The 55767-nt window shown below is 68.1% G+C and carries 51 protein-coding genes, 1 tRNA gene, 1 other RNA gene and 2 pseudogenes (2 of these 55 cut by a window edge); 29 read left to right on the top strand and 26 right to left on the bottom strand.

Annotation, left to right across the window (positions count from 1 at the left end):
- Positions 1 to 654: the 5' end (the start) of an aromatic ring-hydroxylating dioxygenase subunit alpha gene (locus ACYQ1K_RS05255; protein ID WP_459981756.1), read on the bottom strand. The gene continues 678 nt to the left of window position 1, outside the view; 654 of the gene's 1332 nt are visible here — the first part of the coding sequence; it begins with the start codon at positions 652 to 654; its stop codon lies off the left edge, out of view.
- A 187-nt stretch (positions 655 to 841) separates the two neighbouring features.
- Between ACYQ1K_RS05255 and ACYQ1K_RS05260 the strand changes: the two genes are divergently transcribed.
- Positions 842 to 1831, top strand: a complete 990-nt coding sequence (locus tag ACYQ1K_RS05260; RefSeq protein WP_459981757.1) for a zinc-binding dehydrogenase — start codon at positions 842 to 844, stop codon at positions 1829 to 1831.
- Positions 1828 to 2772 carry a 3-carboxyethylcatechol 2,3-dioxygenase gene (locus ACYQ1K_RS05265; RefSeq protein ID WP_459981758.1) on the top strand — a complete coding sequence of 315 codons (945 nt, stop codon included), beginning with the start codon at positions 1828 to 1830 and terminating at the stop codon, positions 2770 to 2772. The genes ACYQ1K_RS05260 and ACYQ1K_RS05265 overlap by 4 nt, the downstream gene beginning before the upstream one ends.
- A gap of 96 nt (positions 2773 to 2868) precedes the next feature.
- On the opposite strand, the gene ACYQ1K_RS05270 is transcribed toward ACYQ1K_RS05265, so the two are convergent.
- Positions 2869 to 3453 (bottom strand): helix-turn-helix domain-containing protein, encoded by a 585-nt coding sequence (locus ACYQ1K_RS05270; RefSeq protein WP_459981759.1) that lies wholly within the window; start codon positions 3451 to 3453, stop codon positions 2869 to 2871.
- Positions 3454 to 3586: 133 nt separating this feature from the next.
- Here ACYQ1K_RS05270 and ACYQ1K_RS05275 point away from each other — a divergent pair, with 133 nt between their 5' ends.
- The gene (locus ACYQ1K_RS05275; protein WP_459981760.1) at positions 3587 to 4396 is read left to right on the top strand and encodes an IclR family transcriptional regulator; all 810 of its coding nucleotides are present in this window, start codon (positions 3587 to 3589) and stop codon (positions 4394 to 4396) included.
- 1169 nt (positions 4397 to 5565) lie between these two features.
- On the opposite strand, the pseudogene ACYQ1K_RS05280 reads toward ACYQ1K_RS05275, so the two are convergent.
- Positions 5566 to 6222: pseudogene (locus tag ACYQ1K_RS05280) on the bottom strand (acyl-CoA dehydrogenase family protein); the annotation flags it as partial.
- Between the two features lie 78 nt (positions 6223 to 6300).
- Here ACYQ1K_RS05280 and ACYQ1K_RS05285 point away from each other — a divergent pair.
- From ACYQ1K_RS05285 to ACYQ1K_RS05305, 5 genes and pseudogenes are all read left to right on the top strand, one after another.
- Positions 6301 to 6693: a hypothetical protein gene (locus ACYQ1K_RS05285; protein ID WP_459981761.1), complete on the top strand. Its 393-nt coding sequence runs from the start codon at positions 6301 to 6303 to the stop codon at positions 6691 to 6693.
- A 239-nt stretch (positions 6694 to 6932) separates the two neighbouring features.
- Positions 6933 to 7445, top strand: coding sequence for a flavin reductase family protein (locus ACYQ1K_RS05290; RefSeq protein ID WP_459981762.1), 513 nt, complete (start codon positions 6933 to 6935; stop codon positions 7443 to 7445).
- 376 nt (positions 7446 to 7821) lie between these two features.
- Positions 7822 to 9013 (top strand): annotated as a pseudogene (locus ACYQ1K_RS05295) (MFS transporter).
- A gap of 69 nt (positions 9014 to 9082) precedes the next feature.
- Positions 9083 to 9919 (top strand): CaiB/BaiF CoA transferase family protein, encoded by an 837-nt coding sequence (locus tag ACYQ1K_RS05300; protein ID WP_459981763.1) that lies wholly within the window; start codon positions 9083 to 9085, stop codon positions 9917 to 9919.
- Complete coding sequence (locus tag ACYQ1K_RS05305) at positions 9814 to 10230, top strand: CoA transferase (RefSeq protein WP_459981764.1); 417 nt, start codon at positions 9814 to 9816, stop codon at positions 10228 to 10230. Before ACYQ1K_RS05300 ends, ACYQ1K_RS05305 begins: the two co-directional genes overlap by 106 nt.
- A gap of 13 nt (positions 10231 to 10243) precedes the next feature.
- Here ACYQ1K_RS05305 and ACYQ1K_RS05310 read toward each other — a convergent pair whose 3' ends face one another.
- The 5 genes from ACYQ1K_RS05310 to ACYQ1K_RS05330 all read right to left on the bottom strand — a co-directional run bounded on the left by ACYQ1K_RS05310 (position 10244) and on the right by ACYQ1K_RS05330 (position 16289).
- Entirely contained in the window at positions 10244 to 10864 is a 621-nt protein-coding gene (locus ACYQ1K_RS05310; protein WP_459981765.1) for a TetR/AcrR family transcriptional regulator, read from the bottom strand.
- Positions 10865 to 12475, bottom strand: coding sequence for an AMP-binding protein (locus tag ACYQ1K_RS05315; protein WP_459981766.1), 1611 nt, complete (start codon positions 12473 to 12475; stop codon positions 10865 to 10867).
- A 16-nt stretch (positions 12476 to 12491) separates the two neighbouring features.
- Positions 12492 to 14414, bottom strand: a complete 1923-nt coding sequence (locus ACYQ1K_RS05320; RefSeq protein WP_459981767.1) for a dipeptide ABC transporter ATP-binding protein — start codon at positions 14412 to 14414, stop codon at positions 12492 to 12494.
- A complete protein-coding gene (locus ACYQ1K_RS05325) occupies positions 14411 to 15187 on the bottom strand; it encodes an ABC transporter permease (RefSeq protein ID WP_488199513.1) in 777 nt (258 codons plus the stop codon). The genes ACYQ1K_RS05320 and ACYQ1K_RS05325 overlap by 4 nt, the downstream gene beginning before the upstream one ends.
- A 184-nt stretch (positions 15188 to 15371) precedes the next feature.
- Positions 15372 to 16289, bottom strand: a complete 918-nt coding sequence (locus ACYQ1K_RS05330; RefSeq protein ID WP_459981769.1) for an ABC transporter permease — start codon at positions 16287 to 16289, stop codon at positions 15372 to 15374.
- Between the two features lie 382 nt (positions 16290 to 16671).
- Here ACYQ1K_RS05330 and ACYQ1K_RS05335 point away from each other — a divergent pair, with 382 nt between their 5' ends.
- Complete coding sequence (locus ACYQ1K_RS05335; protein ID WP_459981770.1) at positions 16672 to 17376, top strand: TetR/AcrR family transcriptional regulator; 705 nt, start codon at positions 16672 to 16674, stop codon at positions 17374 to 17376.
- A 379-nt stretch (positions 17377 to 17755) separates the two neighbouring features.
- Entirely contained in the window at positions 17756 to 18274 is a 519-nt protein-coding gene (locus tag ACYQ1K_RS05340; RefSeq protein ID WP_459981771.1) for an NUDIX domain-containing protein, read from the top strand.
- 127 nt (positions 18275 to 18401) lie between these two features.
- Here ACYQ1K_RS05340 and ACYQ1K_RS05345 read toward each other — a convergent pair whose 3' ends face one another.
- The 3 genes from ACYQ1K_RS05345 to ACYQ1K_RS05355 form a co-directional block, all read right to left on the bottom strand.
- A complete protein-coding gene (locus ACYQ1K_RS05345) occupies positions 18402 to 20144 on the bottom strand; it encodes an AMP-binding protein (RefSeq protein WP_459981772.1) in 1743 nt (580 codons plus the stop codon).
- A gap of 83 nt (positions 20145 to 20227) precedes the next feature.
- Positions 20228 to 21484: an MFS transporter gene (locus tag ACYQ1K_RS05350; protein ID WP_459981773.1), complete on the bottom strand. Its 1257-nt coding sequence runs from the start codon at positions 21482 to 21484 to the stop codon at positions 20228 to 20230.
- Positions 21485 to 21590: 106 nt separating this feature from the next.
- Positions 21591 to 23228 (bottom strand): ABC transporter substrate-binding protein, encoded by a 1638-nt coding sequence (locus tag ACYQ1K_RS05355; protein ID WP_459981775.1) that lies wholly within the window; start codon positions 23226 to 23228, stop codon positions 21591 to 21593.
- 347 nt (positions 23229 to 23575) lie between these two features.
- Between ACYQ1K_RS05355 and ACYQ1K_RS05360 the strand changes: the two genes are divergently transcribed.
- The 3 genes from ACYQ1K_RS05360 (at position 23576) to ACYQ1K_RS05370 (ending at position 26783) form a co-directional block, all read left to right on the top strand.
- Positions 23576 to 24490 (top strand): prolyl oligopeptidase family serine peptidase, encoded by a 915-nt coding sequence (locus ACYQ1K_RS05360; protein ID WP_459981776.1) that lies wholly within the window; start codon positions 23576 to 23578, stop codon positions 24488 to 24490.
- Positions 24491 to 24581: 91 nt separating this feature from the next.
- Complete coding sequence (locus ACYQ1K_RS05365) at positions 24582 to 25211, top strand: TetR/AcrR family transcriptional regulator (RefSeq protein ID WP_459981777.1); 630 nt, start codon at positions 24582 to 24584, stop codon at positions 25209 to 25211.
- Between the two features lie 363 nt (positions 25212 to 25574).
- Positions 25575 to 26783, top strand: a complete 1209-nt coding sequence (locus ACYQ1K_RS05370) for an acyl-CoA dehydrogenase family protein (protein ID WP_459981778.1) — start codon at positions 25575 to 25577, stop codon at positions 26781 to 26783.
- A gap of 77 nt (positions 26784 to 26860) precedes the next feature.
- Here the strand turns inward: ACYQ1K_RS05370 and ACYQ1K_RS05375 are convergent, their stop codons facing one another.
- The gene (locus ACYQ1K_RS05375) at positions 26861 to 27721 is read right to left on the bottom strand and encodes an SDR family oxidoreductase (RefSeq protein WP_459981779.1); all 861 of its coding nucleotides are present in this window, start codon (positions 27719 to 27721) and stop codon (positions 26861 to 26863) included.
- A gap of 94 nt (positions 27722 to 27815) precedes the next feature.
- Between ACYQ1K_RS05375 and ACYQ1K_RS05380 the strand changes: the two genes are divergently transcribed.
- From ACYQ1K_RS05380 to ACYQ1K_RS05405, 6 genes are all read left to right on the top strand, one after another.
- Positions 27816 to 28769: an aldo/keto reductase gene (locus tag ACYQ1K_RS05380; RefSeq protein WP_459981780.1), complete on the top strand. Its 954-nt coding sequence runs from the start codon at positions 27816 to 27818 to the stop codon at positions 28767 to 28769.
- 519 nt (positions 28770 to 29288) lie between these two features.
- Positions 29289 to 29861 (top strand): adenylate kinase, encoded by a 573-nt coding sequence (locus ACYQ1K_RS05385; protein ID WP_459981911.1) that lies wholly within the window; start codon positions 29289 to 29291, stop codon positions 29859 to 29861.
- 696 nt (positions 29862 to 30557) lie between these two features.
- Positions 30558 to 31088, top strand: a complete 531-nt coding sequence (locus ACYQ1K_RS05390) for a helix-turn-helix domain-containing protein (RefSeq protein WP_459981782.1) — start codon at positions 30558 to 30560, stop codon at positions 31086 to 31088.
- 73 nt (positions 31089 to 31161) lie between these two features.
- A complete protein-coding gene (locus ACYQ1K_RS05395) occupies positions 31162 to 31548 on the top strand; it encodes a hypothetical protein (RefSeq protein ID WP_459981783.1) in 387 nt (128 codons plus the stop codon).
- A 20-nt stretch (positions 31549 to 31568) separates the two neighbouring features.
- Positions 31569 to 31934, top strand: coding sequence for a helix-turn-helix domain-containing protein (locus ACYQ1K_RS05400; RefSeq protein WP_459981784.1), 366 nt, complete (start codon positions 31569 to 31571; stop codon positions 31932 to 31934).
- A 394-nt stretch (positions 31935 to 32328) separates the two neighbouring features.
- Positions 32329 to 33285 carry an SMP-30/gluconolactonase/LRE family protein gene (locus tag ACYQ1K_RS05405; protein ID WP_459981785.1) on the top strand — a complete coding sequence of 319 codons (957 nt, stop codon included), beginning with the start codon at positions 32329 to 32331 and terminating at the stop codon, positions 33283 to 33285.
- Between the two features lie 27 nt (positions 33286 to 33312).
- On the opposite strand, the gene ACYQ1K_RS05410 is transcribed toward ACYQ1K_RS05405, so the two are convergent.
- Positions 33313 to 33900 carry an LOG family protein gene (locus ACYQ1K_RS05410; RefSeq protein ID WP_459981786.1) on the bottom strand — a complete coding sequence of 196 codons (588 nt, stop codon included), beginning with the start codon at positions 33898 to 33900 and terminating at the stop codon, positions 33313 to 33315.
- A 55-nt stretch (positions 33901 to 33955) separates the two neighbouring features.
- On the opposite strand from ACYQ1K_RS05410, the gene ACYQ1K_RS05415 reads away from it, so the two are divergent.
- Positions 33956 to 34486 (top strand): hypothetical protein, encoded by a 531-nt coding sequence (locus ACYQ1K_RS05415; RefSeq protein ID WP_459981787.1) that lies wholly within the window; start codon positions 33956 to 33958, stop codon positions 34484 to 34486.
- Positions 34487 to 34509: 23 nt separating this feature from the next.
- Here ACYQ1K_RS05415 and ACYQ1K_RS05420 read toward each other — a convergent pair whose 3' ends face one another.
- The 7 genes from ACYQ1K_RS05420 to ffs all read right to left on the bottom strand — a co-directional run bounded on the left by ACYQ1K_RS05420 (position 34510) and on the right by ffs (position 41350).
- On the bottom strand, positions 34510 to 35571 hold the full coding sequence (locus tag ACYQ1K_RS05420) for an aspartate-semialdehyde dehydrogenase (protein ID WP_459981788.1): 1062 nt from the start codon (positions 35569 to 35571) through the stop codon (positions 34510 to 34512).
- On the bottom strand, positions 35568 to 36848 hold the full coding sequence (locus ACYQ1K_RS05425; RefSeq protein WP_459981789.1) for an aspartate kinase: 1281 nt from the start codon (positions 36846 to 36848) through the stop codon (positions 35568 to 35570). Before ACYQ1K_RS05425 ends, ACYQ1K_RS05420 begins: the two co-directional genes overlap by 4 nt.
- A gap of 96 nt (positions 36849 to 36944) precedes the next feature.
- The gene (locus ACYQ1K_RS05430) at positions 36945 to 37547 is read right to left on the bottom strand and encodes a DUF5063 domain-containing protein (RefSeq protein WP_459981790.1); all 603 of its coding nucleotides are present in this window, start codon (positions 37545 to 37547) and stop codon (positions 36945 to 36947) included.
- Positions 37544 to 38140 (bottom strand): recombination mediator RecR, encoded by a 597-nt coding sequence (gene recR, locus ACYQ1K_RS05435; protein ID WP_459981791.1) that lies wholly within the window; start codon positions 38138 to 38140, stop codon positions 37544 to 37546. Before recR ends, ACYQ1K_RS05430 begins: the two co-directional genes overlap by 4 nt.
- 8 nt (positions 38141 to 38148) lie before the next feature.
- The gene (locus ACYQ1K_RS05440) at positions 38149 to 38520 is read right to left on the bottom strand and encodes a YbaB/EbfC family nucleoid-associated protein (RefSeq protein ID WP_459981792.1); all 372 of its coding nucleotides are present in this window, start codon (positions 38518 to 38520) and stop codon (positions 38149 to 38151) included.
- A 12-nt stretch (positions 38521 to 38532) separates the two neighbouring features.
- On the bottom strand, positions 38533 to 41004 hold the full coding sequence (locus ACYQ1K_RS05445; RefSeq protein ID WP_459981793.1) for a DNA polymerase III subunit gamma and tau: 2472 nt from the start codon (positions 41002 to 41004) through the stop codon (positions 38533 to 38535).
- Positions 41005 to 41259: 255 nt separating this feature from the next.
- An RNA gene (gene ffs / locus ACYQ1K_RS05450) (signal recognition particle sRNA small type) lies at positions 41260 to 41350 on the bottom strand.
- An 88-nt stretch (positions 41351 to 41438) separates the two neighbouring features.
- On the opposite strand from ffs, the gene ACYQ1K_RS05455 reads away from it, so the two are divergent.
- Positions 41439 to 41526: transfer RNA gene (locus tag ACYQ1K_RS05455), tRNA-Ser, on the top strand.
- Positions 41527 to 42296: 770 nt separating this feature from the next.
- Positions 42297 to 42476 carry a hypothetical protein gene (locus tag ACYQ1K_RS05460; protein ID WP_459981794.1) on the top strand — a complete coding sequence of 60 codons (180 nt, stop codon included), beginning with the start codon at positions 42297 to 42299 and terminating at the stop codon, positions 42474 to 42476.
- A gap of 168 nt (positions 42477 to 42644) precedes the next feature.
- On the opposite strand, the gene ACYQ1K_RS05465 is transcribed toward ACYQ1K_RS05460, so the two are convergent.
- Complete coding sequence (locus ACYQ1K_RS05465; protein WP_459981795.1) at positions 42645 to 44312, bottom strand: helicase HerA-like domain-containing protein; 1668 nt, start codon at positions 44310 to 44312, stop codon at positions 42645 to 42647.
- Positions 44313 to 44359: 47 nt separating this feature from the next.
- Here ACYQ1K_RS05465 and ACYQ1K_RS05470 point away from each other — a divergent pair, with 47 nt between their 5' ends.
- Positions 44360 to 44650: a type II toxin-antitoxin system VapB family antitoxin gene (locus ACYQ1K_RS05470; RefSeq protein WP_459981796.1), complete on the top strand. Its 291-nt coding sequence runs from the start codon at positions 44360 to 44362 to the stop codon at positions 44648 to 44650.
- A 32-nt stretch (positions 44651 to 44682) separates the two neighbouring features.
- The gene (locus ACYQ1K_RS05475; protein WP_459981797.1) at positions 44683 to 45183 is read left to right on the top strand and encodes a LytR C-terminal domain-containing protein; all 501 of its coding nucleotides are present in this window, start codon (positions 44683 to 44685) and stop codon (positions 45181 to 45183) included.
- 7 nt (positions 45184 to 45190) lie between these two features.
- Here the strand turns inward: ACYQ1K_RS05475 and ACYQ1K_RS05480 are convergent, their stop codons facing one another.
- Entirely contained in the window at positions 45191 to 46684 is a 1494-nt protein-coding gene (locus ACYQ1K_RS05480; protein WP_459981798.1) for a potassium/proton antiporter, read from the bottom strand.
- An 81-nt stretch (positions 46685 to 46765) separates the two neighbouring features.
- Here ACYQ1K_RS05480 and ACYQ1K_RS05485 point away from each other — a divergent pair, with 81 nt between their 5' ends.
- A complete protein-coding gene (locus ACYQ1K_RS05485) occupies positions 46766 to 47947 on the top strand; it encodes a pyridoxal phosphate-dependent aminotransferase (protein WP_459981799.1) in 1182 nt (393 codons plus the stop codon).
- A gap of 28 nt (positions 47948 to 47975) precedes the next feature.
- Here the strand turns inward: ACYQ1K_RS05485 and ACYQ1K_RS05490 are convergent, their stop codons facing one another.
- Positions 47976 to 49337, bottom strand: coding sequence for a vWA domain-containing protein (locus ACYQ1K_RS05490; RefSeq protein ID WP_459981800.1), 1362 nt, complete (start codon positions 49335 to 49337; stop codon positions 47976 to 47978).
- The gene (locus ACYQ1K_RS05495) at positions 49334 to 50203 is read right to left on the bottom strand and encodes an AAA family ATPase (RefSeq protein ID WP_459981801.1); all 870 of its coding nucleotides are present in this window, start codon (positions 50201 to 50203) and stop codon (positions 49334 to 49336) included. The genes ACYQ1K_RS05490 and ACYQ1K_RS05495 overlap by 4 nt, the downstream gene beginning before the upstream one ends.
- Positions 50204 to 50287: 84 nt before the next feature.
- Between ACYQ1K_RS05495 and ACYQ1K_RS05500 the strand changes: the two genes are divergently transcribed.
- Genes ACYQ1K_RS05500 through ACYQ1K_RS05515 form a run of 4 tightly spaced genes read left to right on the top strand, consistent with a single transcriptional unit; the run spans position 50288 to position 53918 of the window.
- Positions 50288 to 51139 carry an SMP-30/gluconolactonase/LRE family protein gene (locus tag ACYQ1K_RS05500; protein ID WP_459981802.1) on the top strand — a complete coding sequence of 284 codons (852 nt, stop codon included), beginning with the start codon at positions 50288 to 50290 and terminating at the stop codon, positions 51137 to 51139.
- A 58-nt stretch (positions 51140 to 51197) separates the two neighbouring features.
- Positions 51198 to 51908: a response regulator transcription factor gene (locus ACYQ1K_RS05505; protein WP_459981803.1), complete on the top strand. Its 711-nt coding sequence runs from the start codon at positions 51198 to 51200 to the stop codon at positions 51906 to 51908.
- A 16-nt stretch (positions 51909 to 51924) separates the two neighbouring features.
- Positions 51925 to 53349 (top strand): sensor histidine kinase, encoded by a 1425-nt coding sequence (locus tag ACYQ1K_RS05510; RefSeq protein ID WP_459981804.1) that lies wholly within the window; start codon positions 51925 to 51927, stop codon positions 53347 to 53349.
- A complete protein-coding gene (locus tag ACYQ1K_RS05515; protein ID WP_459981805.1) occupies positions 53346 to 53918 on the top strand; it encodes a DUF3558 family protein in 573 nt (190 codons plus the stop codon). Before ACYQ1K_RS05510 ends, ACYQ1K_RS05515 begins: the two co-directional genes overlap by 4 nt.
- Before the next feature lie 9 nt (positions 53919 to 53927).
- Here the strand turns inward: ACYQ1K_RS05515 and zwf are convergent, their stop codons facing one another.
- On the bottom strand, positions 53928 to 55364 hold the full coding sequence (gene zwf, locus ACYQ1K_RS05520; RefSeq protein ID WP_459981806.1) for a glucose-6-phosphate dehydrogenase: 1437 nt from the start codon (positions 55362 to 55364) through the stop codon (positions 53928 to 53930).
- A gap of 63 nt (positions 55365 to 55427) precedes the next feature.
- Positions 55428 to 55767: the 3' portion of a VOC family protein gene (locus ACYQ1K_RS05525; protein ID WP_459981807.1), read on the bottom strand. It continues 56 nt past the right edge of the window; 340 of the gene's 396 nt are visible here — the last part of the coding sequence; the start codon falls outside the window, past its right edge — the gene reads right to left on this strand; it ends in the stop codon at positions 55428 to 55430.

Genomic DNA, 55767 nt, shown 5'->3' on the forward strand with positions numbered 1-55767 from the left:
GTTCACGTGGTACCAGTCAGTGGCGAACTGCTCGGCAGAGAGTTTCCAATTGCCCTCGAGCACCCACTTGTGGACGCCGCCGATGACCTCGGTGCCCTCGTCGTCGTGGTCGAGCATCGCGTCCATGTACCAGGCCATGTCACCGAGCGCCTCGCGCAGCGACATTGGCTCGGGGTTCCAAGTTCCGAAGATCAGGCCGTGATAGGTCTCGATGTGCGGGACCTCGACCAGGCCCCAGTCCGCGACCGAGAAGCTCTCCGGGTACCCGTCCTTGTTGGGCACGCTCACCAGCTTGCCCTCAAGGTCGTAGGACCAGCCGTGATAGGTGCAGGTGAAGTTGCGGGTCTGGCCGAAGTCGGCGCGACAGACCCGCGCACCGCGGTGCCGGCACGAGTTGAGGTACGCGCGCAGGTTGCGACCCTTGTCCATGGTCACGATGACCGGGTCCTCACCCATGTAGGTGGTGAAGAAGTCGCCCGGCTTGTGGAACTGGTCGACGTGCGCCAGGAAGAGCCAGCTCGGCGCGAAGACCCTCCGCAACTCCTGCTGGTAGAGCGTCTGGTCAGTGAAGATCGCGCGGTCGATCAAGCCGCCCTCGGCGTCGACCAACCCGGAAACGTTGAGGTTCGCCGACAGCTCGGCCGGTCGGGTCAAGTCACCTCTCGGGGCTCCCGTCGCCCGGCTCCGCTGAGTGCTGTTCTCGCGGGCGACCTCGCTGCACGATTCGCGCGTCGTCGTCATGAGGATGACTTTCCGACGGACTGTCTTTGGAGACAACGCGGTGTGCCGCACCATGGCACACCTGGTGGTGGAGAGAAGGCATGACCGGGACTCTCGTCGTGTGCTAGCAGCTGTCGCCGTCACCCAGAACGCGTCGGATCCCCTGAGCGGCCTTGTCCTGCGCGATGTCCCCATGCCGGACGCCGAGCCGGGTTGGTCCGTGGTCAGAGTCAACGCGTCGTCGTTGAACATGCACGACCTGTGGACGCTCCGAGGGGTCGGCCATCCAGCTGATCAACTGCCCCGCATTCTCGGCTGTGATGCCGCCGGGTACGACGAGGAGGGCCGCCGCGTTGTCGTGTATCCGGTGATCGCATCTGCGGACCGCGGGCATGGCGATGAGACGCTGGACCCGCAGCGTGCACTGTTGTCGGAGCGGCACGACGGCGCGTTCGCCGAGTATCTGACCGTGCCGTCGCGGAACGTGCTCCCAATCCCGGACGGGCTCACGTTCGACGAGGCTGCCTGCCTCCCGGTTGCATGGGGCACTGCCTACCGGATGCTTTTCACCCAGGCTGGCGTTCGGGCCGGCGACCGCGTCCTAGTGCAAGGCGCGGGGGGTGGCGTCGCTTCAGCAGCGATCAAGCTTGCGCTCGCGGCGGGAGCCACCGTCTACGCCACCTCACGATCGGCGGCGAAGCTCGAGCTCGCGCAGTCGTGGGGCGCCCGCGGCGTTGAGTCCGGCGGGCGTCTGCCTGAGAAGGTCGACATCGTCGTTGAGACCGTCGGCGAGGCGACCTGGTCACACTCTTTGAAGTGCCTGCGCCCGGGCGGCACCGTCGTGATCGCCGGCGCCACGTCTGGGATGAACCCGCCTGCCGACCTCGGCCGCGTCTTCTACCAGCAGCAGCGCATCCTCGGCTCGACGGGTTGCACCCTCGTCGAGATGCAGCAACTGCTCCGCATGATCGCTTCCACAGGCGTGCGGCCGGTCATCGACCGCGCGATGCCGCTCTCCGACATCCACAAGGCGTTCCAGCTCATGATCGACGGCGAGGTCGCCGGAAAGATCGTCATTCACCCGCCGACTCCTGAAGGAGCCTCCGCATGACCGCCGTTGCCGTTGGCCTCTCGCACTCACCTCTGATCGGAAAGAACGATCCAGCAGGCGACGTTCTCGCCCGCGTGGACGAGGCAATCGGCCAGGCCAAGCAGTTCGTCCGCGACTTCGATCCCGAGTTGGTCGTCCTTTATGCGCCCGACCATTACAACGGGTTCTTCTACAAGGAGATGCCCCCGTTCTGTCTGGCGACCGAGGCCATTGCCGTGGGCGACTTCGGATCGCAGGCAGGTCCCCTGTCCGTCGACACAGCCGCCGCCAACGCCATCGCGCAGGGCGTCCTCGATCGGGGCATCGACCTGACGATCTCGGCCCGGATGGTCGTCGACCACGGGTTCGTCCAGCCGCTGGAAATCCTCTTCGACGGGATCGACCGAGTGCCGGTGATTCCGGTCTTCATCAACGGAGTCGCCACCCCGCTTGGCCCGATCTCGCGCATCCGTGCCCTCGGTTCGGCGTTCGGCGAAGCAGCGACGCTCCTGGACAAGCGGGTGCTGTTCCTCGGCTCGGGCGGTCTCTCTCACGACCCGCCGGTTCCGGTACTGGATGGTGCGCCGCCGCGGGTCGCGGATGCGCTCATCGAGGGACATGCGCCCACGTCGGAGCAGCGCGAGCGCGGTGAGCAGCGAGTGATCCAGGCTGGGCGCGACTATGCCGCCGGGTCGGCCGCGATGATCCCGATCAACCCCGAGTGGGACAACCACCTTCTCGACCTCCTGCAGGAGGGCAAGCTTGCCGAGCTCGACACCTGGACGGTGGAGTGGATGGGACGCGAGGGTGGCGGCTCGGCGCACGAGGTTCGCACGTGGATCGCGGCGTTCTCCTCGCTTGCCGCGACGGGCAGCTACGCCATGGGATCGCGCTTCTACGAGGCCATCCCGGAGTGGATCGCGGGGTTCGCCGTCGCGACCGCGACTCCGGTCCGCCCCTGACCGCTGACTCGTTCGCACGACCAAATGACCCGGTAGTGAGGCTCTGCCCTTCTTGAATGTCAAGAGGTGCTGCGCGTCGCTGCCGGGTCGTTGGTCTTACGCCCGGACCTGCGGACCAAACTGCCGAACCTGGGGCACCGTCGTCACCATGTGCGCGGCCGCTCGGTCGCTGAGACACACGTGACTATGCGACACATCGCCCGGAAAGCGCACGAAGTCCCCGGCTGACAGCTCGACCGGGTCAGTGTCTGGACCGGTCCGGATCTTGCCCGAGATGACGTAGAGGTGGTGCAGGGTACCCGGCTGGTGCGCCTTCACCATCCGAGAGCGCTTCCCCGTTCGTTCAAGACGGAGCAGCAGCGTACGCACGTACCCGCTTCCATAGATCTCGTCCAACATGCGTTGCGACCAGCCGTCACCACTGTCCCACTCCCCCTCCGTCTGACGCTGGACGAAGACCGGTGTTCCCCACTGGGTCAGCAGGCGCCGTGTCGTCAGATCGAGGGCGGCGGCCAACGCACCGAGCGTCTCTACCGTCGGATTGCCTTCGCCCTGCTCGATCTTCGAGAGCGTCTGCTTCGACAGTCCCGACTTGCGGGCTAGTTCCCCCAGGGACAGAGCGCGCTCGAGACGGAATCGCCGGATGTTCTCGGCGACGAGTCGGTTCTCTTCAGAAGACACCATCCGAGTGTCACTTAAATTAGACACAGTGGTCAAGTTGACTGACGACGTGGCGTGGCGCACACTGTCTACTGAACGTGACGGAAGGTCCACTGTAGGTGACATCATGAGTGCTATTGCCAACTTTGAACGCATGTCGGACGCTGAGGTCGCGAGCGACGGGGCTCAGGGATCTCGTGACGATCGGGCCGCCGTCGACAAGGCCATGTGCCTGCTTCTTGCCTTCGGCGATGAAGCCGCCTCCGGCATCGGAGTCAGCGAACTGGCACGCCGGGTGAACCTCAGCAAGTCAACCGCGTTCCGCCTCCTGGCAATGCTGGAACGCAACGGCGTCGTGGAGAAGTTCGGCACTCAGTATCGCCTCGGCGGGCGACTTCACGAGCTGGGTCGGGACGTGTACTCCCCGCACCACGATCGGGTGCGAGATCTACTCATCCCTTTTCTCGGAGACTTGTACGAGCGCACCCACCACACCGTTCATCTCGCCGCTTTGCACGGCACCGACGTCGTCTACCTCGCGAAGTTGCACGGGCATCGTCGGCCGTCGTGCCCATCCCGCATCGGCGGACGGGTGCCGGCGCACGCGACGGCCGTCGGCAAAGCACTCCTCGCCCACGACGCCGACGCTAGCGAGCGCGCTCTCAGCGCAGAGCTGCCCGCTTTCACCCCCACCACGCTGACCCAGGCCGCAGAGCTCAGCACTGAGCTGGAACGGATCAGGAGGGCTGGGGTGGCCTACGACCGCGAAGAGGTTCAGCCCGGGCTCCACTGCGTCGCCGTTCCCCTGCTCACGCCGAGCGGTCGGCCCATCGCTGCCTTCTCCGTGTCGGTCTCGTCTGCCGCCGAACTCGCCCAGGTCGAACCCATCCTGCGACAGATCGCTGGCGAAGCCACTCGCTTCTTGGCTCGCCATGCGGCCGCCCGTCGGAGCCGCGTCGCCTGACCACTTGCGGGCGGGCACGACGTCGGCATTCAGGACCTCCTCGGGAGATGCGCGACCGACCCGGTCCCGACTCGTCTTGTTGCCACGTTGGCGAGTCAGCGGCTCGCTGAGCGTCGCCCTTGGTCGCACCTCAGCCGGCCGAGGGGCTGAATGACGGCAAACGTTGCACACTGCCAGGTGAGTGTGCCGCACACCGGCACACGGACGTGCCATTTACGCGGTCAACTGCCATCGTCACAGACGGAGGGGACGCACGTCACACGCGGACTCCGGTCGAGCTGACGCGCAATCGTTCCCGATCAGATGTGTAGCCACCGCGAGGAGACCCGGTCCCGTGACTGTCCGTCTTGAACCGAACGGCTCTGACGGCCGATCTCGCCAGCCAAGTTCGGCGCGAGGAAGCGTTCGACGCCGTACGTTCCTACCTCCACGGCGACCGATACGTTGGGTGGCGACAGCGCCTCACGCGCAACCGCGCCACATGGGTATCCACGCGCCGTGGGGCACGGTGCACCTTCGGCCGGACGGCTCCAGCCGAACCGGCTGCGGGGAGAACTGCGCGGACTGAATCTCGTTCTGGGCCGTCATGCCGGACTTGGCTTCGCCGAGCACATGTCCGGATTGCGTCCTTGAGGCCAATCGCATTCTCTGGTTGGACGCCCAGCCGCGGCGTTAATGCGACTCCCAGCACTCCAGGGTGCCATTTCGGTGGCTCACCCGCTCGTCGCCATTGCCAAGGCGTCGCTTCCGATAAGAAGCGACAATCGCACTGTCGCCGCCATCCGTGCGGCCCCTTCGATGAACCCGACGGGGACAGAGGAACATGAGTTCATCATCCCGTCCTGAACAATCGATTACGCCATTCGCACCCTGACCTCGCTCCAGGCGTTGACAATCGTCGACTCTTCACGGCTCCGAAGATCTAGAGAGCCCTGCCGCCCATCGGGCTCGTCCCGACCTCCTAAACAGGTCGGGACTAATGCGGAGGAGTCGGTCGACGCCGCGTGAGGCGCCATCAATCGAGCCGGAAGCGGTCTGCTGCATCGTTCAGCGGACGATGTCCCCGACCGGTGCAGCAGACCCGTGGCTCGATCAGCCGATCTGCAGAGACGCGCCGTAGACGAGACTCAGCCGGGTGGTGGCCGTCCGTCCCGGGTGATGCATGCGCCTTAAGCGTTGCCCTCGATGCTGGCGAGGAGCTGGCGGGCCATCACGATGCGCTGGACCTGGTTGGTGCCCTCATAGATCTGGGTGATCTTCGCATCGCGCATCATCCGCTCGACCGGGTAGTCACGGGTGTAGCCGTACCCACCCAGCAGCTGGACCGCGTCGGTGGTCACCTGCATCGCCACATCCGAGGCGAACGCCTTCGCCGCCGCCCCGAAGAACGTCAGATCACCATCACCACGCTCGGAACGACCCGCCGCGGCATAGGTCAGCTGCCGGGCCGCCTCGATCCGCATCCCCATCTCGGCGATCATGAACTGCAGGCCCTGGAAGTCGGCGACCGGCTTGCCGAACTGCTTGCGCTCCTGGACATAGCCCAGCGCGTAGTCCAACGCGCCTTGTGCGACGCCGACCGCCTGGGCGGCGATGGTGACCCGGGTGTGGTCAAGGGTCCTCATCGCATACTCGAACCCGCGCCCCTCCTGCCCGATGATCCGGTCGGCGGGGATGCGCACGTTGTCGAGGTAGACCTCCCGGGTCGGGGAGCCCTTGATGCCCAGCTTCTTCTCCGGCGCCCCGAACGAGACCCCCTCATCGGACCTCTCCACCACGAACGCCGAGATGCCCTTGGACCGCTTGTCCGGGTCGGTCACCGCCATCGCCTGGTTCGTCAGCTGGTCGTAGAGCGCGTCGTAGGCCATCGAGTCGACGAGCGTCGTGTCGCCGTACTTGACCGCTTGGAGATCGTCGAAGCACCTCGGGAACGGATCCGGACGTATCTGGACGCCATCTCCGAGGAGTTGTCGCCCGGCTCATCGACGTTCTTCGTCGACCTGGACGCCTTCGCGCCGACACGCGAGGTCTACCGCGACAACACGCGCATCGCAGCCCAAAGGGTCGCCGACCTGCTCGAGGCCGCGATCGGTAACGACCAACAGGTGCCCACCGCCTTCGTCGGCGCGGTCGCGGCACAGACCATGGAAGGCATCCACCGCGGAGACATCAGGGCCCGGGCGAACCTCAGCGACGCGGAAGCCTACCGAGCGCTCGCCGACCTGGTGCTCGCCCGCATTCCGGCCGACGAGGCGATCCACCGCAAGCTGCCCGCGGCATTCGCGCCGCGCTCCTGACCCTGCAGGCAGTTCCTCGCGTCACCACCGTTCGACCGACTTGCGCCGGGCACCGCGGGCGACCGGCCCGCACCGGGGCCCGAACCCCTGTCGCCCCGAGGCGCTCGGGCACCGGCGCCTTCCGCGAGATCGTTCGCCGCGACGCGGCGTCCGCACTTAGGTCCCTATCCCTTGACACGGCGGCACGCGAGTTCTATAAAAGGAGAACACGGATTCGCATTCGGTATCAGGAGCCAGTCATGAGCACACAAGTTGGGGATGAACTCGCGATCGTCGAGCTGACAGGGATGTTCCAGCAGGCGATGGCGGCGGTATGCAGCCCGGTCTCGGTGGTGACGACGTACCTGGACGGACGCGCGCACGGGACAACGGTCAGCGCGTTCACCTCACTGTCGATGGATCCCCCGATGGTGTTGATCTCGCTCGACAGGGGGTCGGACTCACTGAGAGCCATCTCAGCAGCGGGCAGCTTCGGTCTCAACGTCCTGAGCAGCCAGCAGGCCCAGGATGCGCTCGTCTTCGCCAAGAAGGGCGGGCCCGAGAAGTTTCACGGGCGTCGGTGGAGCGACTGCGAGCAGTTGCCTCGGCTCGACGATGTGGCGGCGTTCGTTGCGTGCCAGGTCGAGTCCATCGCCGAGGGTGGCGATCACCAGATCGTCCTCGGCCGCGTCACCGCAGCCGATGTCACGGGCCGCCCTCCCCTCACCTATCACAACCGAACCTTCGGCACGCACAACCGGCTCACCGAGTAGCGATCCTCGAACACGGCGGCACAGGCGCATTCCGCACGACAAGCCGCTGCCGGCCTCGTGCCCCGTGTGCTTTGCGATCTGTCGCGACGCGGGGAGAACACCATGATCGGTACCCGAATCCGTCGACGAGCCGGAGGCCGGCACGGTTACCCCCGAGTTGGCATCGCTCGCCTCGACGGTACGCCGAGAACGTGGGACGACCTTTTCGCAGGCATTGCTCGCCTGAGAAGCCGGTGTGGTCATGGCCGCGCAAGGCACCAGACCAAACCAGAATTCTACTTCGTATCGAGGGCAGGCAACGTTGACGAAGAACCGCCGCAAGACGGATCCCTAGTGACCCGTGGTCAACTCGACTCTCATCATCCTGAGCCAGAGCATGCAGGCTTTCGCCTTCGGGGCTGTCGCGCTGTTCCTCCCGCTGATCCGAGATGATCTCGATCTCTCGTTTTCGCAGGCAGGCACTCTGGCCGCGGTATCGACCTTCGTCTACGCCCTGATGCAGGTCCCGGCCGGCTACCTGGCCGACCGCTTCGACCCCAAGAGCCTCTTCGTCATCGGTCTCGTCGGTGTCAACGCACTCTCCTTGAGCTTCGCCCTGCTCCACTCCTACCCTGGCCTGCTCGTCAACCAGGGCATCTCCGGCTTCTTCCGATCACTCGTCTTCGCGCCGGGCCTCCTGTTGATCGCGCGCCAGTTCGCGCCCAACCGACGAGCAACCGCCATGGGCCTCTACGTGGCCGGTGGCTTCTCCTCCAACATCTTCCTCAATATTCTCGGCCCGTTCCTTGTCGACCCCCTCGGCTGGCGTTTGCTCTTCGTCTTGTTCTCGGTCACCGGCCTTCTCACCATCGGACTGCTCGCCCTTCTCGGCGATCCCCCCTCCGACGCACAACAATGCCCTCAGCATCACGAAGCTGAAGCGGATCCTCGGTCATCCCGTCGTCTGGCTCTGCGGCGTCATCCAATTCGTCCGTCTCGCCGTGGTCATGGGCACCGCCTTCTGGCTTCCGACGCTGATCACGGACGACAAGGGATTCTCCCTGACAATCGCCGGCATCGTCGTCGCGATAGGCGCGACCGTGACCGCGCCGAGCAACTTCTTCGGCGGCGTCCTGTCCGATCGGCTCAACCGTCCGCTCCTGATCATCGGAACGTCCCTGATAATGCTCGCCGTCACCTTGGCGATCCTTCCGATCGTCGACACGCTGTGGGCCTTGATCGCCGTGATCGCCGTGAACGCCGTGTTCGTGCAGCTCTACTTCGGCCCTCTCTTCGCTGTGCCATGCGGTACGTCGGCGACGAGAACGCCGGCGTCGTCTCCGGCTTCGGCAACTTCTGCGCCAACCTCGGTGCGTTTGCCTTCACGTACGGGATCGGGGCGGTCAAGCAAGCGACGGGCTCCTTCGACGTTGCCATGTGGACGCTTGCAGGGTTGTGTCTCGTCGGTGTCGCCGCTGTCGCGCTCATCAGCCGGGTGCCCGTCACTGCGTCCTCGCATGCCGCGGAGGATCGTGCCGTTGAGGCGGTGGCCCCTTGAGGCAGCGTTCGATCGCAGTCCGCAGTCCTGACGTCGATGCGAGCATGACCGATCCTCTCCTTCGGCTTGTCCAGGCAGCCTTGTCGGGTAGATGGACGTCATGACTGACGCGCTCGGGCACGGAGCGGGTCCGCTCACAGGCATCAGGGTCGTCGAACTGGCTGGCATCGGCCCTGGCCCGCACGCCGCCACCATCCTGGCTGACCTTGGGGCCGACGTGATCCGCATCGACCGTCCGGGCGGCGGGGAGATCGCCGGCCCGCGCGAGTTCGACCTGCTCACGCGAGGGCGTCCCAGCGTCGCGCTCGATCTCAAGCATCCCGACGCCGTCGACACCGTGCTCAGCCTGGTCGAGCGCGCTGACGTGATCATCGAAGGCATGCGGCCAGGAGTCACCGAGCGCATCGGCCTCGGACCTGACGCCTGCTTGGCGCGTAACCCGCGCCTGGTGTACGGCCGGATGACGGGGTGGGGACAGGACGGTCCGCTTGCTCAGGGGGCCGGGCACGACATCACCTACATCGCCGTCGCCGGCGCCCTGCACGGACTGGGCCAGGATCCAGGCCGCCCGCACTTCGCCAGCAACCTGGTGGGCGACTTCGGTGGCGCATCGACCTATCTCGTCATCGGCGTCCTCTCCGCCCTCCTTGAAGCGCGCGCCAGCGGCCGGGGTCAGGTCGTCGATGCCGCCATCGTGGACGGCGCCGCACATCTCAACCTCATGTTGGCCTCGATGCTGGCCAGCGGATTCGCCCGCGAAGAGCGATCCGCCAACCTTCTGGATGGAGGTGCTCGCACTACGACGTCTATGAGACCTCGGACGGCGAGCATATGGCTGTCGGCCCGCTCGAACCGCAGTTCCACAGCGAGCTGGTGCGGGTTCTCGAGATCGACGCACAGACGGCCGCCGACCCCGAAGCGATGCACCGGGCGTTGACCGACGCATTCTTGCGGAGATCCCGATCGGAGTGGGTAGAGGTCTTCCAAGGCACCGACGCCTGTGTCGCCCCGGTTCTGCGACTGATCGAGTCTGCCGCCCACCCCCACATGGCCGCTCGCGCGGTGTATGTGGAGCGTGACGGGATCTTGCAGCCCGCACCCGCTCCCCGGTTTTCCCGCACCCGTCCCGAGTTGACCACCGGCCCGTCGGTTCTCGGGGGCCAGACCGTCGATGCACTGAATGCATGGGGGATCTCGAACGTCGAGCGCCTGCTCCGGTCCGGAGCAGCAATGCAGGCCGCGAAGTAGCCCGCTGTGCGCCTCAGGGGGCCGGCGGAACGACGCGCATCGCGGCGGGGAGTAGAACATGGTCGACGATCTGTTCAACGAAGTTGCGGTCCACAACATCACCACTGATGACCGCGTGATGCAGCAGCGCTCCGTGGAGCGCGTGCAGCAACAGGGATATCTCGACTCCGGCCGCCAACTCCCCCCGCCTTCTGGCGCGCTCGAAGATGAGTTCGCCAGCGCGGAGTCTGGGCGCGACGAAGTGCTTTCGGAACTCCCACGCCAGTTCGTCGTCGGTGCGCACCGCGCTTGCCACGGCGATCAGGAGCCGGCAGTCACGCCCCACCGCCTGCTGCTGACCGTAAGCCTCGAGAAGGTCGCCGCGTAACGATCCCGTGTCCACGTCCGATGGAGTAACCGGAGCTCCGGAGTGCAGGAATGCTGCGACCACCAGACTCTGCTTGGACACCCAGTGTCGGTAGATGGTTGCCTTACTCGCCTTCGCGCGATCAGCAATCATCTCGAGCCGTAGCAGGTCGTATCCGCGCTCGATGAGGAGCGCAACGGTTGCGTCGAGGATCTCAGCCCGACGTTGCGCGGTGAACTTGGGCCGGCGTACGCGAGCGGCCTGATGATCCTTGGCGACGCTGCGCACTCAGGCCAGCCCGAGACGGATGCTGGACTCCTCCCGCATCTCGACCTTGCGGATCTTGCCGGTCACGGTCATCGGGAACTCGTCGACGATGAGCACGTAGCGCGGGATCTTGTAGTGCGCGAGCTTGCCCTCGGCGTACTCCCGGACGGCGGCGACGTCGAGCGGCCCGGCGCCGGCCTTCATCCGCACCCAGGCGCACAGCTCCTCGCCGTACTTCTCGTCGGGTACGCCGACCACCTGGACGTCCTCGACATCGGGATGGGTGTAGAGGAACTCCTCGATCTCGCGCGGGTAGATGTTCTCGCCGCCCCGGATCACCATGTCCTTGATCCGGCCGACGATGGTGCAGTAGCCGTCCTCCCGCATGACCGCGAGGTCGCCGGTGTGCATCCAGCCCTCCTCGTCGATCGCCTCGGCGGTCTTCTCCGGATCGTCCCAGTAGCCGAGCATCACCGAGTAGCCCCGGGTGCAGAGCTCACCGGGCTCGCCGCGCGCGACGGTGGCTCCGCTATACGGGTCAACGATCTTCACCTCGACATGTGGGTGCACGCTACCGATCGTGGCGGTGCGGCGGTCCAGGTCGTCGTCCGCCCTGGTCTGGGTCGACACGGGCGAGGTCTCGGTCATGCCGTAGGCGATCGAAATCTCACTCATGTGCATCTCGTCGATGCAACGCTTCATCACCTCGACCGGACACGGAGAGCCGGCCATGATCCCGGTACGCAGCGAGGTCAGGTCGAACTCATTGAAGCTGGGAACGTTCTGCATCGCGATGAACATCGTCGGAACGCCGTACACAGCCGTGCACCGCTCGTCCTGGATCGTCCGCAGGGTCACTTCCGGGTCGAAGCCCGGGGCGGGGATGACCATCGTGGCGCCGTGCGTCGTGCAGCCCAGGTTGCCCATCACCATGCCGAAGCAGTGGTAGAAGGGCACTGGGATGGCGAGCCGGTCCTCGTGGGTGAGGTTGATCGTCTCGGTGACGAAGTGGCCGTTGTTGAGGATGTTTCGGTGCGACAGGGTCGCACCCTTCGGGAATCCGGTCGTGCCAGACGTGTACTGGATGTTGATGGCGTCGTCCGGGTCGAGCTCCCAGGTCAACACGTCGTTCAGCGTGCGGCCGGAACCGGCCTGGACCAGGTCGGTCCAGTCCGGCGTGCCGATGTAAACCACCCGCTCGACAGTCGGAGCGTCCGGGCGGACGTCGTCCACCATGCGGCGATAGTCGCTGGTCCTGAACTCGGTGGCTGAGATCAGCAGCTTCACGCCTGACTTGTTCAGCGCGTAGGCCAGCTCGTGCGTGCGATAGGCGGGGTTGATGTTCACCAGGATCGCGCCGACCTTCGCCGTCGCGTACTGGGTGATCGTCCACTCCGCACAGTTCGGTGACCATATGCCGACTCGGTCGCCCTTGCCGATCCCTGCCTGGATCAGCCCGACGGCAACCGCGTCGATGTCGGCGTTCAGCTCCGTATACGTCCATCGTCGGCCTGTCTCAACTTCGACAAGGGCCTCGCGGTCGCCGTACGCCGCCACCGTGCGCTCGAAGTTGGCGCCGATTGTCTCGTGCAGCAACGAGGCGGTGGGCTCGCCCTTGGAATACGCGTTCATGGTGTCCAAAGTGTCCTTACTTCAGGAGAAGGGCATCTGCGAGGAGTTGCCGGGTGTACTCGTGTTCCGGTTGCTCATAGACCTGTTGGGCCGGCCCGTGCTCGACGATGCGGCCCTCGAACATGACGGCCACCTCGTCGCTGAGGTAGCGCACCGAGGTCAGGTCGTGGGAGATCATGAGGTAGCCGAGGCCGGTTCGGTCCTGGATGTCCTTGAGCAGATTCATCACCTGCAGCCGGATCGACACGTCGAGAGCCGAGACGGGTTCATCGAGCACCAGGCACTTCGGCTCGGTCACCAGCGCACGTGCGATCGCGACGCGCTGTCGCTGTCCACCCGAGACCTGATGGGGGTACGCGCCCAGCACGCGGCTGGGGTCAAGGCCGACGACGCGCAGCGCCTCGGCAGCGCGGTCCCGGCGTTCAGCGGCACCCATCTCGGGCATGAGCTCGATCAACGGTTCGGCGACGGCCCTGCCCAGCGAGACTCGAGGGTTGAAGGAGCTGTAGGGGTCTTGGAAGACGGCCTGCAATGTCTTGCGGTAGGAGCGGCGCTCACGGCGATCCAGGCTCGACAAGTCCTTACCGCCGAATAGCACCCGACCACTCGTGGCCTCTTCGAGCCCCAGTGCGATCCGCGCGCACGTGGTCTTGCCTGACCCGCTCTGGCCGACGAGCGACAGGGCAACACCGGCCCGGATGGACAGAGTGACGTCCTGGGCCGCGTGGACGGTCTTCGACTTGGCCGCCCCTCTGAAGCCCTTCTTGGAGGTATAGGACTTCGAGACGTTGTCCAGGGCGAGGACGGCGTCCTGCGACGGAGCGGTCGTAGCGAGCAGGTCGAGCGTGGCCTCGTCGGGGATCTCACGAATCGTGAGCGGCATCGGCTGCGGGGGCCACAGATCGTCAAGCCTCAGCGCCTCGCCGGCCCGCAAGCACGCGGCGAAGTGGTCTTCGCCGACACGGAAAGGAGCCGGCTTCTCAGCTTCGCACGCCGACGTGCTCGCCGGGCACCGAGGCGCGAAGGAGCAGCCTGACGGGAGGCTTCCGGGGTGTGGCGGCTGCCCCTCGATGGGCTGCAGCCTGGTCAGTTCGCCCTTGGTAGACGGGATGCATCCGATCAGACCGATCGTGTACGGGTGGCGAGGTGCGGCGAACAGTCCGTTGACCGCGGCGGTTTCGACGATGCGGCCGCCGTACATGACGGCTACCCGCTGACAGATCCGTCCGATCACGGCGAGGTCGTGGGAGATGAACAGCATGGCAGCGCCGAGTTCGTTCTGCAGCTTCTCCAGCAGGTCGAGGTATCTGGCCTGGACCGTGACGTCCAGCGCTGTCGTTGGCTCGTCTGCCACGATCAGCGCCGGCTCGCAGGCGATCGCTGCGGCGCCGACGATGCGCTGGCGCATGCCGCCGCTGAACTGGTGAGGATAGTCGCGGAACCTGACCTCAGCGTCCCGGATGCCGACTGATTCCAGCAGTCCGACGACACGCTCGCGCAGCTGGCCCGACCCGACCTTGCCATGGATGGTCAGCGGCTCGCCGACCTGCCATCCGACGCGCAGCACAGGGTTGAGTGAAGCAGTCGGGTCTTGAAGGATCGTGCCGATCCGGTCGCCGCGAATCTTGCGCATCCCGCGCTCGTCGAGCTCCAGCAGGTCCTTGCCTTGGAATCGGATCGAGCCACGAGTGACCCGTGCGCCCGGAGGTAGTAGTCCGAGCAGGGCCGACGCCGTCATGGACTTCCCGGATCCTGACTCGCCGACCACGCCGACCGCCTCCCCAGGGGAGATGGTCAAGTTGACGCCGTTGAGGACCTTGAGGAGACCGTTCTTGGACGGAATCTCGACGTGGAGGTCTTCGATCTCGACCAAGGCGTGCGAGGTCTCTGGCCTCGCAGGCTCGGCGAGAACGTCAGTAGCTGCTTCGTTGACCGTCACGAGGTCGCCTCCAGTCGGGGGTCGAAGTGAACGCGGGCCCAGTCGCCCATGGCGTTGCAGGCGAACACGGTGAGGAAGATGACCACTCCGGGGATCACGGAGACCCACCAGGCGATCGAGAGGGTGGGGAGACCCTGGCTGATGAGCCCGCCCCATGAGGCTGACGTGGGCGGGAGTCCGATGCCCAAGAAGCTCAGCGAGGACTCAAGGATGATCGCAACGCCGACCTGCAGCGTGGCAAGCACAAGGATCGATGGGACGACGTTCGGTAGCACGTGGCGGCGCATGATGGTGGAGGTGCTGCATCCAGCGACCCGCGCCAGCTTCACGTAGTCGGATTCGCGGATGACGAGGACCTCACCTCGGACGAGCCTCGCGTAGTTCGGCCAAAGCAAGAGGCCGACGACCAAGAAGACGGTCACGATCGAGGGGTCCATGGTCGCGGCCACGAGGATCGCGAGCAGGATGGACGGGATCGACAACACGATGTCGACGAGACGCATCAGAATCGAGTCGACGTAGCCACCCATCACGCCTGCGATGAGGCCGACCGTCGTGCCGACGACGCAAGCGATCGCTACGCCCACCAGGCCGACCAAGGACGAGATGCGGGCCCCGTAGAGCAGCAGCATTAGGATGTCGCGTCCTGTCCCGTCTGTGCCGAGGAGGTGCCGCGCCCCATCCGAGTCAATGGCGCCGGGGGCGAGCAGTGCCGCGCCCAGGGAGCCTTCCTCCGGGGTGAATGGCGTGAAGAGTGGCCCGAAGATCGCCATCGCGGCGAGTATCACCAGCCACCCGGTTGCGACCCACGGAAGTCCACGAGGGGCGGATCGCCGCCTCCTGGTCTTGGTTCCGGCAGGGGTGGGGGTCACCACGCGTTCTACGGGGCCTGTCAGTAGGGGGTCGGTCGCCACGTCGGGAGCCTGCGTGGGCCCACCAGCGATCTGTTCAGTCATGTCAGCCCAACCTGATCTGGGGGTTCAAGTAGCCGTAGGCGATGTCGACGAGGAGATTCCCGAAGGTGTAGGCGACGGCCAGGAGCAGTACCACCGCTTGTACGACGGGGAAGTCCCGAGAGGAGACCGAAGAGATCGCCAACTCTCCGACCCCTGGCCAGCTGAAGAGTGTCTCCACGATGACTGCGCCTGACAGCGTGTTGAGCAACAGCAGGGCCGCCAAGGTCAGCACGCCCAGGAAGGCGTTCCTGAAGGCGTGGGTCCACAGAACCTTGGCGTCAGAGGCGCCCTTCACGCGAGCGAACTTCACGTACTCGGTTCGCAGGGTCTCCAAGACCGAGGACCTCGTCAGCCGGGCGAGACCGGCCATCGAGAAGAGGCTCAGCGTGATGACTGGCATGACCATGTGCTGCCAGCCGCCTCGACCTGACGTCGGGAGCCAGCCCAGATTGACGCTGAAGATGAGGATGAGGACAGCACCCAGCCAGAAGGCCGGAACCGCCTGCGCGACAGCCATCGCAAGCCGGGTGAAGCGGTCGAACCGACCTCCCTGCTTCGCTGCGGCGTATACCCCGACAGGGACGGCGACGACCATGGTCAGCGCGAAGGCCGTCAGCCCCAGTTGAAGAGTGGCTGGCAGCCGCTCCAACACCATCTGGCTGGCCGGGCGGTGGGTCCTCAACGAGGTGCCCAGGTCACCTTGAAGGGCGTGGCCGATGAACGCGCCGAATTGCTGGATGACGGAGCCGTCCAGACCCAGGCGCTCGCGCATCGCGTCGATCTGGTCCGGGGTGGCGTCCGGGGTCACCATCAGCATGACGGGGTCACCCGACAGTCGCACCAGGAAGAACACGATCAGCAGCGCGGCCACGATCGCGAGCAGCGCCTGACCGACTCGTTGCATCACGTAGAACGCCATCAGACACCGTCCCGTCGGCCCGCGGGCCCGGACTCGTTGCGCGACATCGCTAAGCCTCCGTTGGTTGCCACTCCGCGCGGTTGCGAACGGAGATTCATATTCGGAATCAAAGAGGGCGCTGACCTCAAAGTCAAGGGTTTCGGCGCGGATTTAGTGTCTGGCGTCACATCCGCCCCGCCTATGCACGGGGTTGGCCGGCGCATCGGCGACGGCATGCCCTCGTGTGGCGGCTTGCCCACGAACCCGAACAGAGGTTCAATTGAGCGGAGAAGCAAGCCGGCACAGCGCTGAGAGCGATCGCATGCACCGGAGCTCGACCGAGATTCCATCAGTCGTGTCGCGCGACATGTGCGACGGGTGACGCATCCACGAGAGGGAGTCAATGACCCAGCAGCGGCCCGCCGACCCGCCTGACCTGAGCGGTCACAACGGCTGGCTCGAGGAGAGCGGCTGGCTTCCTGGAGTGCAGGCAGGCTTCGTGGATGAACCTCGGCAACGCCGCAGCGTGCAGTCGACACTGCAGATCCTTTCCGCAGCCGAGGCGGTGTTGGCAGAGGTCGGCGCTCAGGGACTCACCATGCAGGCCGTCGCCAAGCGATCGGGCGTCTCCGTCGGCGGTATCTACGGACGCTTCGACGGGAAGCAGGGACTCCTGATAGCCGTCAAGGATCTCCTCCTCAATCGCATGGAGTCCGACCTTGCCGAGCGGCTGCCCGCCTGCACAAACCTTTATGGCGTCGTGCGGGAGTTCGTCGATTGCCTCAGCACCCACGTTTCTCAGCCCGCCGTCATCGCCGTGGCGATCGTCGATCCGGAGCAGGCGCCCGAGCTCATCGAGCGCGGCCGGCTCGCAGGCGAACGCATGCTAAAGATGCTGACCACCGCCTCAGAGGCACATCGAGCGGAGATCGGGCACGAAGACGCGGCCGTGGCCCTTCGAACGACACGCGACATGGCACTTGGTGCCATCATCGCGAACGCGCCGCGGCCCGGTCAGCCGATCCGCTCCGACGGTCGGCTCAAGATTGAGCTCGCCCGTGCGTGCTTCCTCTACCTGTCGTCCCCGGCAGGCGCCATCCTGTCCTGAGGCCGTGAAGCCGGAGGTCTCGAGAAGGTCTCGAAGGATCGGCCGAAGTAGCCGAGCGGTTTGACCTGATCGGTGTATGCGGCCACCACGTGCCCAGCACGATGAAATTGGTCGCCACCAGGGACGATGTCGACGACCCGGGACGAGACGAACACGGCTACCCGCGGCAACCCCCCGCACACCGTCGCCGGGTTCCCCGCTCCTGATCGGCGAACTTCTCCGACCCGCCCTTGCGGGCACGCCTTAGGCTCAGCGAATAACGAATACGAATCTTGCTTCGTATTTTAGTTGGTCGCATGATAGAGCTGTCGAGAGACTTGCCGGCCCCTCATCGTGGGGCATGTGCTGGCGAGTCGGAACCAAGAAGGACGCACTTCTTATGCGAACGACGAATCGGATCAGCCCACCTCACGTGTCGACCACGGTCGCCGCGATCAATGACGTGGTGCCGGCTCGGGCGCTGCACGGCGCGACGCCCGGAGCTCCGGAGGCGATCCCGTGGTCGCGCCCCGTCGTGGCTGTTGTCTTGACTTGGCGTGGGCGAGTGGGGCTGTTCAAGCGCAGTGCAGCGGTTGCTCACGATGCCGGCCAGTGGCACTGCATCACGGGCTTTCTTGACGATGACTCCAGCCCGCTGGAGCAGGCCACGCGCGAGCTCTGGGAGGAGACTGGACTCGGAATCTCGCAGTTGACTTCCATCGAGCCGCGGGGCGACGTGGTCCTCGCCGGCAGCGATGGACAACGGTGGGTGGTACACATCTTCTCCGCATCGACGCCTCAGCGTCGCCTGGTGCTGAACTGGGAGCACGAGGACTACCGCTGGGTTCTTCCTACGCGACTGTCCAGGTTTGACGGCAAGGTGACCTGGTTCGGGGAGGTCCTGCGGACCACGAGTTGAGGTAGCAGCGGAGAGGTCGGTGCGGGTCGATCGCCCGCCAACACCGATCGGAGGCGGCGCTACCCCGTTGGACCAGCAGTGCGCTCGTCCAACGGGGCGGCGTACACCGCTCCGTGTCTGGGGAGGATCAGCGCTTGATCCCCGGGAAGTCGGTATCGGTCCACTCCGGCTTGAGCGCGCGCGATGCGCCCTCGAGGTCGACCTCACGCTGCCGCAGGTCGACGCGGCGGATCTTGCCCGAGATCGTCTTCGGCAGATCGAAGAACTCCAGGCGACGCACACGCTGGAACGGCGCGAGGTGCTCCCGGGCGTACTCCAGGATCGAGCGCGCCGTGTCCTCGTTCGGCTCGTGCCCGGCCGCGAGGGCGACGTACGCCTTCGGGACGGCCAGCCTGACCGGATCGGGCGCGGGAACGACCGCTGCCTCGACCACCGCAGGGTGCTCGATGAGAACTGACTCGAGCTCGAACGGGCTGATCTTGTAGTCGGACGCCTTGAACACGTCGTCGGTCCGACCGATGTACGTGATGTAGCCGTCTTCGTCAACCGAGGCGACGTCGCCGGTGTGGTAGTAGCCGCCGGCCATTGCCTCGGCGTTCTTCTCGGGGCTGCCTCGATAGCCCGTCATCAGGTTGACCGGGTTCTTCGACAGGTCCAGGCAGATCTCCCCCTCTCCCGGCCCTTCCACCGGGTTACCCGAGACCGGGTCGACCAGCACCACGGGAACGCCGGGGAGCGGACGGCCCATCGACCCGACCTTGATCGGGTTGCCCGGGGGGTTGCCGACCTGGGCGGTGGTCTCGGTCTGACCGAACCCGTCGCGAATGTCCAGGCCCCAGTGGGCACGAACCTGTTCGATGACCTCGGGATTGAGTGGCTCGCCCGCGCCGATGGCCTCGCGGAGAGACCCGCGTCCTCCGGACAGGTCCGCCTTGATTAGCATCCGCCAGACGGTGGGTGGCGCGCAGAAGGTGGTGACTTGCTCGGCCCGCAACTGCTCGAGCAGGGCGGCGGCATCGAAGCGGGAGTAGTTGTAGATCATGACCGTGGCCTCGGCGATCCACGGCGCGAAGAAGCACGACCACGCATGCTTTGCCCAACCCGGCGAGGAGATGTTGAGATGCACGTCTCCCGGGCGCAGGCCAAGGAAGTAGGTCGTACTGAGGTGTCCGACCGGGTAGGAGACCTGGGTGTGCTCGACCAGTTTCGGACGCGACGTGGTGCCGGACGTGAAGTAGAGCAACAGGGGGTCCGAGGGCAGCGTGCCCGGGTGCGCGAGCCGCACGTCCTCGGGGACCGCGTAGGCGTCGCGGAATGACAGCCAACCTTGGGCCTCGCCCACGCAGATCCTGGTGTAGTCGCCGGGAACCTCGGCGAACTTATTGACATCCACCGCGTTGCAGATCACGTGACGAGCCTTTGCTCGCTCGACGCGATCGATCAGATCTGAGCTGCCGACGGCCGCGGTCGTCGGCATGAGCACCGCTCCGAGCTTCATGACGGCAAGCATGGACTCCCACAGCTCAACCTGATTGCCGAGCATGACAATCACCGGGTCTCCCTTGCCTACTCCCTGCTGGGCGAGCCAGGCGGCAACCTGGTTCGAGCGGCGGAACATGTCGTCGAACGAGCGGCGCGACGCGCTCCCGTCCTCCTCGACGATCACCAGGGCAGGGCTGTCGTTGGACTCAGCGATGGCATCGAACCAGTCGACGGCCCAGTTGAACGGTCCCGTGAACTCGGGCCAGTTGAACACGCGCATGGCACGGTCGTACTGACCGTTGAGGTCGAGGATCTGGTCGCGTGTCGCTCGATAGCGCTCGGTGGCGCCGGCCGCATGGTTTGTCATCTCTGGGCTGGTCGTGGTCATCGCGATACCGCTCCTTGCAATCTTGGAATCTGTGAATCAGGTCGACAGCGGCGCCGGTCGCCGCTGCCGGTTGTCAGCGACGATCAGCGGGGCTCGGCGGCGAGCTCGGCTGCGTTCTCGATCTCCGGTGCGATCTGAGGAGAGCTGGCGGGGACGTGCAGCCGACTGATCAGCCACGTGGCGAGCACGCCTCCAGCGCACAGCCCTGCCAGCATCAGCAGGCCGACGTCGAAGGAACCAGTGGCGTCCTTGACCAGGCCCAGGCCGTAGGAGAAGCCGAAGCCGCCCAAATTGGCGCAGAAGTTGCCGTAGCCCGAGATGATCCCGGCGTTCGCGGTGCCGAGGAATCTGGCCGGCACAGCGAAGAGCGGGCCGAAGTAGAGCTGGATGAAGATCGAGTTCAAGATGACGACGGCCAGCAGCGGGACGAGCCCGTTGACGGCCGTGATCAGCGTGAGACTCACAACGAGGGCGCTGAGCGACACCGCGATGACCATTAGGGGCCGGCCAAGCCGATCGGACAGCAGGCCGCCAAGGAAGTTGGCCGGCGCGGTTGCGAGTGCGCCGATCGCGACGACGACCCCGGCAATCGTGAGCGAGAATCCTTTGTCGTCGACGATCAGGGTGGGCAGCCAGAACCCGGTGGCGGAGACGACGGCGAGGCGGACGAACTGGATGTAGCCGGTCAGCCACATCACCGGGTGGCGCAGGATCCGGCCGGAGTGGCTCAGACCTTGCGAGTGCGAAACCTTCGGCCGCGGCGCCGCGTCACCCCACAGTGCGAACGCCAGAACCAGCAGCAATCCGGAGGCGGAGAAGATCACGAACAAGAGCCGCCACCCGAGGGGGCCAACCAGCCAGGGACCGAGGGCATTGAGCAGGATGTTGGATGACATACCGCCGGCGACGAACAACCCCATCGCAGTCGCCTGTCGGTCGGGCCGGAACTGACGCGACATGAGAACCACACCGGGCGCAAACAGAAGGGCACGAAAACAGCCGGAGGCGGCCTGGTTGGCCAGCAACAGGTGGTAGGAGTGCAACGACGCGAACGACAGCGAGAGGGCGTTCGTGCCGACCAGTCCAATAAGGAACAGCTTCTTGGCGTCGAAGCGATCAGCGAGCATCCCGGCTGGAATCTGGAGCAATGCATAGGTCAGTGTTGTGGCAGCTGCGAGCGTGCCCGCCTGGCCGAACGTGATACCCACGTCGTCGCGGATGAGGGGCAGGAACAGTGCGATCCCACCGAAGGCCAGCGCCTGCATGCTTTGGCAGGCGATCAGCAGGGACACGTTCAGCGCTGGCCGGGGGGCTGCTGCCTGGGCGCGGGCGCGAGTCATGACGGTTCCTTGTCGTTGGGGGTGGCTGGAAGAGTGGTGACGGCGCCGCATCCCGGGACCCAACGGATGTCTCCCTTGGGTCCCGGGGGCGTTGGAGCCGACGTGATCAGCTGGCCGGCTCGGCGTACTCGAAGTTGAAGAGGAACGGGGTGCGGCCCAGCAGCGGCCAGGCGCCCACCTTGTCGGAGGTGGCGACCACGATCGACTGGATGCCGATCGGGATCGTGGCGGACTCGGCGGCAACCCGCTGGAGGGCCGATGTGATGAAGGCGTTCTGCTGCTCCTGCTTGCCCGAATGTGCCTTCGCCGCGGCGTCCCACATGTCAGGGAATGTGTTCAGGAAGCGGAAAGGGGAGTTCTGGCCGAGGACGGAGGCCATCTGCGACTGGTCGGCTCGGCCAGGTGCCGCGTAGATGAACCCGTCGGTGAGGTCCTTGGCGCGAAGGTGCCCGACCAGGGTGGCGTGCTCCATGTTGGTGACCTCGACCTTGATACCCACCTTGGCGAGGTCCTGAGCGAAGGCCGGCAGGATCTGCGCGCTGTCGGGCTGCAGGCCCACGTCGATCGCCACGGGGAAGGTGAAGCCCTTCTCGTATCCCGCCTCCTTCAGCAACTGCTTGGCCTTTTCAGGGTCGTATCCGGGAACGGCGGCGATGCTGTCGGAGTACGCCGGCGCATCCGGTCCTACGTACCAACCGAAGGGGGCGTCAGCGGTGGCGCGACCCTTCCAGATCGTGTCGATGACGGCCTGCTTGTTGAAGGCGACGTTCATCGCCTCGCGGACCTTGCGGGCCCGCTCGACGGCGGCGGGGTCGCTCGGGTCGGATGCGTTCCACGGCAGGTCGGGCCGGTACTGCGGAGTCCCCTTCGGCTCTGTCTCCGGGAAGACGATCCAGTTCGGCGTGCCGTCCTTTTGCTCGATGAACTTCACGTGGCCCTTGAGGACGTCCAGCGACGTGCCGGACACCATGGCGGCGTCAATTTCACCGGTGCGCAGGGCGGCGGCCATCGTGGTCGGGTCGGCGATGCGCTTGATGACCAGGTTCTTGAACTTGGCGGTCTTGCGGTAGTGGTCCGCGACGGCCTTGTACTTGTACTCCTGACCAGGGGTGCCGGAGACGAACTCGTAGGGCCCGGTGCCGATCGGGTGGTGGCGCGCCTCTTCGTCGCCGACCTTCTCGATGTACTTCTGGGAGTTGATCTCGTCATACGAGCCGATGAGCGACGGGATGCTGAGGTCAGGGGCCTTTGTCGTCAGGACGAACGTGTACTTGTCCGGGGCCGCCACCGAAGCGATGGTCGTGGCCCAGGATTGAGCCAGAGCGCCGGTGGCGTCCTTGTCGCGACCGCGGTTGAACGTGTACAGCACGTCTGCCGAGGTGAACTCACCCCACTTCTCGTGGAACTGAACGCCGTGCCTGAGGTGGAAGGTCCAGGTCTTTCCGTCCGCGCTTTGCTCCCACTTCTCGGCCAGACCGGGAACGATCTGCCCACTGGTGGGGTCAGCGACGGTCAGGGTCTCCATGGTGGGGGCGAACGGCGGCCTACCCAGGGCGTTGTACTCCCAGGGGAATGGGGAATCGACCTCGAACGTCGGCAGTGCGACGACGAGCGTGTCGGATGCCTGCTTACTGGCGCCCCCGCCACCGCTGCCGCCGCAACCGGCCAACAGCGCGACGGCACCGAGGAGTGCGATGCCTCCTCGTACAGCGCGGCGCCTGGCCGGCCGAAGAGAGAACTTCATGCCTTTGTACTTCCTCTCGGGTTTCCAAACTCGCTTCGATGCGGGCCTTGCGACCACTGGCGCTCGTGACGCTCAGCTGCCGGCCAGCGGACCACACTTCTTTGCTTTGCCATGCCCGATCAGAGCTTGGATATTGCGAACACAGATTCGTGTTCGCCATTGGTAGCAAGTGACCTCGGTCACTGTCAATGGTCCCGAACGTCAAATCGGCGCGGCCAGCGGCAGGCTGTTTGACCCACCCCTTGACATGGACCCCCACCAGAGGTCAAGACTCTGAACCGTCATTCGGGTTCGCAAAAGACTGTGCCCGTCCGCGCTCCTCCGAAAGGTCTGACGTGACTCAGCCCATGCAGCTCCCCAGCCTCGACTTCCTCGCAAACATGGGCGAGCCTCAGCTCTTCCAGCCGCCGCCGCAGACCGGTCTCGTGGCGGGTGCACTGAGCCACATCGGCGTGCCGTTTGCACTGATTCCCGGGTTCCGGCCACTGCGGATGGATCTCCACCTGCCGGTCAATGCTTCCGGGCCCACGCCCGTTGTCGTTTACGCCAGCGGCGGTGCGTGGCGCATGGTCACCAAGCACCACGGGCCGTGGCCATTCCTTCCGTCGCACGGGTACGCCGTGGCGGTCGTCGAGTACCGCGTATCCGATGAGGCGCTCTACCCGGCGCCCCTGCACGACATCAAGGGTGCGGTCCGGTTCCTCCGCGCGAACGCCGAGCGATACAACTTGGATCCTGAGCGGGTGGCCGGCTGGGGCAGCTCCGCCGGTGCCTACCTTCTTTCACTGACCGGGCTGACGGCGGGCGACCCGGACTTCGAGGGTGACGTCGGTGGCAACCTGGAGTGGTCGAGCTCACTGACGACAGTGATCGACCACTATGGTCCGAGTGACCTGGCCTCGATGGCCGCCGACACGAACGACCTGCCCAACGTCATGGAGCAGTTCGGCACCGACACCTCGCCAGAGACGCTCCTTCTTGGCTACCGCCCGGATGCCGATCCCGCGGGGGCTGCCGCCGCTAGCCCGGTGAGCCATGCTCGTGCCGATGTCCCGTTCCTGATCATGCACGGCGACAGTGAGACCCGGCTCGGTCACCAGCAGAGCGTGCGTCTCTATGAGGCGCTGGAACAGGCTGGCGCTGACGTCGAATTTCACATCGTGCCGGGCGCGAACCACGCCGGGCCGGAGTTCTTCACCGACGACGCCAACAAGATCGCACTCGACTTCCTGGATCGTCAGCTCCTCGAACGCGACGCGTGACTGGCACCGCGCCCTCTTCGGCTGATGCCGGGCTCACCGGTTCGCAGGCGCTTCGGCGCCTGCGAACGGAGGTTCCGGATAGAGTGCCGTGGTGACCGACCTGAAGCTCGAGGGCGTCAACCCGCCCGTCCAGAAGCGCAGCCGTGCCGCTTTGCAGCGTGTCCTCCAGGCTGCGACCGATGTATTGCGGACTGAGGGTGCCGACGGCTTCACGATCGCCGCGGTGGCCGCCCGATCAAACACATCAGTGGGTGGCATCTACCGGCGGTTCACCGGCAAGGAGCAATTGCTCGCCGCGGTGAAGGCGCAGCTACTCAGCCAGGTCGACGAGCGCCTCGAGGAACAGGTCGCCGCAGAAGCTGCAGACCTCCGCACGGCGATCACGGTGTACACCCTTGCCGTGGCCTCGACCGTCGGAGCCGAGTACGGCACCGTGATCGCCGAACTCCTGAGAGGTCGCAACCCTGAGCTCGACGACCTCGGCCGCGGCGCGATGCTGAACTTTGCGCACAGGTTCGACGATGCCCTGAGCACGCACCGCTCCGAGGTCGTCCGTAGCGATGCCGATCAGGCGATCGCCGCCGTACGCTCGACGATCATCAGCGCTTGCATCCACCGAGCCGTTTCCGGTCAGGACGCCGGCGACCAGCGAGCTTGGTCCGAGTACGGCACCCGACTCGCGGACATGTCCGTCCTCTACTTGACGACCCCGGAACACTGACAGCTGGTCGATCTGGCGACCGCTCGCCAGGTAGACCCGGAGTATCCGCGGCTCCGGTCTGCGCGGGCATCCCTTCCGCCCGGCCACAGCGCGCCCCCGCCTTTGGCCGGGGCGTTTCCGCGTCCCGACGAGCGCGCCTGGCGCCAGAGGATCGTTGCCGCGACGGCCTCGGTACCCGCGCGACACGCAGCCATGGGGCGCTGACGAGAACTTCGGTTCACCTTCAGGGTTGACACCGCAGGTGAGCGGCGTCACACTCGTTCCGGAATAGCAATTCCGATTCGCTTTTTCTCGGCTCGACAAGTGCCTCACGTCGCCGTCTTAGGTCGAGCCGGCCACTGCTGCGAAGAAAGGTTCAACACAGTGACCATTCAAGATCAGGTCATGGCGGACGAGACCGCGATCGCGGCTCGCATCCTCGACCTCAAGGAGCGCGCCAAGGCGCTTCGCGCCGAGCTGCCCGAGAGCGCGGCAGACGTCGACGCCCGCAATACCGACACCGGGTACGGCATGCGTCGCATCTGGGAGGAGGGGCTCTTCGCCTGGAACCTTCCCTACGAGTACGGCGGCATCAACGGTGGCGACCTCAGCAAGCACACCGAGGACTTCTTCAGCATCCTCCTCGACCTGGTCGCCGGCGACTCGTCGGCCGGCATGAACTACGTGGTGCAGTCGCTCGTCACCTTCGAGATCTTCGGAGACAACGGGCTGCCGAGGAGCACCAAGGACGAGGTGGCGAAGCTCATCGCCGAGGAGGGGATCCGATTCGTCGCCTCGAACTCCGAGGCCGGCTCTCCGGCCCGCGTCATCGGCACGAAGGTCGAGGGCGGCCTGCGCCTCAACGGGGTCAAGACCTTCAACACCAACAGCGGCGGAGAGGGTTGGGCCAACGTCGGCTTCATCCTCGAGGGCGAGGAGGGCATGATGCGCCACCATGCGCTCGTCCCCCTCTCGCAGGAGGCCGTCACGTGCCGGCACGACTGGGACGTCATGGGTCAGCGCGGCACCCACAGCCAGACCATCGAGTACAACAACGTCTTCGTCCCCGACGGCTACTGGTGGGACCGTCACTCGATGTCGAGCAACCTGGCGGCGTACGTGTTCCACCTGCACTCGGCCATCACGCTCGGCCCCGGTATCGGCGCGCTCGACGCGGCCATCGAGTATGTGCGCAAGCTCGACCGGCCGACTTTGCCCGAGTTCGCCTCCGCCATTGAGGACCCGCTTGTCCGGCGCCGGGTGGGCGAGTTCGCCGCTTCCATCGAGTCCGCCAAGGCGTACCTTCTGCGCGCGGCAGCGAAGCTCGAGAACAGCGACGGCGACGACCCCGAGACCCTCGTAGAAGCCTTCGCGGTCAAGGTCGCATGTGTGCGCGCCTCGCTCGAGGTGACCTCCGGAATCTTCGAGCTCACGGGGGCCCGGAGCACGTCGAACAAGTACCGGTTCGACCGGTTCTGGCGAAACGCACGAACGTTCGCCACGCACGACCCGACCGACGCCAAGTCGGTGTGGGTCGGCGACTACTACCTCACGGGCAAGGAGCCCCCGTTCGTCGCCATGCTTCGAGTGTGAAGCCAGCTGGGGTGCGGCCGATCGGCCGCACCCCACGTTCAGAAGGAGGCCGCTACATGCGGCCTCCTTCTTCCTTTTCAGCCCCAGCGCCCACCGCCGTCGACATGCAGCACAGTGCCCGTGATGAAGCCGTTGGACAACAGCATGAGCGTCGCGTCGACCACGTCTGCAGGCACCCCCACGCGCTGGACAAGCATCAGCCCGGCCGCTTGGCGCATGGCGTCCTCGTACACCTCAGTCCGCGCTCCAGCTTCGCGCGAGTCCACCGGACCTGGCGAAACTGCGTTCACGCGCACCGGGGCGAGCTCCACTGCCATGGCCTGCACCAGGGACGCGAGGGCTCCATTGACCATCGAGGTGACGACGGAGCCCGGCCGGGGCCGCCAGGCTGCCATGCCCGAGAAGAAGGTGAAGGACCCCTGCGGTTGAACCAGGTCCGCGGTGGAGCGCACGAGCCGGATCGGACCCAGCACCTTGGCGTCGATGGCCCACTGGATCTCGTCATCGCTCGATTGGGCGATCGGGCCGGTCGCGTGCATCGAGACCGTCGAGACAAGGTGGTCGAACTCGCCGAGGTCCTGCGCCATCTTTTCGATGGACTCCGGTTGAGCGAAGTCCACGCTCAGCGCGCGCCCGTTTCCACCGAGTTCCGTGACCACTCGCTCGAGATCGGAGCGGTTGCGACCAGCGACCACGACTTGCGCATTCCTGTGCGCGGCCGCGATGGCGATCTGGCGGCCGATGCGAGATCCGCCACCGACGACTACGACTGTCTTGCCAGCAAGTTCATCCATGCCGACACCTCTCTTGCGATCGGTTCGCGACACCAGGGGTCGCGATGCTGTTGAGGACCCGCCCCCGGCAGTTAGACCAAACTGTCGGAACGCTTGTCCAACTCTAACGCGAATCGGTATTCTGTTTCTGGTATCGAGCGCCACCGCGAGGGGCAATGTCGCCCCTCGCGGTGGCGCCGGCCCGAAAACGTGCGCGCGGAGTCCCGCGAAACGCAAGACGCATCAGAGAGCGAGCCAGATGGGCGACATGACCTACCGGCAGTTAGGCGACTCGGGTCTGGTCGTGTCGGCATTGGGCCTCGGCGGAAACAACTTTGGATTCCGCATCGACCAGGAGGCGACAGACGCAGTGGTGACCGCGGCTCTCAACGCCGGGGTGAACCTGATCGACACCGCGGCCGCCTATGGGCCGAGCGAGGAGCTCCTTGGCAACGCGATCCATGGTCGACGTCATGAGGTCCTGCTCGCGACGAAGTTCCCATCGCCGCACGAGCCCGATCGCCATCGACCCGGATCGCGACACCACATCATCGCGGCTTGCGAGGGGAGCCTCCGACGGCTCCGGACGGACTACATCGACCTTTACCAGATGCATCGCCCCGACCCGGCGACTCCGGTGGAGGAGACGCTGAGCGCGCTCGATGCTCTGGTCGCAGCTGGCAAGGTGCGCTACCTGGGTTCCTCGAACTTCGCCGGTTGGCAGATCGCTGAGGCGGCGTGGCTCGCGCGCACGAATGGCTGGACCCGGTTCATCTCCGCTCAGAACGAGTACTCACTCCTGGATCGCAGCATCGAACAAGAGGTCGTTCCCGCGTGCGCTGCGGATGGGGTGGGCATTCTCCCGTACTTCCCGTTGGCAAGCGGCATGCTTTCCGGCAAGTACCAGCGCGGTATGCCCGGTCCGGAGGGCTCCCGCCTCGCTCCCGGCGGCATGGACGCCGCCGCTGAACGTTTCCTCACCGAACGAAACTTCGACAAGGTCGAGCGACTGAGCAAGCTGGCCGCGGACCACGGGGTGACCTTGCTTCATCTCGCCATCGGTGGGCTGGCGACCCAACCAGGTGTGAGCTCGGTGATCGTCGGTGCTACGACTGCCGAACAAGTCCGTGCGAATGCGAACGCCGCCAACTGGGAGCCGAGCGTCGAACTGAAGGCGGCGATCTTGGACGCCACCGCGACCGCCTCCCACTGATGGCCGTGCTGACGATCTCGCACTTCGGGGAGTCGAAGTCCACTCGCCCGGACGGCGGACGGCCTGGTCACCACAAACCGCCTGCAGCGCCGGAGTCCGCCGGCCCAGCGCTGCGGGTGTTCAACTTCGCCGCGGGCCCGGCGCGCCGCCGTCATTCCGATCCGAGAACCGGACACGTCGTCCGCGCCACCACCACTTGCGAGATTAAGGACCGAGCCTTGCGGAGCGCACAATCAACAGCAACTGCTCTCGACCTCGTCACCTCTCAACGTGCACCAGGCCGCCGAGCCCGTTGGGTCGTGACCGCACCTCAAACGCAGCCTCGAACTGCCGTACGTCGACTGCCGTGGGGCACCGTGCACAGCCGACCCGATGGGTCCTTTCGGACCGCGTGCGGAGAGCCGACCGCCCTTGGCGCACCTTCTGGGAGATCCCGATGGGCATGAACGCGCTGAAACTGTGCCAGACGTGCGCACAGCAGATGGTCGCCCGCGACGACGCCATTGCTGCGGGGCGTTGATGCGCACACTGATCATCGGGCCGCCCGGCGCGGGCAAAGGCACTCAGGCGAGGTACATCGCCGATCGCTTCGGTATCCCGGCCATCTCCACCGGCGACATCTTCCGTGGCAACGTCGCCCAGGGCACCCCCCTTGGCCTCGAGGCCAAGCGCTTCATGGATGCCGCTGAGTACGTGCCCGACGAGATCACTAACCGGATGGTCCGCACCCGCATCGGCGAGCCCGACGCCGAACAAGGCTTCCTGCTCGACGGCTACCCCCGCACCCTCGCGCAGGTCGACGAGCTCGACGCCATGATCGGCCTCACCGGCCACAAGCTCGACGCCGTGCTCGTACTCGTCGTCGACCCGGAAGAGATCGTGAAACGTCTGCTGGAGCGCGGCCAGATCGAGGGTCGGGCCGACGACACCAAGGACGTGATTCGACGGCGCCAACAGGTCTACATCGAGCAGACGGAGCCTCTCATCGCTACCTATCGCGAGCGTGACCTCGTCCGCGAGGTCGGCCTCAGCGGTAGTGATGATCTCGCGCCGCACGGCCTGCTGCACGACCGCACTGAGCGTCTCGGATGAGTCCAGCTCGGATGGTGGGCCGAACAGGCCGTACGCGAGCTCGGGGAGCTCCGCGACCACGGCGGTTCGCGACCAGGCCGGGTCGCTCCTGGCCGATGCACGACCGACACCGAGATCGGCGCGGACGGCGTCTTGGACAGCGCGAATGATGTTGGCGGCGACGGACCGCTCGTAGGTGCGAGCGCCACCCGTGAGCTCGACCCACATCTGGCCGGCGACCAATCCGTCGATGTCGCCTGACCGATCGGCGAGCCTGGCGGCAACGAGCGACGCGGCTGGGCACAGGAGCCAGGCCAGCGCGATCGCCGCAGCGTGGTCCTCGCGAGCGAGCCGGGCAAGTAGCGCCACGACGCGATCCCTCTCAGCCCGGTCGACCGCCTTCGTCCACGTCGGCAGATCGAGGAGATTGGCGACCACGCCCAGTGTTGGATGTGCGGCGCACCATCGGCCCCAACCCAGCCTGGCCTCCAACATCAATGAGCCGTCGACGTCTGCGACTCCGAGGCACTCGGAAACGCTCATCGCGACCCTCCTTTCGAGAGCCTTACGCGTTATAGGTGTGGGAGGGATGGCGGCGAAACGCCGCAAGTTGCCCAGCCCGTCACGCCACGGCCGACGCGCCGAGTCGAATCGCCGCAGGTCAAGGCCGATTTTGAGATACTTCCACAGACAGATCCGATCGAATATCTTGGAGGCGTGGACAGGCCGAATCTGATCCGCCAGGTCCGCCTCGCCAGCGGACGCACCCAGGCCGAGCTCGCGGCAGCGTCGAGTACCTCCCAGTCGACGCTGTCGGCGTACGAACGCGGCAACAAGTCGCCCACGCTGGCCGTCGCAGAGCGGATCATCGAGTCGGCCGGCTACACGCTGGCGCTCGCACCGCAGGTCACGTTCCGGCAGATCCAGGGGATGCACGGCCTACGTCCCTTCTGGCTCGCTGACCGGCTGTGGCAGCTGCCGCCTGGGCTGGCGTTCCGCGAGGTCACCCTCCTTTGGCACGTCGCACACGTGGGGGGCAGCTTGCATTTGCACCGACGCCGCGACCGAGCCGTCGCCTATGGCGCGCTCCTACAGCGCGGCACGCCGGAGGAGATGCTCGACAACATCGACGGCAATCTTCTCGTCGACATCTTCGAGGACTTGGACCTGCCCGACCCGATCTGTCGCGCGTGGCTTCCGTTCGTCACTGGCGCGCGGCTGCTGCTCCCGCGCCTCCATCTGGACTGACGATGGCAGCACAGCGTCCCAATGAGACCACGACCGGCGACATCGCGATATTCCTTTGGTGTAATATCTGCTCATGAGGCTCCAGCTCACCGACGAACTGCTGACCTCGATCAAGGGAATTCAACGCAAGGCCCGCGAGGGCAACGCCTGGCACCGCCGGCGCCTGGAGCTCATCGCGGCTGGCCTCGAGGCCATCCGCAACCTCGAGGCTGAGCCAACTGAAGAGAACGCCGAGTTCAAGCGAGTGCGCCAGCACAAGCTGAACCCGATCTGGCGTTGGGCACACGCCTATGAAGAAGGCATCGCCGTCCGTCTGATCTTCTGGTTCGCGCCACATGGCGAAGTCGTGGTCGCCCTGTTCAACGGAGAGAAGGCCCGCATCAGAGACGTCTGGTACGACACTGTCGGAACACAAGCAGATATCGCGATCGACCGCTGGAAGCGTCAACGCGACCGATGAGACCACAAGAAGGAGACGAGATGGCCAAGAGGACCATCCCGGAGGGGTTCGTCGACGGCGACGCCGTGCTCGACGAGCTCCTGGCGGAGCCTGGCATGCGCGAAGCCGTGGACCTCATCCACGAGGGCAACACCCACATGAACCGCGTCTACGCCGCCGGGCTGGCCGAGATCCGCAAGCTCGCGGCCCAGACCCAGACTGGCCTCGCCGAGAAGATGGGTATCCAGCAGGCAGCCGTCTCGCGCATCGAGAGCCGCGACGACCTCCTGCTCTCCACCCTCGCCGAGTATGCGGCCGCTGCCGGCGCCACCAACGGCCGAATCGTGTTCCACATCAATGGCGTGGACGTCGAGCTTGCCCTCGACACCTTCGGCCGCACCGACTAGCCCGAAAAGGCCGCTCGTGTACCACTTACGTACCACTTTGACGTCTGGGACAGACCCTGACAGCGGGGTACAGTAGGCCGTACAAGGTCGGCGAAATTCCGACGAAACCCCAGGTCATCGGCGGTTTTGTCCACGTCTGACCGGGTCTGGCCGGACCGCGTGGCGCCTAGAAGAGGCCGCAGGTTCAAATCCTGTCACCCCGACCATGTGATGTCTCAGGTCAGAGGCGGTTCGGTGCAAGCCGGACCGCCTTTTTCCATCTCGACACACCCCGCGGCAGGCCCCGGGCGCACCGGCGGAGCGGGCTGGCCGGGATCCCCTCTTGAGGGCATGGACGGCGCCCGGGGGCCAGAGCATCGTGGACGTTGACCACGAAGCTTTCGAGGAGGGTCCGATGCGTCACCTGCTCCCGAAGGCCGCCTTGGCAGCGGCCGTGCTCATCCTTCCGCTGGTGACCGTGCCGACCCTGGTCGCCGCACCTGTGTCGGCGGCACCCTTCCCCCACGTGATCTCGATCCCGACCGACTTCGAGCCCGAGGGCATCGCCGTCGGTGCTGGGTCGACCTTCTACGTCGGCTCGCTGAGGACCGGCTCGATCTACCGCGGCGACCTGCGCACCGGAGCCGGCAGCCTGCTCGTCAACACCTCCGGCCGCGTGGCCGTCGGCATGCGGGTCGACCAGGCGAGGGGCTACCTGGTGGTGGCCGGCGGGCCCACCGGGCATGCGTTCGTCTACAACGCCAGGAGCGGCGCCGACATCGCCGACATCCCCCTCGGCGGCGTGTTCGTCAACGACGTCGCGGTGACCCGGTCGGCGTACTACTTCACCGAGACCTTCGGAGCCTCGATCTACAAGGTCCCGGTCAGAGCCGACGGCACCTTCGGCACGCCGTCGACGATCACCGTGACCGGCCCGGCCGGCGCCGTCACCGGAGGGTTCGGGCTCAACGGCATCGACGCGGTCGGCGACGGCCCGACACTGGTCGTGAACCACACCGACCTGGGCATCGTTGCGACCGTCGACCCGGCCACGGGTGTCTCCCACCGCATCGACGTCGCCGGTCTCATCCCCGGGACTCCCGACGGCCTCCAGCTCGAGGGTCGCACGCTCTACGTCGTCGAGAACTTCGCCAACACGCTCGCCAAGGTCAAGCTCTCCGGCGACCTGACGCACGGCACGCTCGTGGCACAGATCCACGACCCGGCACTCGAGGTCCCGACGACCACGGCTCGCTTCGGGTCGCGCATGGCGACAGTGAACGCGAAGTTCGACCTCGGCCTGCCGCCGCCCTTCGGGCCCGGTGCGCCTCCGGGCACGACGTTCCAGGTCGTCCTCCTGCCGACCCACTGAGGTCGCATCGGAGGCTCCCGGCGAGGCTCAGGCTCCATGGAGCTTGTCACCGAGCCGAGCGCCGGCCCGCGACGTCAGACCCGCCAGCGCCTCGTCAAGCGTCTCGGCCAGCACCAGGTCGTCCATGACGCCCGGACGGACGAACCCGGCGTCCACCAGTCCGCGGAGCGCACCGAGGAGCGGTCCCCAGAAGCCGCCGACGTCGAGGAACCCCACCGGGTCGTCGTTGAAGCCGATCTGGCGCCAGCTCCACACCTCGATGATCTCCTCGAGCGTGCCGAGGCCGCCGGGCAGGCACAGGAAGGCGTCGGCGTACGCCGCCATCAGCGCCTTGCGCTCGTGCATCGTCTCGACGACGCGCAGCTCGGTCAGGTCGTCTCGCCCCCACTCGCGCTCGACCATCGAGCGCGGGATCACGCCGATGACCTCGCCGCCCGCGTCGAGGGCGCCCTGCGAGGCGGCTCCCATGAGCCCGTGGCCACCCCCGCCGTAGACGAGGCCCAGCCTCCGCTCCGCGAGCCCCCGCCCCACGTCGTACGCCGCCTGCATCAGCGTCTCATCGCGCCCTGGGGCCGATCCGCAGAAGACCGCGACGCGTCGGAGCTGGGAGGGCACAGCCGAACACTAGGCGCTTCTCCGGCGGCCGCGGGCGGCGTGTCACACTGCCGCCATGGGGTCAGAGGAGGAGAAGCCGTCGCTGGAGGCGCCCCGACTGGGCTTGCGCAGACGCCGGAAGCCGACCCCGCTCAGCGGTGAGCCATCAACCGATCCCCAGCCGCCAGCGGTTCACCACTCACCGCCCCCGCGCACCGCCCGGCGGCGCCTCAACGCCCATCTCGCCGCTGCACTCGCCGGCCTCGTCGTCGGTGCGTTCCTCGTCCTCGCAACACTCGGCGGCCTGAACGCGTGCGAGTCGATCCGCGGGACGGCGAGCTGCGGAGGCGGACCCGGCTCGCTGCTCCTGCTGCTGATCGTCGTGCTGGCGGTCTTCATCGGGGCGGCTGTGCTGCGCTGGGCGAGCGTCCCCAGTGCCACCAGCATCAGCGTCCTGGCCGTCGCACTCGTCTCCGTGCTGAGCATGCTCTTCCTCACCGACGCACTCGACCAGCTGACCGGCGCGGTGGCGGTCGGAATCCTGAGCGTGGCGGCGTACCTGCTCGCCCACTGGGTGACGGCGCGCTACCTCGACGCCGCGGCCTGACGCCGCGGCGGTCGGGCGGCACCTCAGCGGGCCGACGCCACCAGCTCGGCGATCTGGATGGTGTTGAGCGCGGCGCCCTTGCGCAGGTTGTCGCCGGAGACGAACAGCGCGAGGCCGCGACCGTCCGGGACACCCTCGTCGGTGCGGATGCGGCCGACGTAGGACGGGTCCTTGCCTGCGGCCTGCAGCGGGTTGGGGATGTCGCTGAGCTCGACACCCGGTGCGCGCGAGAGCAGCTCGGTCGCACGCTCCGGCGAGATCGCGCGCGAGAACTCGGCGTTGATCGAGAGCGAGTGACCCGTGAAGACGGGCACCCGGACGCAGATCCCGGAGACGAGCAGGTCCGGGATCCCGAGGATCTTGCGGGACTCGTTGCGGAGCTTCTGCTCCTCGTCGGTCTCGTTCAGACCGTCGTCGACGAGGTTGCCGGCGAACGGCAGCACGTTGTAGGCGATGGTCCGCTTGTAGACGCCCGGCTCGGGGAAGGCGACGGCCTCGCCGTCGTACGCCAGCTCGCGCGCCTTGTCCCCCGCAGCGGCGACACCGGTGGCGAGCTCCTCCACACCGGCGATGCCCGACCCGGACACGGCCTGGTAGGTCGACACGATGAGCCGACGCAGACCGGCCTCCTCGTGCAGCGGCTTGAGGACCGGCATCGCAGCCATGGTGGTGCAGTTCGGGTTGGCGATCACCCCGCGCCCGGCCTCGATCACGCCGCTCGCTGCCTCGGGGTTGACCTCGGAGACGACGAGCGGGATCGACGGGTCCTTGCGGAAGGCGCTGGAGTTGTCGACGACGATGACGCCGGCGTCGACGAACGCCGGCACCAGGGCCCGCGAGGCGGTGGCGCCGGCGGAGAAGAGCGCGATGTCGAGACCGGTCGGGTCGGCCGTCGCGGCGTCCTCGACGACCACGTCGCGGCCTTCGTAGGTCAGCACCTTGCCCGCGGACTTGGCGCTGGAGAAGAAGCGAATCTCCTCGACCGGGAAGCGTCGCTCGGCGAGGATCTGCCGCATCGCGACGCCGACCTGCCCGGTCGCGCCGACGACGCCGATCCTCACTGGCCGCACTTCGTGGCGGGTCATCGGCCCGTCCCTCCGTAGACGACAGCCTCGACCTCGTCGGTGCCGAGGTCGAACGCCGCGTGCGCCGCGTTGACCGCGTCGGCCACCTGGGTCTCGGCGACGACCACCGAGACGCGGATCTCGGAGGTCGAGATCATCTCGATGTTCACGCCCGCCTCCGACAGCGCCTCGAAGAACCGCGCCGAGATGCCCGGCGACGTGCTCATGCCGGCACCGACGATCGAGACCTTGCCGACCGAGTCGTCGTAGCCGAGTCGCTCATAGCCCACGATGTCCTGCAGCCGGGCGAGCGCGGCCATGGCGGTCTGCCCCTCGCCGCGGGGCAGCGTGAAGGAGATGTCGGTCAGCCCGGTCGCCGCCGCGGAGACGTTCTGGACGATCATGTCGATGTTGATCTGCGCGTCCGCGATGGCGCGGAAGATCGCGGCCGCCTCCCCGACCTTGTCGGGCACGCCGACCACGGTGATCTTGGCCTGGCTGCGGTCGTGCGCGACGCCGGTGATGATCGCGGATTCCATGCTGCTGTCCTCTCCGAAGACGTCGGCTGCCTTCACGACCCAGGTGCCTTCCTTCTCGGAGAAGGAGGAGCGGACGTGGATGGGCATGTCGTAGCGGCGGGCGTACTCGACGCACCGCAGGTGCAGGATCTTGGCGCCCTGCGCGGCCATCTCGAGCGTCTCCTCGTAGGAGATGCGCGGGATCTTGCGTGCGCGTGGCTCGATGCGCGGGTCGGCGGTGAAGATGCCGTCGACGTCGGAGTAGATCTCGCAGACGTCGGCCTCGAGGGCGACGGCGAGCGCGACGGCCGTGGTGTCGGAGCCGCCGCGACCGAGGGTGGTGATGTCCTTGGTCGTCTGGGAGACGCCCTGGAAGCCGGCGACGATCGCGATCGCGCCGTCACCCACGGCCTCGAGGATCCGGCCGGGCCGCACGTCGATGATCTTGGCCCGGCCATGCTCGGCATCGGTGATGACACCGGCCTGCGACCCGGTGAAGGAGCGCGCCTCGTAGCCCAGCGTCTGGATCGCCATCGCGAGGACGGCCATCGAGATCCGCTCGCCGGCCGTCAGGAGCATGTCGAGCTCGCGCGCCGGCGGGAGCGGGGAGACCTCGCTCGCGAGGTCGATGAGCTCGTCGGTGGTGTCACCCATCGCCGAGACCACGACCACGACGTCGTGGCCCAGCCGTTTCGTGTTGACGATGCGCTGGGCCACCCGCTTGATGCCGGCTGCGTCGGCGACCGACGAGCCGCCGTACTTCTGGACGACGATGCCCACGAGCTCAATCCTTGATCGACGGGGGAAGAACGCGGCCGAGTCTAGTCGCCGACCCTTCCCGGCCCCGGCGCATATCGCAGTGCGGGCGGTCCACGCCTACCCGGCGACTTCGCCCTCCAGGATCTCCTCGGCCACCGCGAGCTCCTCCTCCTCGCCGGTGAAGTCGGCGTCGAGGCGGTCGTGCGAGACGACGGTCAGCAGCGCGTTGAGCGCGGCGCCGGCCAGGTTGCCCCAGTTGGAGACGTAGGAGAACTGCCACCACCACAGCGCCTCCTCGGCGTCGCCGAGACGGTAGTGGCGCAGCCCGTTCTCGAGGTCCGCGGCGATGCTGGTGAGGTCGTCGGAGAGCTGGCTGATCACGATCTCAGGTGCATAGGGGTCGAAGACGAAGCTGTAGGTGTCGGCGTCCCCGAGGATGTCGGCGAGCCTCAGCCGGAGCTCGTCGAGGTCGGCCTCGGGCCCGACGTCAGGCTGATACTCCTCGCGGGGCTCGAAGTCGCGCTGGGCGCCGAGCCGCGCGCCGGCGAGCAGCACCTGGCTGACCTCGAGCAGGAGGAGCGGCACCGCACTGCCGGTGTCGCCCTCCGCGCCGATCGCCCGCAAGGCGATCAGGAAGCTCTCGACCTGATCGGCGATCTCCTCCACGAACTGGATCTCGCCACTCTCGTCGGTCGGCACGTGACCCGTCTCCTCACTCATGGTGCTGCCCTCCGTCCCGCGAACGCGCGGCCGAGGGTCACCTCGTCGGCGTACTCCAAGTCTCCGCCCACCGGCAGCCCGCTCGCCAGCCGGGTCACCGTCAGCCCGAGGGGAGCCAGCTGGCGCGTCAGGTATGTCGCCGTCGCCTCGCCCTCGAGGTTCGGGTCGGTCGCCAGGATGATCTCGGTGAGCTGGGTGTCGTTCAGCCTCGTCATCAGCTCACGGATGTGCAGCTGGTCGGGGCCGACGCCGTCGATCGGGCTGATGGCGCCGCCCAGGACGTGGTAGCGCCCGCGGAACTCACGGGTCCGCTCGATCGCCACGACGTCCTTGTACTCCTCCACCACGCACAGCACCGTCGGGTCGCGCCGCGGGTCGCGGCAGATCCGGCAGGTCTCCTCCTCGGAGACGTTGAAGCAGATGGTGCAGAACCTCACCCGCTGCTTGACCTCGATGAGCACATCCGCCAGGCGGCGTACGTCGACCGGGTCGGCCTGCAGCAGGTGGAACGCGATCCGCTGCGCACTCTTGGGTCCGACGCCCGGGAGCCGGCCGAGCTCGTCGATGAGGTCCTGGACGACGCCCTCGTACATGGCCGCCTTCAGAACCCGAGCTTGAAGGGCGACTCGCCACCTGGGCCGTTCAGCGCGTCGAGACCACCGGCCAGCGGACCCAGGGACTCGCTGGCCAGCGCGTCCGCCTGCTGCTTGGCGTCACGGTAGGCGGCGACGATGAGGTCGCTGAGGTCGGACAGGCTGTCGGCGTCGCCACCGTCGAACTCACCGGCCTTGATGTCGACGCGCTGCAGCTCGCCGATGCCGTTGAGCGTCACCGTGACGGCGCCGCCGGCCACGGTGCCGTCGACCGTCGTCTCCGCCAGCCGCTCCTGGGCGCTGGCGAGCTGTTCCTGCATCTGCTGGGCCTGCCCGAGCAGGGCGTTGAGGTCGAGCCCACCGAACGGGTTGTCAGTCATGGTCGAACTCTCTCACTGATGGCGGATCTCTTCGATGATCTGGGCGCCGAGCTCACGCTCGAGGAGCGCCGCTCCCGCGAGGTTCTCGGTGTCGGCGTCGAGGTCGTCAGGGTGCGCGTGCGCGTCGGCGGCACGGAGCTCCTCGGCCGTCGTGTCGACGGCACGGCCGCCCGGCCTCGTCGGCTGGATGGCCTCGCGGGCCAGGTCGACGGCACGGTTGTCGGTCGGGTCCTCCGGCGGCGGCTCGCTCGCCCAGTCGAGTGGCGCCGGTGCCTCGGCGAGCGGGGCGGGTGCCTCGGCGAGCGGCCCCGACGCCGCTTCGGACGCGGGAGGCTGCGGCTCGGCAGGCCGTGACTCGGCTGGCCGTGGCGGCGCTGGCGCGGCCTGGCTCGATCCTGGCTGCACACCGGGATCGACGATCGCCTCGATGCGCCACTGCGCGCCGATCACGTTGACGAGCGCCTGCTTGAGGGGACCGTCGTGACCGCCGGCCGCATACTGCTCGCGCAGCCCCGGAGTGGTGAACCCGATCGTCAGTGTGTCGGCTTCGAGGCTGATCACCTGCGCGTGGCTGCTCAGCAGTGCCCACGTGGCTCTCCTGATGCCGACGAGCGCCTGGATGACGTCGGGCCACAGGCGCCGTACATCGACCGCCGTCAAGCCGCCCGGCGTCGGTGCGGCGCCCGGCGTCGGTGCGGCGCCCGGCGTCGGTGCGGCGCCTGGCGTCGGTGCGCCGGCGTCGGCGGTCGTGGGCTGGTGGGTCGTGGCGGCGGCCGCGGGCGGTGCGGCGGGGGCAGGCGGAACGGCGGGCGCGGGTTCGCGTGGTGCCGGCGTGGCCGGCGTCGGCGGCTCGGGCGTGGCTGGTGCGGGGGGTGCCTGGCCAGCCGTCTGGTGGGGTGCCTGTTGGGGCTGCTCACCACCGGCCGGCGCGACGTCCCAGGGCGGCGACTGGTCGACGCTCTGGCGCCGCGCGGCGGGTGACTGCTCACCTCCTGCCGTTGCCGTGTCCCACGGCGGTGACTGGTCAACGCTCTGGCCCTGCCCGACGGGTGGCTGCCCACCCCCGGCCGGTGGGGTGTCCCACGGCGGTGACTGGTCAACGCCCTGGCCCCGCCCGACGGGTGGCTGCCCACCCCCGGCCGGCGCGGCAGCCCAGGGCGGTGACTGATCAACCGATGTCGGCCGTGCCTCGGGTGATGACGCATCGCTCGGTGGGGCGGCGAGAACCGGTTCCGGGGTAGGAGCGCTCGCGCGCGGGGCAGGGCGGTCCTGAGCGGGCGGCGCCGGCGCGGCGACGGGAGCTGTCGGCGTACCGCTCACCGACAGCCGGCGCTCGAGCCGGTCGAGACGCGCGGCCAGGCCCTCCGTGCCATGGTCGGCTCCCGGGAGCAGCACGCGTGCGCAGATGAGTTCGAGCAGCAGCCGGGGCGCGGTCGCACCGCGCATCTCCGTGAGGCCTGTCGCGATGAGGTCCGCGGCGCGCGACAGCTCGGTGGCACCGAACCGGCCCGCCTGGGCCACGAGCCGCTCACCAGCATCGGGAGCGACGTCGATGAGACCGGTCGCCGGCGCGTCCGGCACGGCCGACACGATCACCAGGTCGCGGAGGCGACGCAGCAGGTCCTCGGTGAAGCGGCGCGGGTCCTGGCCGGTCTCGATCACCTTGTCGACGACGCCGAACACCGCCGCACCGTCACCCGCGGCGAAGGCGTCGACGACCTCGTCGAGCAGCGAGTCAGGCGTGTAGCCCAGCAGTCCGGCCGCGAGGTCGTAGGTCACGCCCTCCGGTCCGGCACCCCCGAGCAGCTGGTCCATCACCGAGAGCGTGTCGCGCGCCGAGCCCCCGCCGGCCCGCACCACCAGCGGCAGGGCCGACGACTCGACGGCGACGCCCTCGCGCTGACAGATGTCGGACAAGTAGGAGGACAGCAGCCGCGGCGGGATCAGCCGGAACGGATAGTGATGGGTGCGCGAGCGGATGGTCGGGATGACCTTCTCGGGCTCGGTCGTCGCGAAGATGAAGCGCAGGTGCGGCGGCGGCTCCTCCACGAGCTTGAGCAGCGCGTTGAAGCCCTGTGCCGAGACCATGTGCGCCTCGTCGATGATGTAGACCTTGTAGCGGCTCCGGACCGGCGCGAAGAACGCCTTCTCGCGCAGATCGCGAGCGTCGTCCACGCCACCGTGCGACGCCGCGTCGATCTCGATGACGTCGATGCTCCCCGGGCCGCCGCGGGCGAGGTCACGGCACGACTCGCACTCGCCGCACGGGTCGGCGACCGGGGCCTTCTCGCAGTTCAGCGCACGCGCCAGGATGCGGGCGCTCGTCGTCTTGCCGCAGCCGCGGGGACCGGAGAAGAGGTAGGCGTGGTTGACCCGGTTGTTGGCGAGCGCAGAGCGCAGCGGCGTCGTGACGTGCTCTTGGCCGATGACCTCGGCGAACGTCTCGGGCCGGTAGCGGCGATACAACGCCAGGGGTGACTCCACCCTGGAACCCTAACCAGCCCCACCGACAGCCGGTAGCGGGCGGTCACATGCCTGGGAATGCTCGTCGAGGTATGCAGGCGAGTCCACACTTCCCTCGCGGAACTCCGGCCTGGGAGTGACCATTCGGCTGCATACCTCGATGAGCACGCAGCGGGACACCCGGCCAACAGCCCCAGGCATGCAAAGGCCCCCGCGCACATCCAGGAGAGCCTCGCAGTGCCGCGCGGCCGTCGCGGCCAACGGCCCCAGGCATGCAAAGGCCCCCCGCGCACCCGACAGAGCTCGCTTATCCTTGCTGCCTTCCGGCCCTGGGGAGGTTCGGCAAGATGCCGCCACACGGGGGGTTGCGAGGGAGTCTAGGCGAGCAGGGTCGGGCCCACCAAAGCGGCTGGAGGATTTCGCCGCCGAAGCACCCGGCCGATATCGTCCTCTACGGAGCTGTCGCCTAGTGGCCTATGGCGCTCGCTTGGAAAGCGGGTTGGGTTAACGCCCTCGGGGGTTCGAATCCCCCCAGCTCCGCCACCGCGATCGATCGTCGAGATCGCCTGGACCCGGACCGGGCCACGGTCCGGGTCCTTTCTCTGACGTCGCTCACTCGCCCGCCGGAGCACCAATGCGGCCGTTCGTTGCGCCGCCTGACCGCGACACGCCGGCGTTTCCGGCGTGTCGGCCCAGGATGACGCATCGGAGGGCCGCACCCACGCCAACTCTTGGGCTCACACGACCCACAGGCGCCGGAGGCGACGCCCGGTGGGCCACCACGCCGCACAGCACGCCGCACAGCCCCGGAGCACCGACGCGGCCGCTCATTGCGCCGCCTGACCGCGACACGCCGGCGTTTCCGGCGTGTCGGCCCAGGATGACGCATCGGAGGGCCGCACCCACGCCAACTCTTGGGGCTCACACGACCCACAGGCGCCGGAGGCCACGCCCGGTGGGCCACCACGCCGCACAGCACGCCGCACAGCACGCCGCACAGCCCCGGAGCACAGCACCGGAGCACCGACGCGGCCGCCCATTGCGCCGCCTGACCGCGACACGCCGGCGTTTCCGGCGTGTCGGTGCGTGAGGACGCATCGGAGGGCCGCACCACCACGCCACCCTGAGCGCGGCTGGGTGCGCCACGACACACACCAGCGCTCTGGACTTCGATCGTTCCAACCGCTAAAGTCGTCCAAGTCAGTAGACAAACTGAGTAAAATAAAACCCGGCCGTAACCTCAGGTCAATCTCTCGGCGATCTGCACCCTGCAGGCTGAAGGAACACCGACACCCGACCCCTAGGAGGTTGAGATGGAGAACTCCACCCCGACCAACCGGGACACCGAGCCCGACCGCGTCTGGACGCAGCGCAGCAGCCTCAAGTCCCGTCACGCCAGCGCCCTCGCGAAGCTCATGGACGAGCGCGAGGACCTTCGCGGCACCCACGCCTTCGCCGACTTCATCGACGACTCGCTGCGCTGGTCCGCCTGACCCACGAGCCACCGAACACCGCACGACCCGGACGGCCGCCCGTTACGCACAGGCGGCCGTCCGGCACATCACCAGCCACCGGCACGTGAGACCAGCCACCGACACGTGACCAGCCAAGAGCGCCACCCAAGAGCGCCACCCAGGAGCGCCACCCGGGGACGCCGCGCCTCAGCGCCGCTTCTTGAAGATGCTCTTCACGAGCTCGCGCGCGGCGGTGTTCATGGCGCTCTTGAACGCCGACGACTTCACGACGTCCTCGAGCAGCGAGTCGTCGTCCTTCGGCGCCGGTGCCTTCTTCGCGGCCGGCTTCGTCCGGGCCCGCTGGGCCTCGGCCTTGGCCCGATCGGCCGCCTCAGCCTTGGCCTGCTGCGCCTCGGCCTTGGCCCGATCGGCCGCCTCAGCCTTGGCCTGCTGCGCCTCGGCCTTGGCCCGATCGGCCGCCTCAGCAGCCTCCTGAGCGGCAGCCTGAGCGGCCGCTGTCCGCTCGGCGAGGGCCTCAGCGGCGGACGGCCGGTTCACCGCGGTCGCGTACGTCGCATAGCTCGGCGAGGCCTTCACTGCCGCCTCGACCGCCGCGGGGTCGGTCGCCCCCATCAGCGACTCAGGCGCGCGCAGACGGGTCCACGCGACCGGCGTGGGGGCGCCGCGCTCGTTCATGACCGTCACGATCGCCTCGCCGATCCCGAGGGTGGTGATGACGGCGCCGAGGTCGTCGTACGTCGACGTCGGGTAGGTGTTGACCGTCTGCTTGAGCGCCTTGGCGTCGTTCGGCGTGTTGACGCGCAACTGGTGCTGGATGCGCGAGCCGAGCTGGCCCAGCACGTCCTCATCGATGTCGGTCGGCGACTGGCTGATGAAGAAGACGCCGACGCCCTTCGACCGGATCAGCCGCACCGTCCGCGTGATGGTCTCGAGGAAGTCCTTCGACGCACCGTCGAAGAGCAGGTGCGCCTCGTCGAAGAAGAACACCAGCTTGGGCTTGTCGGGGTCGCCGACCTCCGGCAGCTCACGGAAGAGGTCGGTGAGCAGCCACATGAGGAAGGTCGAGAAGATCGCCGGCCGGTCGGCGAGGTTCGGCAGCTCGAGCAGCGAGATGCGGCCGCGTCCGTCGGCCTCGACGGTGAGGAACTCGGCGGAGTCGAACGCCGGCTCGCCGAAGAACGCGTCCGCGCCCTGGTCCTGGAACGCGATCAGCTCGCGCAGGATGACGCCGACCGTGGCCGACGAGAGGCCGCCCAGGCCGGTCAGGTCGGCCTTGCCCTCGGCGCTCGTGAGGAACTGCAGGACCGCGCGGAGGTCGGCGAGGTCGACCAGCGACAGGCCGGCGTTCTTCGCATAGTGGAAGACGAGCCCGAGCGAGGACTCCTGGGTGTCGTTGAGCTCGAGCACCTTCGCCAGCAGCGTCGCGCCGAACGTCTCGACCGTGACGCGGACCGGGATGCCGGTGCCGACGCCGCCGAGGGCGTAGTACTGCACCGGAAAGCTCTTCGGGGCCCACTCCTGCCCCACGGACGCGGTGCGTGCGGTCAGCTTCTCGCTCGGCACGCCGGGGGTGGCCAGCCCGGTCAGGTCGCCCTTGATGTCGGCGGCGAAGACCGGTACGCCGTTGCTGGAGAGCTGCTCCGCGATGAGCTGCAGCGTCTTGGTCTTGCCGGTGCCGGTGGCGCCCGCCACCAGCCCGTGCCGGTTGAGCATGCCGAGCGGGATCCTGATGCGGACGTCGGTCAGCGTGTCGGCGTCGGTCATCAGCCCGCCCAGCTCCAGCGCGGTGCCCTCGAACTCGTAGCCTGCCGCCACAGCGGTCGCGATCGGGCTGGGGCCCGCGGTGTCGGTCATGTCGCGAGCCTAAAGGGCCTCCACCACCGGTCGTTATAGTCGCCAGCGTGATCTTCAAGCGCGTGGGCGACGGGCGCCCCTACCCGGATCACGGCCTCTCGGCGAAGGACTGGGCCGCGGTCCCGCCGCGCCAGGTGCGCCTCGACGAGCTCGTCACCACCAAGGACACCCTGCAGCTGGCAGCCCTCCTGGACGAGGACTCGACGTTCTACGGCGACCTCTTCGCCCACGTCGTCGAGTGGAAGGGCGAGCTCTACCTCGAGGACGGCCTGCATCGCGCCCTGCGCGCGGCCCTGCAGCAGCGTCACATCCTGCACGCCCGGGTCCACGCCGTCTGACGGGTCGCCGTCATGGAACTAGGGTGCCTGACATGAGGCAGGGCGCGAAGACGGGGCTCACATTGGCGGTCCTGGTCGCCCTGCTCGTCCTCGCGGCCTCCTGGGGATGGTCGGCCCTCACGGCGCCGATGCCGAGGCTGCGGCAGGCCGCGGCCTGTGTCGAGACGCCGGTCTCACAGGGCGACACGATCTCGCTCCACCAGGTCACCGTCAGCGTCCTCAACGCCGGCCGGCGCTCGGGCCTGGCCAGCCGCACCATGACGTCGCTGACCGACGCCGGCTTCACGAAGGGCGACAGCGCCAACGCGCCGGCCAGGACCGCGGTGCGCAACGCGCAGATCTGGACCGACGACCCCGACAGCCCCGCGGTGGCGCTCCTGGCGACCTGGGTCCCCCACGTCAAGGTCGTGCAGCACGACGTCGACCAGGTGGGCGTCGTGCTCGTCGTGGGCGACAGCTTCCGCAGACTGGGCAAGGGCAAGCCCTCGGTCAAGGCGACGAAGCCCACGACGATCTGCTCGCCTCCGACCTGAGGCAGCCTCAGTCCTTGAGCCACTGGGCAAGGCGGCCGTGTCGGCTCACCTGACGCAGGCGCCTCTCCGTGCTCTCACGCAGGTCGCGCGGCGTGACGACGAGGACGTCGTCGAGGGCCCGCAGGACAGTACGCCGCTCCGGGACCAGCGCGTCCCCGTCGCGCACCACCAGCGAGACGGACGCCCCGGCGGGAAGGCGGAGCTCGCCCACCTCGACGCCGTGCATGCGTGAGCCCGGAGTGATCGTGATCTGCAGGAGGTCGGCGTCGACGCGCTCGAGCGGGGCGGCCTCCAGGTCGAGCGCGCGCGGGTCCGAGGGACGTGCTACGCCCAGCAGGCGCGCCACCCACGGGAGCGACGGCGCCGTGAGCAGCGTGTAGACGACGACCATGACGAAGACCAGGTCGAAGAGCCGCTCGCTGCCCGGCACCTTCTCCGCCAGGGGGATCGTCATCAGGACGACCGGGACGGCCCCGCGCAGGCCCGCCCACGACAGGAACACCTGCTCGCGCCAGCTCATTCTCGCGGCCAGCGCGCTGATCACCACCGACAGCGGTCGCGCGACGAACGTCAGCACCAGGCCGGCCGCGAGGGCGAGTCCCACGATGTGCCAGGTGATCCGACCGGGCGAGAGCAGCAGCCCGAGCATGACGAACAGCCCGATCTGGGCGAGCCAGGCCAACCCCTCGGCGAACGACCGGGTGGCGCCGCGGTGTGGCAGCTCCGCGTTGCCGAGCACGAGCGCGGCGACGTACACCGCCGCGAAGCCGCTGCCGTGCAGGGCCCCGCCCGCGCCGTAGGCGAGGAACGTCAGCGTCAGCACCGCCAGCGGGTAGAGGCCGGTCGAGGGGAGCGCCGCGCGCCGCATCAGCCATGCGCCCCCGAAGCCGACGGCGAGGCCGAGGAGCGTGCCGACCACTAGCTCGTAGGCGATGATGCCGCCGATCGCCCACAGTGGGTGGTCGTTGACCGCGCCCGTGGCGATCAGCGTGACCAGCACGACCGTGGGGGCGTCGTTGAGCCCGGACTCCGCCTCGAGCGCCCCGGTCAGCCGCTTGGGCAGCGGCACCACTCGGAGCACGGAGAAGACGGCCGCGGCGTCGGTGGGCGCCGTCACCGCGCCGAGCAGGACGGCGAGCTTCCAGTCCAGCCCGAGGACGAAGTGCCCGGCCAGCGCGACGACCGTCACCGTGATGCCGACCCCGACCGTGGCCAGCGAGGCGCCGAGCCGCATCGAGCGGCGCACCTCGTGCCACTCGGTCGTCAGACCGCCCTCGGCGAGGATCAGGGCCAGGGCGGCGAATCCGAGAGCGTGCGCGACCTCGGCGTCCTCGAAGCCGATGCCGATCCCCGACTCCCCGAGCACGACGCCCATCAGCAGGTAGACGAGCAGTGTCGGCAGGCCGGTCCGCGACGAGACACGCACGGCCATGATCGCGAAGAGGGTGACCGCAGAGCCCACCAGGACGAAGGTGTCGAGCTGATGGACGTCGAAGGACATGTCACCTCTCATCACGGGGGGTGGCGGGTTCTGATCCTATCGGTGCGGGGCACAGCACCCTCGGGCGCTAGGTTCGAGGCCATGGATGACCGCTGGGCCGCCGCGTCACGGGCGAACGTTCCGCCCTTCCACGTGATGGACATGATCGAGGCCTCGACGGCGCGCCAGCGCACGCACGGCGACGCGCTCAACCTGCTCTCGGGACAGCCGTCGACGGGCGCCCCGACGCCGGTCACCCAGGAGGCCGTGCGCCTCCTGCAGTCACGTGACCCCCTCGGCTACACGCCCGCGACCGGCATCCTCGAGCTGCGCGAGGCCATCGCCGCGCACTATGGGACCCGCTACGACCTCGACGTCGACCCCGACGACGTCGTGGTGACGACCGGGGCCAGCGGCGGCTTCCTGCTGGCCTTCCTCGCCGCCTTCGAGGTCGGCGACAAGGTGGCCATGGCCCGGCCGAACTACCCCTGCTACCGCAACGTGCTCCAGGCGCTGGGCTGCCAGGTCGTGGAGGTCGAGACCGGCCCGGAGACCCGCTTCCAGCCGACCGTCGAGCAGCTCGCCGAGATCGGTGACCTCAAGGGCGTCCTGCTCGCCTCTCCGGCCAACCCGACCGGCACGATGGTGCTGCCCGAGGAGCTCGCCGCGATCGCGGCATGGTGCCAGGAGAGCGGCGTCCGGCTGATCTCCGACGAGATCTACCACGGCATCGAGTACGCCCCCCTCGACGGCCATGCCCCCCTCGCCCGGTGCGCCTGGGCGACGAGCCGCGAGTCGGTGGTCTTCGGCAGCTTCAGCAAGTACTTCTCGATGACGGGCTGGCGGATCGGCTGGCTGCTGGCGCCCCGCCGACTCCGTCGAGCGATCGACGTCCTCACCGGCAACTTCACGATCTGCCCGCCGACGCTGGCGCAGCGGGCCGCCGTACGGGCCTTCACGCCGGAGGCGATCGCCGAGCTCGACGGGCACGTCGCGCGGTACGCCGCCAACCGCGCACTCCTCCTCGACGGGCTGCCGCGCCTGGGCGTGACCCGGCTGGCGCCGGCGGACGGCGCCTTCTACGTGTACGCCGACGTCGGGCACCTGACCGACGACACGATGGCCTTCGCGCACCGGCTGCTCGCCACGACCGGCGTGGCCCTGGCCCCCGGGATCGACTTCGACACGACCGACGGCGGGCGCTTCGTGCGGATGTCGTTCGCCGGCGACGGCGCCGAGATCAGCGAGGCACTGGACCGGATCTCGGGGGTCCTCACCGGCTGACGCCGCTCGAGACATCGGAGGCGCCCGCTCAGAGGATGTCGTGCACGAACTCCGTCAGCTGCGTCAGGTTGCGGCACTCGACCATCGGCACGACGGCGCCGTACTGCGACGCCACCGAGTCGCCGGTGTCCCAGTTGCGGCGTGCCTCGGGGTTGAGCCACCACGCGTGGCGGGTCCCATCCACCAGCCCGCGCAGGGTCGGGAGCGAGAGGTCGCTGTAGTTCGACCGCGCGTCCCCGAGGATCAGCAGGGACGAGCGCGGCCCCAGTGCGTCGCCGTGCTCCTCCTTGAACCTGCCGAAGGCGCGGCCGTAGTTCGTGCGGCCGAAGCGGGCGGCATGCGATGTCGCCGCGGCCAGCCGCGTCATCGTGTCGACGAGGTCGGCGCCGGGCTCGAACTGGTCGGTGACCTCGTGGATGTCGTCGACGAACGTGAACGCGCGCACCTTCCCGAGCTGCTCGCGGAGCGCGAAGACGAGCATGAGGGTGAAGGTGGCGAAGTTCGCCACCGAGCCGCTGACGTCGCAGAGGATGACCAGCTCGGTGCGGTGCGGCCGCTTCGGCCGGTGGTGGGTGGTCAGCGGGACGCCTCCGGTGCCGATCGAGGCCCGGACCGTCCGGCGCATGTCGATCGGGCCCCGCCGGCGGGCATGCCTCTCCTTGGTCAGCCGCGTCGCCAGCCGCCGCGCGAGCGGGTAGATCTCGCGTCGCATCGCCTCGAGGTCGACCCGCCGCGCGGAGAGGAAGTCGAGCCGGTCGATGGTCGGCCGCACCGTGATCCGTGCGATCTGGTCCGGGCCCTTCTCCTCGGCGATCCGGCGGCGCGCGTCGGCCTCGACCATCCGCTGGTAGGAGCCGATGCGCTTGGTCGCCGCACGTCCGGCCGCCTCCTCGGTCCAGCCGCCACGCCGCAGGCCCTCGATGAGCCGGAGCGTCAGCTCGTCGGTGGAGAGCCGGCGCAGCGCCGTGTACGCCGACCAGCTGCTCATCCCCGGCCCGCGACCGGGCATGGCACCGAACCGTCCGACCGCCTCGGCCGCGAGCTGACGCAGCCGCTCGACGTCGTCGGCCTCGAGGGCGTCCGCGAGCTCCTCGGTGAAGGCGGCCAGGTCGGCGGCGCTGTCCTTGACGGGTCCGGGCGAGGGTGCCGCGGCCGCGACCCCTTCTCCCACCATGCGCGGGAAGTAGATCTCGAACAGCTCGTCGAAGGTCTGCCGCTGGCTCTGCCGCTTCACCAGCGTCGCGGCGTAGGTGTCGTGCACCTGCTGGCGCTCGCCCCAGCCGACGAGCCCCAGCGCGGCGACCGCGTCGAGGTCCTCCGAGAGCGACACCGGCATCCCCGCGGCCCGCAGGGCCTCGAGGAACGCGATGTGCCGGTCGAGCAACGTCATCGCAGTTTGAGCTCCCGGACCGCGCGCTCAGTGTCGGACGCGTGCTTGAGGACCACCCCGAGCGTGTCGTCGATGGCCTTCGCGTCGAGGTCGTCGATCTGCAGCGCCAGCAGCGTCCGGGCCCAGTCGACCGACTCGGCGATGGAGGGCGCCTTCTTGAGCTCGAGGTCGCGCAGCCGTGCGACAGCACTCACGAGCTGGTTGGCCACCACCTCGTCGAGATCGGGCACCTGCGAGAGGACGATCTCCCGCTCGCGCTCGGTGTCCGGGTAGTCGAGGTGCAGATAGAGACACCGCCGCTTGACCGCCTCGGAGAGCTCGCGGGAGGCGTTCGACGTCAGCACCACGAAGGGCCGCCGCGTCGCGACGACGGTGCCGAGCTCGGGGATGGTGACCTGGAAGTCCGAGAGCACCTCGAGCAGCAGGCCCTCCACCTCGACGTCGGTCTTGTCGACCTCGTCGATGAGCAGCACGGTCGGCTCGTCGCGCCGGATCGCGCTCAGCAGCGGCCGGGTGAGCAGGAACTCCTCGCTGAAGATGTCGTCGTGGGTCTCCTCCCACGCCTGCCCGTCCCCGGCCGCCTGGATGCGGAGCAGCTGCTTCTTGTAGTTCCACTCATACAGCGCTCGCGCCTCGTCCAGCCCCTCGTAGCACTGCAGCCGGACGAGGTCGGCGCCCGTCGCACGCGCGACCGCCTTGGCCAACTCGGTCTTGCCCACGCCCGCCGGCCCCTCCACCAGGAGCGGCTTCTCGAGTGCACGGGCGAGGAAGGCGGTCGTCGCCGTGGCGGAGTCGGCCAGGTAGCCCACCTCCGCCAGTCGCGTCGTCACGTCGGAGGGTGAGGAGAACCAGGCCATGGAGCCCATCCTCCCGCATGGGTCCCGTCGGCGGCCCGGCATGCCTAACGTAGGGCGCATGACCCCGACTCACCGACGGCGAGCGCCGCACTGATGGACGTCTTGGCCGGTGGCCTCGGGCTGCTCGAGTCCCCGCGCTGGCACGACGGCCGACTCTGGTTCAGCGACTGGACCGGCGGCCGGATCCTCGCGCTCACCGACGACGGCGAGCTCGAGGTGATGGTCCGTCACACCTCGCTGCCGCTCTGCTTCGACTTCCTGCCGGACGGTCGGCTCGTGCTGGTCTCGGCCTCCACCCGGGCACTGCTGACGCTCGAGGCGGACGGCACGCTTGCGACGTACGCCGACCTCGCCCCGCTGTCGGCGTACGGGTGCAACGACATCGTGGTGGACGGGCGCGGCAACGCCTACGTCAACTGCGGGAACTTCGACTTCGCCCAAGGGCCGCCGCCCGGAGAGCGGCAGCCCGGCTTCGTCGCGCTGGTGCGCTCCGACGCCAGCACGCAGGTGGTCGCGGACGACCTCGCCTTCCCCAACGGCATGGCGATCACGGCCGACGGTCGCACGCTCGTCGTGGCCGACTCCTACCGCAGCCAACTGGTCGGCTTCGACATCGCCGAGGACGGATCGCTCGCCGGCCGCCGGGTGTGGGCGTCGCTCGGCACCGACAACCCCGACGGGATCTGCCTCGATGCGGAGGGAGCGGTGTGGTACGCCGACGTCCCCCACCAGCACTGCGTGCGCGTGGCCGAGGGTGGCGAGGTGCTCGCGACGGTGCCCCTCGACCGCGGCGCCTTCGCCTGCATGCTCAGCGACACGCCGGAGCTGTTCGCCGTCGGCGCGCGCTGGCCGGGCGCCGATGCACTCGCGACCCACACGGAGTGGGACGGTCAGGTCGTGCGCATCCCCGTGGACGTGGGTGGAGCGGGATGGCCGGCGCGCTGAGCGCGCCGACTCGCCCGACTCTCAGCGCCCACTCAGCCGTCGATGGCACTCTGGTGCCGTGACCAGCCCTGCCGCGAGCAAGCCACGCGTCCTCGTCGTCGAGGACGACAAGGCCGTGCGCGAGTCGCTGCGGCGCTCGCTCGAGTTCAACGGCTACGACGTCTCGCTCGCCGGCGACGGCGCCGAGGCCCTCGCCGTCATCGCGTCGGCGCGGCCCGACGTCGTCGTGATGGACGTGATGATGCCCCGGCTCAACGGGCTCGAGGCGACCCGGGCCCTGCGCGCGGCCGGCAACGACGTGCCGATCATCGTCTTGACCGCGCTCGACGCGGTCGGCGACCGCGTCGACGGCCTCGACGCCGGAGCCGACGACTACCTGACGAAGCCGTTCGCGCTCCCCGAGCTCCTCGCCCGGCTGCGTGCGCTTCTGCGGCGGGCGATTCCCGCCGAGGGGCCGGAGGACGAGGTCCTCTCGTTCCTCGACCTCACGATGAACGTCGCCACCCGCGAGGTGACCCGGGGCCCGCGGCGCATCGACCTGACCCGCACCGAGTTCACGCTGCTGGAGATGTTCCTGCGCCGGCCGCGGCGAGTCCTCGAGCGCTCCTTCATCCTCGAGGAGGTGTGGGGCTTCGACTTCCCGACGACGGCGAACTCGCTGGAGGTCTACGTCGGCTACCTGCGCCGCAAGACCGAGGCCGAGGGTGAGTCCCGGCTCATCCACACCGTCCGCGGCGTCGGCTACGTGCTGAGGGCCGACGACGCATGACCCGCCCGCCCTCGTCATGACGGCTCCGTTCCTGGAGCGGGCACCCGGCGGCGCCTGGCACTACCGGCGCTCGCTCGCCAGCCGGGTCACGCTGCTCACGACCCTCGCCGTCGCGATCGTGGTCGCCGTGGGCTCCGTCGGGGTCTACTTCACGGTCCGCATGCAGCTCACCTCGACCCTCGACGACTCGCTGCTCCACCGCGCGCAGCTGGCCGCCAGGTCCTCCGCGCTGCAGGAGCTGACCGGGGCCTACATCCCGGCGGCTGCACTCGGGGCGGCCGACATCCGGATCGCCTTCGTCTACTCCGACGCCGCGGACACGCGCGTCTACATCCCCGACCGCACCAGCAGCAGCCTCTTCCTGAAGCTGGCGAACGCCGAGCGTGACGTCGCGCGGGGCGACAGCATGTCGAGCATCCGGACGATCCCGGTCAACGGCGAGCGCTACCGGGTCGTGACCGTGCCGACGACCGTCCCGGGACAGGCGCTCGTGCTGGCCCAGTCCCTGAGCCCCCAGGAGCGCGTGCTGCGCCGGCTGGGCATCATCATGCTGCTCTCCGGGCTCCTCGGTGTCATCATCGCCGCCTTCGCAGGGTGGGGGGTCGCCGTCAACGGGCTCCGGCCGGTCCGCCGGCTCACCCGGTCGGTCGAGGAGATCTCACCGAACGACCTGGCCCCGCTGCCGGTCGAGGGCGACGACGAGATCGCCCGGCTCACCATCGCCTTCAACGGTCTGCTGGCGGCGCTCGACGCCTCCCAGGAGCGCCAGCGGCAGCTCATCGCCGACGCCGGTCACGAGCTGCGCACCCCCCTGACCTCGATGCGCACCAACATCGATCTGCTCACCCAGGCCGACCTCGACCTCACCCGGGAGCAGCGCGCCGAGCTGCTGACCGACGTACGCGCCCAGATGGAGGAGCTCACCTCGCTCATCGGCGACCTCGTCGAGCTGGCCCGCGACGAGCCGCTCGCCCCGGTCGTCGAGGCCGTGGAGCTCCACGAGATCATCGACCACGCCGTGTCGCGGGTGCGCCTGCGCGCTCCGTCGGTGACCTTCGACGTCGACGCCGAGCCCTGGTGGGTGGTCGGCGAGTCGGCCGGCCTCGAGCGTGCCGTCACCAACATGCTCGACAACGCGGCGAAGTGGAGCCCCGCCGACGGGTGCATCCGCGTCACGTTGCGAGACGGCGTCCTCACCGTCGACGACGAGGGACCAGGGATCGCCGAGGCCGACCGACCGCACGTGTTCGACCGCTTCTACCGCTCCGCGGAGTCGCGCGCCATGCCGGGCTCCGGGCTCGGCCTCTCGATCGTCCGACAGACGGCGGAGCGTCACGGCGGCACCGTGCTCGCCGAGGAGGCACCGTCCGGCGGCGCGCGCCTGGTGCTGCGCGTCCCGGGATCCACTGCACCGATGCCGAAGGAGGCACCGACCAGGTGACGTACCGCATCACCGCCTCCCTCATGGCGGCCCTGCTCGTGCTGCTCGCCGCCTGCTCGACACACGACGGGCCGTCCACCGCGGCATCGGCGGGCGCAGCGTCTTCCTCCAGGTCTGCGTCCGACGCCTCGTCCCCCTCGGCCACGACCAGCGAGCCCGACATCAACCCGTGCGACGGCGTGGACGCCGCTGCGGTGGCGCGCGTCCTCGGCGCGCAGCTGCGGAAGGAGACCGGCACCGCGGACTCGCCACGCTGCGCGCTCCTGCCGGTCACGAAGGGCGGGCCGACCTTCGAGCTCTCCTACCTCTGGTTCGACCAGGGCCTCGAGGCGGCCTGGTCGACGATGAAGGTCCCCGCCGGCACCGTCAGCCAGCCGAAGGTCGCCGGAGCCGACGACGCCCGGCTGGTCGTCAACAGCTCGCCGTCGGCGTACGCCGTCTCCGCGTTCCTGCAGAACGGCAAGCTGATCCAGACGGTCAACGCGCTCGCGCTCCCGCCGTACGACGGCCCGCGGGTGCTCCGCGCGACCAGGGTGCTGCTCGGGCAGCTGTCGGCGGCGCGAAGCTGACTCGGGACGCTAGCGCGTCGTCGTGGAGGTCTCGCGCCAGGACCGCTCGAACGGCAGCCGCCAGGCGTGCGGCGCGATGAGCTGGTGGATCGCGTTGGGACCCCAGGAGCCCGGCGCATAGAGCCGCACCGGCGGCGGCGCGTCGAGCAGCGGCTGCGAGATCTCCCAGAGCGTCTCGATGCCCTCCGCGGTCGTGAAGAGCGTGTGGTCGCCGCGCATGGCGTCGTGGATCAGCCGCTCGTAGGCCTCCAGCACGCCGACCGCCGAGGAGGTCTCCGTCGTGGCGAACTGCATCGACAGCTTCTCCAGCTTCATGCCCGGGCCGGGCCGTTTGCCGTAGAAGGAGAGCGACATGCGGGACTGGTCGGCCAGGTCGAAGGTCAGGTGGTCCGGCCCCTGCGTGCCGGCGTTGGACCCCGCCGGGAACATCGTCAGCGGTGGCTCCTTGAACGCGATCGAGATGATCCGCGCCCCCTCGGCGAGCTTCTTGCCGGTGCGCAGGAAGAACGGCACCCCCGCCCAGCGCCAGTTGTCGATGATCACCTTGAGCGCGATGAAGGTCTCGGTGTCGGAGTCGTCGGCGACCTCGTCCTTGCCGCGGTAGCCGGTGTACTGACCGCGGACGACGTTGGCCGGGTCGATCGGACGGATCGACCGGAAGACCTTGTTCTTCTCGTCGCTGATCGGTCCCGGGGCCAGCGAGGTCGGCGGCTCCATCGCCATGAACGCGAGCACCTGCATGAGGTGCGTGACGACCATGTCGCGGTAGGCGCCCGTCGACTCGTAGAACGCCGTGCGCCCCTCCAGGCCCAGCGTCTCGGGGACGTCGATCTGCACGTGGTCGATGAAGTTGCGGTTCCAGATCGGCTCGAACAGACCGTTCGCGAAGCGGAACGCCAGGATGTTCTGCGCCGCCTCCTTGCCGAGGAAGTGGTCGATCCGGAAGATCTGCTCCTCGTCGAAGACCTGGTGCACGGCGGCGTTGAGGACCTTCGCCGAGGCCAGGTCGGTGCCGAAGGGCTTCTCCATGATGATGCGCGCACGCTCGACCAGGCCCGCCTCGTCGAGCTCGTGGATGACGTCGAGGGCAGCCTTCGGCGGGACGGAGAGGTAGTGCAGCCGCTGCGCGGGACCACCGAGCTTCTCCTCGGCCTGCCTGACGACGTCGGCGAGCGCGTGGGCGCCCCGCGACGTGGGGATGTAGCAGAGCATCGAGGCGAACGGCGCCCAGCGCTGGTCGGTGACCACACCCTTGCCGAACTCCTCGCAGGCATCGCGGGCGAGCTTCACGAAGCCCTCGGTGTCGATGTCCTCCAACGAGGTGCCGACGATCATCGAGTCCTGCAGCAGCCCTGCCTCGAAGAGACGGAGCAGGCCCGGGAGCAGCTTCCGCCGGGCGAGGTCGCCCGTCGCCCCGAACAGCACGATGACGTGCGGCTGAGCCATGTCGTCCACGGTAGTCCTCTCCTGTTGCCCCGCTGTTGCGTCCTCAACTCACTCGGTGGACCATCACTGCCCCGGCCATGCGAAGAGGCAGAAGGTGTGCCCGGCCGGATCGGTGAAGACCCACAACGGCTCCTCGGGGTCGTCGGACCGGTCCATCCGCACGACCGCTCCCAGCTCGGTTGCCCGGTCGTGCTGGGTCTTGAGCTCCTCGACGCTGTCGACGAGGAAGTCGAGGTGCAGCTGCTGCGGCACCGCCGGGTCGGGCCACGTGGTGGGGGTGACGTCGGCCGCCTGCTGGAACGCCAGCCGCTGCCCCTGCGGGCCGACCAGCGTCCGCCAGCTCACGTCATCGGCGTCGTAGCCCTCGGGAAACCTCCAGCCGAGCAGATCGCGGTAGAACTCA

Source organism: Nocardioides sp. AN3, assembly GCF_054653495.1.

What these genes read in the sequence shown, in the direction of transcription:
- ACYQ1K_RS05465 (WP_459981795.1), bottom strand. Translation starts at nt 44,312, where the DNA reads ATGACCGACACCGCGGGCCCCAGCCCGATCGCGACCGCTGTGGCGGCA.
- ACYQ1K_RS05300 (WP_459981763.1), top strand. Translation starts at nt 9,083, where the DNA reads ATGACTGACGCGCTCGGGCACGGAGCGGGTCCGCTCACAGGCATCAGG.
- ACYQ1K_RS05500 (WP_459981802.1), top strand. Translation starts at nt 50,288, where the DNA reads ATGGACGTCTTGGCCGGTGGCCTCGGGCTGCTCGAGTCCCCGCGCTGG.
- ACYQ1K_RS05475 (WP_459981797.1), top strand. Translation starts at nt 44,683, where the DNA reads ATGAGGCAGGGCGCGAAGACGGGGCTCACATTGGCGGTCCTGGTCGCC.
- ACYQ1K_RS05485 (WP_459981799.1), top strand. Translation starts at nt 46,766, where the DNA reads ATGGATGACCGCTGGGCCGCCGCGTCACGGGCGAACGTTCCGCCCTTC.
- ACYQ1K_RS05395 (WP_459981783.1), top strand. Translation starts at nt 31,162, where the DNA reads ATGAGGCTCCAGCTCACCGACGAACTGCTGACCTCGATCAAGGGAATT.
- ACYQ1K_RS05350 (WP_459981773.1), bottom strand. Translation starts at nt 21,484, where the DNA reads ATGACTCGCGCCCGCGCCCAGGCAGCAGCCCCCCGGCCAGCGCTGAAC.
- ACYQ1K_RS05510 (WP_459981804.1), top strand. Translation starts at nt 51,925, where the DNA reads ATGACGGCTCCGTTCCTGGAGCGGGCACCCGGCGGCGCCTGGCACTAC.
- ACYQ1K_RS05325 (WP_488199513.1), bottom strand. Translation starts at nt 15,187, where the DNA reads ATGGCGATCTTCGGGCCACTCTTCACGCCATTCACCCCGGAGGAAGGC.
- ACYQ1K_RS05315 (WP_459981766.1), bottom strand. Translation starts at nt 12,475, where the DNA reads ATGAACGCGTATTCCAAGGGCGAGCCCACCGCCTCGTTGCTGCACGAG.
- recR (WP_459981791.1), bottom strand. Translation starts at nt 38,140, where the DNA reads ATGTACGAGGGCGTCGTCCAGGACCTCATCGACGAGCTCGGCCGGCTC.
- ACYQ1K_RS05430 (WP_459981790.1), bottom strand. Translation starts at nt 37,547, where the DNA reads ATGAGTGAGGAGACGGGTCACGTGCCGACCGACGAGAGTGGCGAGATC.
- ACYQ1K_RS05420 (WP_459981788.1), bottom strand. Translation starts at nt 35,571, where the DNA reads ATGACCCGCCACGAAGTGCGGCCAGTGAGGATCGGCGTCGTCGGCGCG.
- ACYQ1K_RS05305 (WP_459981764.1), top strand. Translation starts at nt 9,814, where the DNA reads ATGGCTGTCGGCCCGCTCGAACCGCAGTTCCACAGCGAGCTGGTGCGG.
- ACYQ1K_RS05355 (WP_459981775.1), bottom strand. Translation starts at nt 23,228, where the DNA reads ATGAAGTTCTCTCTTCGGCCGGCCAGGCGCCGCGCTGTACGAGGAGGC.
- ACYQ1K_RS05340 (WP_459981771.1), top strand. Translation starts at nt 17,756, where the DNA reads ATGCGAACGACGAATCGGATCAGCCCACCTCACGTGTCGACCACGGTC.
- ACYQ1K_RS05440 (WP_459981792.1), bottom strand. Translation starts at nt 38,520, where the DNA reads ATGACTGACAACCCGTTCGGTGGGCTCGACCTCAACGCCCTGCTCGGG.
- ACYQ1K_RS05345 (WP_459981772.1), bottom strand. Translation starts at nt 20,144, where the DNA reads ATGACCACGACCAGCCCAGAGATGACAAACCATGCGGCCGGCGCCACC.
- ACYQ1K_RS05460 (WP_459981794.1), top strand. Translation starts at nt 42,297, where the DNA reads ATGGAGAACTCCACCCCGACCAACCGGGACACCGAGCCCGACCGCGTC.
- zwf (WP_459981806.1), bottom strand. Translation starts at nt 55,364, where the DNA reads ATGGCTCAGCCGCACGTCATCGTGCTGTTCGGGGCGACGGGCGACCTC.
- ACYQ1K_RS05495 (WP_459981801.1), bottom strand. Translation starts at nt 50,203, where the DNA reads ATGGGCTCCATGGCCTGGTTCTCCTCACCCTCCGACGTGACGACGCGA.
- ACYQ1K_RS05380 (WP_459981780.1), top strand. Translation starts at nt 27,816, where the DNA reads ATGGGCGACATGACCTACCGGCAGTTAGGCGACTCGGGTCTGGTCGTG.
- ACYQ1K_RS05360 (WP_459981776.1), top strand. Translation starts at nt 23,576, where the DNA reads ATGCAGCTCCCCAGCCTCGACTTCCTCGCAAACATGGGCGAGCCTCAG.
- ACYQ1K_RS05405 (WP_459981785.1), top strand. Translation starts at nt 32,329, where the DNA reads ATGCGTCACCTGCTCCCGAAGGCCGCCTTGGCAGCGGCCGTGCTCATC.
- ACYQ1K_RS05415 (WP_459981787.1), top strand. Translation starts at nt 33,956, where the DNA reads ATGGGGTCAGAGGAGGAGAAGCCGTCGCTGGAGGCGCCCCGACTGGGC.
- ACYQ1K_RS05290 (WP_459981762.1), top strand. Translation starts at nt 6,933, where the DNA reads ATGAGCACACAAGTTGGGGATGAACTCGCGATCGTCGAGCTGACAGGG.
- ACYQ1K_RS05480 (WP_459981798.1), bottom strand. Translation starts at nt 46,684, where the DNA reads ATGTCCTTCGACGTCCATCAGCTCGACACCTTCGTCCTGGTGGGCTCT.
- ACYQ1K_RS05330 (WP_459981769.1), bottom strand. Translation starts at nt 16,289, where the DNA reads ATGGCGTTCTACGTGATGCAACGAGTCGGTCAGGCGCTGCTCGCGATC.
- ACYQ1K_RS05335 (WP_459981770.1), top strand. Translation starts at nt 16,672, where the DNA reads ATGACCCAGCAGCGGCCCGCCGACCCGCCTGACCTGAGCGGTCACAAC.
- ACYQ1K_RS05275 (WP_459981760.1), top strand. Translation starts at nt 3,587, where the DNA reads ATGTCGGACGCTGAGGTCGCGAGCGACGGGGCTCAGGGATCTCGTGAC.
- ACYQ1K_RS05490 (WP_459981800.1), bottom strand. Translation starts at nt 49,337, where the DNA reads ATGACGTTGCTCGACCGGCACATCGCGTTCCTCGAGGCCCTGCGGGCC.
- ACYQ1K_RS05385 (WP_459981911.1), top strand. Translation starts at nt 29,289, where the DNA reads ATGCGCACACTGATCATCGGGCCGCCCGGCGCGGGCAAAGGCACTCAG.
- ACYQ1K_RS05265 (WP_459981758.1), top strand. Translation starts at nt 1,828, where the DNA reads ATGACCGCCGTTGCCGTTGGCCTCTCGCACTCACCTCTGATCGGAAAG.
- ACYQ1K_RS05400 (WP_459981784.1), top strand. Translation starts at nt 31,569, where the DNA reads ATGGCCAAGAGGACCATCCCGGAGGGGTTCGTCGACGGCGACGCCGTG.